At 43.5% G+C, this 57,671-nt stretch carries 54 protein-coding genes (1 of these 54 running past the window's edge); 14 read left to right on the top strand and 40 right to left on the bottom strand.

The genetic code is table 11. The annotated features are described in order from the left end of the window. Positions 1-446: 446 nt before the first annotated feature. Positions 447-1,106, bottom strand: a complete 660-nt coding sequence (locus tag JUE95_RS09915) for an HD domain-containing protein (RefSeq protein ID WP_203651265.1) — start codon at positions 1,104-1,106, stop codon at positions 447-449. A gap of 232 nt (positions 1,107-1,338) precedes the next feature. On the opposite strand from JUE95_RS09915, the gene aroD reads away from it, so the two are divergent. Then, on the top strand, positions 1,339-2,091 hold the full coding sequence (aroD, locus tag JUE95_RS09920; RefSeq protein WP_203651156.1) for a type I 3-dehydroquinate dehydratase: 753 nt from the start codon (positions 1,339-1,341) through the stop codon (positions 2,089-2,091). Positions 2,092-2,300: 209 nt separating this feature from the next. Then, positions 2,301-3,233 carry a ribokinase gene (gene rbsK, locus JUE95_RS09925; RefSeq protein ID WP_203651158.1) on the top strand — a complete coding sequence of 311 codons (933 nt, stop codon included), beginning with the start codon at positions 2,301-2,303 and terminating at the stop codon, positions 3,231-3,233. Positions 3,234-3,319: 86 nt separating this feature from the next. Here rbsK (JUE95_RS09925) and JUE95_RS09930 read toward each other — a convergent pair whose 3' ends face one another. Both JUE95_RS09930 and JUE95_RS09935 read right to left on the bottom strand, forming a co-directional pair. Continuing rightward, positions 3,320-5,167, bottom strand: coding sequence for a hypothetical protein (locus JUE95_RS09930; RefSeq protein ID WP_203651159.1), 1,848 nt, complete (start codon positions 5,165-5,167; stop codon positions 3,320-3,322). Between the two features lie 171 nt (positions 5,168-5,338). Then, positions 5,339-5,656, bottom strand: coding sequence for a hypothetical protein (locus JUE95_RS09935; protein ID WP_203651160.1), 318 nt, complete (start codon positions 5,654-5,656; stop codon positions 5,339-5,341). 319 nt (positions 5,657-5,975) lie between these two features. On the opposite strand from JUE95_RS09935, the gene JUE95_RS09940 reads away from it, so the two are divergent. Further along, a complete protein-coding gene (locus JUE95_RS09940) occupies positions 5,976-6,485 on the top strand; it encodes a DUF1097 domain-containing protein (protein WP_203651162.1) in 510 nt (169 codons plus the stop codon). A gap of 103 nt (positions 6,486-6,588) precedes the next feature. Here JUE95_RS09940 and JUE95_RS09945 read toward each other — a convergent pair whose 3' ends face one another. The 8 genes from JUE95_RS09945 to JUE95_RS09980 form a co-directional block, all read right to left on the bottom strand. Continuing rightward, a complete protein-coding gene (locus JUE95_RS09945) occupies positions 6,589-7,278 on the bottom strand; it encodes a glycerophosphodiester phosphodiesterase (RefSeq protein WP_203651164.1) in 690 nt (229 codons plus the stop codon). A gap of 11 nt (positions 7,279-7,289) precedes the next feature. Next, the gene (locus JUE95_RS09950; protein WP_203651165.1) at positions 7,290-8,627 is read right to left on the bottom strand and encodes an extracellular solute-binding protein; all 1,338 of its coding nucleotides are present in this window, start codon (positions 8,625-8,627) and stop codon (positions 7,290-7,292) included. Continuing rightward, complete coding sequence (locus JUE95_RS09955) at positions 8,627-9,469, bottom strand: carbohydrate ABC transporter permease (RefSeq protein WP_203651266.1); 843 nt, start codon at positions 9,467-9,469, stop codon at positions 8,627-8,629. The genes JUE95_RS09950 and JUE95_RS09955 overlap by 1 nt, the downstream gene beginning before the upstream one ends. Positions 9,470-9,474: 5 nt before the next feature. Continuing rightward, positions 9,475-10,425 (bottom strand): carbohydrate ABC transporter permease, encoded by a 951-nt coding sequence (locus tag JUE95_RS09960; protein ID WP_203651268.1) that lies wholly within the window; start codon positions 10,423-10,425, stop codon positions 9,475-9,477. Next, on the bottom strand, positions 10,397-11,503 hold the full coding sequence (locus tag JUE95_RS09965) for an ABC transporter ATP-binding protein (RefSeq protein ID WP_203651166.1): 1,107 nt from the start codon (positions 11,501-11,503) through the stop codon (positions 10,397-10,399). Before JUE95_RS09965 ends, JUE95_RS09960 begins: the two co-directional genes overlap by 29 nt. Before the next feature lie 466 nt (positions 11,504-11,969). Then, on the bottom strand, positions 11,970-14,579 hold the full coding sequence (gene adhE / locus JUE95_RS09970) for a bifunctional acetaldehyde-CoA/alcohol dehydrogenase (protein ID WP_373305685.1): 2,610 nt from the start codon (positions 14,577-14,579) through the stop codon (positions 11,970-11,972). A gap of 354 nt (positions 14,580-14,933) precedes the next feature. Next, positions 14,934-15,461, bottom strand: a complete 528-nt coding sequence (locus JUE95_RS09975) for a DUF1836 domain-containing protein (RefSeq protein WP_203651168.1) — start codon at positions 15,459-15,461, stop codon at positions 14,934-14,936. Positions 15,462-15,603: 142 nt separating this feature from the next. Then, the gene (locus JUE95_RS09980) at positions 15,604-17,928 is read right to left on the bottom strand and encodes a cation-translocating P-type ATPase (RefSeq protein ID WP_203651169.1); all 2,325 of its coding nucleotides are present in this window, start codon (positions 17,926-17,928) and stop codon (positions 15,604-15,606) included. 152 nt (positions 17,929-18,080) lie between these two features. Here JUE95_RS09980 and JUE95_RS09985 point away from each other — a divergent pair, with 152 nt between their 5' ends. Then, a complete protein-coding gene (locus JUE95_RS09985; RefSeq protein ID WP_235995432.1) occupies positions 18,081-18,929 on the top strand; it encodes an aldo/keto reductase in 849 nt (282 codons plus the stop codon). Between the two features lie 65 nt (positions 18,930-18,994). Here JUE95_RS09985 and JUE95_RS09990 read toward each other — a convergent pair whose 3' ends face one another. The 4 genes from JUE95_RS09990 to deoC all read right to left on the bottom strand — a co-directional run bounded on the left by JUE95_RS09990 (position 18,995) and on the right by deoC (position 22,381). Beyond that, positions 18,995-19,420, bottom strand: a complete 426-nt coding sequence (locus tag JUE95_RS09990; RefSeq protein WP_089088483.1) for an Hsp20/alpha crystallin family protein — start codon at positions 19,418-19,420, stop codon at positions 18,995-18,997. A 226-nt stretch (positions 19,421-19,646) separates the two neighbouring features. Next, entirely contained in the window at positions 19,647-20,582 is a 936-nt protein-coding gene (gene rbsK, locus JUE95_RS09995; RefSeq protein WP_203651170.1) for a ribokinase, read from the bottom strand. Between the two features lie 12 nt (positions 20,583-20,594). Continuing rightward, positions 20,595-21,611 (bottom strand): aldose 1-epimerase family protein, encoded by a 1,017-nt coding sequence (locus tag JUE95_RS10000; protein ID WP_203651171.1) that lies wholly within the window; start codon positions 21,609-21,611, stop codon positions 20,595-20,597. Positions 21,612-21,733: 122 nt separating this feature from the next. Next, complete coding sequence (gene deoC / locus JUE95_RS10005; RefSeq protein ID WP_203651172.1) at positions 21,734-22,381, bottom strand: deoxyribose-phosphate aldolase; 648 nt, start codon at positions 22,379-22,381, stop codon at positions 21,734-21,736. Positions 22,382-22,532: 151 nt separating this feature from the next. Here deoC and JUE95_RS10010 point away from each other — a divergent pair, with 151 nt between their 5' ends. Further along, positions 22,533-23,483: a sugar-binding transcriptional regulator gene (locus tag JUE95_RS10010; protein ID WP_203651174.1), complete on the top strand. Its 951-nt coding sequence runs from the start codon at positions 22,533-22,535 to the stop codon at positions 23,481-23,483. 86 nt (positions 23,484-23,569) lie between these two features. On the opposite strand, the gene fucP is transcribed toward JUE95_RS10010, so the two are convergent. Together fucP and rbsD are read right to left on the bottom strand one after the other, a co-directional pair. Beyond that, complete coding sequence (fucP, locus tag JUE95_RS10015; RefSeq protein WP_203651176.1) at positions 23,570-24,907, bottom strand: L-fucose:H+ symporter permease; 1,338 nt, start codon at positions 24,905-24,907, stop codon at positions 23,570-23,572. A gap of 93 nt (positions 24,908-25,000) precedes the next feature. After that, positions 25,001-25,396, bottom strand: coding sequence for a D-ribose pyranase (gene rbsD, locus JUE95_RS10020; RefSeq protein ID WP_203651178.1), 396 nt, complete (start codon positions 25,394-25,396; stop codon positions 25,001-25,003). A 138-nt stretch (positions 25,397-25,534) separates the two neighbouring features. Here rbsD and rbsR point away from each other — a divergent pair, with 138 nt between their 5' ends. Both rbsR and rbsK (JUE95_RS10030) read left to right on the top strand, forming a co-directional pair. Beyond that, complete coding sequence (gene rbsR / locus JUE95_RS10025; RefSeq protein WP_203651180.1) at positions 25,535-26,548, top strand: ribose utilization transcriptional repressor RbsR; 1,014 nt, start codon at positions 25,535-25,537, stop codon at positions 26,546-26,548. A 140-nt stretch (positions 26,549-26,688) separates the two neighbouring features. Further along, on the top strand, positions 26,689-27,609 hold the full coding sequence (gene rbsK, locus JUE95_RS10030; RefSeq protein ID WP_203651182.1) for a ribokinase: 921 nt from the start codon (positions 26,689-26,691) through the stop codon (positions 27,607-27,609). Between the two features lie 126 nt (positions 27,610-27,735). Here rbsK (JUE95_RS10030) and JUE95_RS10035 read toward each other — a convergent pair whose 3' ends face one another. Beyond that, positions 27,736-28,905 carry an iron-containing alcohol dehydrogenase gene (locus JUE95_RS10035; protein WP_203651184.1) on the bottom strand — a complete coding sequence of 390 codons (1,170 nt, stop codon included), beginning with the start codon at positions 28,903-28,905 and terminating at the stop codon, positions 27,736-27,738. Between the two features lie 380 nt (positions 28,906-29,285). Here JUE95_RS10035 and JUE95_RS10040 point away from each other — a divergent pair, with 380 nt between their 5' ends. Beyond that, positions 29,286-30,341: a prenyltransferase/squalene oxidase repeat-containing protein gene (locus JUE95_RS10040; RefSeq protein WP_203651186.1), complete on the top strand. Its 1,056-nt coding sequence runs from the start codon at positions 29,286-29,288 to the stop codon at positions 30,339-30,341. A 64-nt stretch (positions 30,342-30,405) separates the two neighbouring features. Here the strand turns inward: JUE95_RS10040 and JUE95_RS10045 are convergent, their stop codons facing one another. From JUE95_RS10045 to JUE95_RS10070, 6 genes are all read right to left on the bottom strand, one after another. Further along, positions 30,406-30,990: a histidine phosphatase family protein gene (locus JUE95_RS10045; protein ID WP_203651188.1), complete on the bottom strand. Its 585-nt coding sequence runs from the start codon at positions 30,988-30,990 to the stop codon at positions 30,406-30,408. A gap of 84 nt (positions 30,991-31,074) precedes the next feature. Beyond that, entirely contained in the window at positions 31,075-31,812 is a 738-nt protein-coding gene (locus JUE95_RS10050) for an ECF transporter S component (RefSeq protein WP_235995434.1), read from the bottom strand. Then, a complete protein-coding gene (locus tag JUE95_RS10055) occupies positions 31,809-33,467 on the bottom strand; it encodes an ABC transporter ATP-binding protein (RefSeq protein ID WP_203651190.1) in 1,659 nt (552 codons plus the stop codon). The genes JUE95_RS10050 and JUE95_RS10055 overlap by 4 nt, the downstream gene beginning before the upstream one ends. After that, positions 33,443-34,375 (bottom strand): energy-coupling factor transporter transmembrane component T, encoded by a 933-nt coding sequence (locus JUE95_RS10060; RefSeq protein ID WP_235995436.1) that lies wholly within the window; start codon positions 34,373-34,375, stop codon positions 33,443-33,445. Before JUE95_RS10060 ends, JUE95_RS10055 begins: the two co-directional genes overlap by 25 nt. A gap of 65 nt (positions 34,376-34,440) precedes the next feature. Continuing rightward, a complete protein-coding gene (locus JUE95_RS10065; RefSeq protein ID WP_203651192.1) occupies positions 34,441-35,397 on the bottom strand; it encodes a hypothetical protein in 957 nt (318 codons plus the stop codon). Between the two features lie 24 nt (positions 35,398-35,421). Beyond that, on the bottom strand, positions 35,422-36,171 hold the full coding sequence (locus JUE95_RS10070; protein WP_203651194.1) for a DUF4430 domain-containing protein: 750 nt from the start codon (positions 36,169-36,171) through the stop codon (positions 35,422-35,424). A 412-nt stretch (positions 36,172-36,583) separates the two neighbouring features. Here JUE95_RS10070 and glpK point away from each other — a divergent pair, with 412 nt between their 5' ends. Then, positions 36,584-38,083, top strand: a complete 1,500-nt coding sequence (glpK, locus tag JUE95_RS10075) for a glycerol kinase GlpK (RefSeq protein WP_203651202.1) — start codon at positions 36,584-36,586, stop codon at positions 38,081-38,083. A 93-nt stretch (positions 38,084-38,176) separates the two neighbouring features. After that, the gene (locus tag JUE95_RS10080; protein WP_203651211.1) at positions 38,177-39,274 is read left to right on the top strand and encodes an AraC family transcriptional regulator; all 1,098 of its coding nucleotides are present in this window, start codon (positions 38,177-38,179) and stop codon (positions 39,272-39,274) included. Between the two features lie 164 nt (positions 39,275-39,438). On the opposite strand, the gene JUE95_RS10085 is transcribed toward JUE95_RS10080, so the two are convergent. Continuing rightward, the gene (locus JUE95_RS10085) at positions 39,439-39,822 is read right to left on the bottom strand and encodes a hypothetical protein (RefSeq protein ID WP_235995438.1); all 384 of its coding nucleotides are present in this window, start codon (positions 39,820-39,822) and stop codon (positions 39,439-39,441) included. Positions 39,823-40,059: 237 nt separating this feature from the next. On the opposite strand from JUE95_RS10085, the gene JUE95_RS10090 reads away from it, so the two are divergent. Next, positions 40,060-41,961: a flavocytochrome c gene (locus JUE95_RS10090; protein WP_203651214.1), complete on the top strand. Its 1,902-nt coding sequence runs from the start codon at positions 40,060-40,062 to the stop codon at positions 41,959-41,961. Between the two features lie 134 nt (positions 41,962-42,095). Continuing rightward, positions 42,096-43,466 (top strand): hemolysin family protein, encoded by a 1,371-nt coding sequence (locus JUE95_RS10095; protein ID WP_235995440.1) that lies wholly within the window; start codon positions 42,096-42,098, stop codon positions 43,464-43,466. A 64-nt stretch (positions 43,467-43,530) separates the two neighbouring features. Here JUE95_RS10095 and JUE95_RS10100 read toward each other — a convergent pair whose 3' ends face one another. Beyond that, a complete protein-coding gene (locus JUE95_RS10100; protein WP_203651216.1) occupies positions 43,531-44,424 on the bottom strand; it encodes a prenyltransferase in 894 nt (297 codons plus the stop codon). A 40-nt stretch (positions 44,425-44,464) separates the two neighbouring features. Beyond that, entirely contained in the window at positions 44,465-45,040 is a 576-nt protein-coding gene (locus JUE95_RS10105; protein ID WP_203651217.1) for a TetR/AcrR family transcriptional regulator, read from the bottom strand. A gap of 198 nt (positions 45,041-45,238) precedes the next feature. On the opposite strand from JUE95_RS10105, the gene nrdI reads away from it, so the two are divergent. Beyond that, positions 45,239-45,706: a class Ib ribonucleoside-diphosphate reductase assembly flavoprotein NrdI gene (nrdI, locus tag JUE95_RS10110; protein WP_203651218.1), complete on the top strand. Its 468-nt coding sequence runs from the start codon at positions 45,239-45,241 to the stop codon at positions 45,704-45,706. A gap of 12 nt (positions 45,707-45,718) precedes the next feature. Further along, positions 45,719-46,468, top strand: coding sequence for a nitroreductase family protein (locus JUE95_RS10115; RefSeq protein WP_203651222.1), 750 nt, complete (start codon positions 45,719-45,721; stop codon positions 46,466-46,468). Between the two features lie 50 nt (positions 46,469-46,518). On the opposite strand, the gene JUE95_RS10120 is transcribed toward JUE95_RS10115, so the two are convergent. The 13 genes from JUE95_RS10120 to folE form a co-directional block, all read right to left on the bottom strand. Further along, complete coding sequence (locus JUE95_RS10120; protein WP_203651224.1) at positions 46,519-47,676, bottom strand: MDR family MFS transporter; 1,158 nt, start codon at positions 47,674-47,676, stop codon at positions 46,519-46,521. Then, positions 47,673-48,710, bottom strand: coding sequence for a zinc-binding alcohol dehydrogenase family protein (locus JUE95_RS10125; RefSeq protein ID WP_203651225.1), 1,038 nt, complete (start codon positions 48,708-48,710; stop codon positions 47,673-47,675). Before JUE95_RS10125 ends, JUE95_RS10120 begins: the two co-directional genes overlap by 4 nt. Positions 48,711-48,865: 155 nt before the next feature. After that, complete coding sequence (locus JUE95_RS10130; RefSeq protein ID WP_203651227.1) at positions 48,866-49,639, bottom strand: Ig-like domain-containing protein; 774 nt, start codon at positions 49,637-49,639, stop codon at positions 48,866-48,868. Between the two features lie 177 nt (positions 49,640-49,816). After that, a complete protein-coding gene (locus tag JUE95_RS10135) occupies positions 49,817-50,068 on the bottom strand; it encodes a hypothetical protein (RefSeq protein WP_203651229.1) in 252 nt (83 codons plus the stop codon). A gap of 11 nt (positions 50,069-50,079) precedes the next feature. Next, positions 50,080-50,607, bottom strand: coding sequence for a shikimate kinase (locus tag JUE95_RS10140; protein ID WP_203651231.1), 528 nt, complete (start codon positions 50,605-50,607; stop codon positions 50,080-50,082). Further along, a complete protein-coding gene (locus JUE95_RS10145) occupies positions 50,604-51,470 on the bottom strand; it encodes a prephenate dehydrogenase (protein WP_203651233.1) in 867 nt (288 codons plus the stop codon). The genes JUE95_RS10140 and JUE95_RS10145 overlap by 4 nt, the downstream gene beginning before the upstream one ends. A gap of 13 nt (positions 51,471-51,483) precedes the next feature. After that, the gene (aroA, locus tag JUE95_RS10150) at positions 51,484-52,770 is read right to left on the bottom strand and encodes a 3-phosphoshikimate 1-carboxyvinyltransferase (RefSeq protein ID WP_203651235.1); all 1,287 of its coding nucleotides are present in this window, start codon (positions 52,768-52,770) and stop codon (positions 51,484-51,486) included. Positions 52,771-52,782: 12 nt separating this feature from the next. Beyond that, positions 52,783-53,949, bottom strand: coding sequence for a chorismate synthase (gene aroC, locus JUE95_RS10155; RefSeq protein ID WP_203651243.1), 1,167 nt, complete (start codon positions 53,947-53,949; stop codon positions 52,783-52,785). Between the two features lie 14 nt (positions 53,950-53,963). Beyond that, on the bottom strand, positions 53,964-54,287 hold the full coding sequence (locus JUE95_RS10160) for a chorismate mutase (RefSeq protein WP_235995442.1): 324 nt from the start codon (positions 54,285-54,287) through the stop codon (positions 53,964-53,966). Positions 54,288-54,616: 329 nt separating this feature from the next. Beyond that, positions 54,617-55,762: a dihydropteroate synthase gene (gene folP / locus JUE95_RS10165; RefSeq protein ID WP_203651245.1), complete on the bottom strand. Its 1,146-nt coding sequence runs from the start codon at positions 55,760-55,762 to the stop codon at positions 54,617-54,619. 3 nt (positions 55,763-55,765) lie between these two features. Beyond that, positions 55,766-56,350: a non-canonical purine NTP pyrophosphatase gene (locus JUE95_RS10170; RefSeq protein WP_203651248.1), complete on the bottom strand. Its 585-nt coding sequence runs from the start codon at positions 56,348-56,350 to the stop codon at positions 55,766-55,768. After that, positions 56,343-57,665, bottom strand: coding sequence for a bifunctional folylpolyglutamate synthase/dihydrofolate synthase (locus tag JUE95_RS10175; RefSeq protein ID WP_203651250.1), 1,323 nt, complete (start codon positions 57,663-57,665; stop codon positions 56,343-56,345). Before JUE95_RS10175 ends, JUE95_RS10170 begins: the two co-directional genes overlap by 8 nt. 5 nt (positions 57,666-57,670) lie before the next feature. Beyond that, a protein-coding gene (gene folE / locus JUE95_RS10180) for a GTP cyclohydrolase I FolE (protein ID WP_203651251.1) crosses the window boundary here: on the bottom strand, position 57,671 shows a 1-nt sliver of it. 569 nt of this gene lie beyond the right edge of the window; a 1-nt sliver of its 570-nt coding sequence is all that appears in the window; its start codon lies off the right edge, out of view; its stop codon straddles the right edge of the window (only 1 of its three bases is visible, at position 57,671).

Genomic DNA, 57,671 nt, shown 5'->3' on the forward strand with positions numbered 1-57,671 from the left:
GGTATAAATCCAAAACCAGGATTTCCACCAGAGTCGTCTTACACTCCGTTCTCTAAACGCCTGCTTTCGCACCTTGTTCTAATTGGGCTACATCAGGCAGAGAACTGCATGTAAGTCAACTCTGGTATAAATCCAAAACCAGGATTTCCACCAGAGTCGTCTTACACTCCGTTCTCTAAACGCCTGCTTTCGCACCTTGTTCTAATTGGGCTACATCAGGCAGAGAACTGCATGTAAGTCAACTCTGGTATAAATCCAAAACCAGGATTTTCACCAGAGTCGTCTTACACTCCGTTCTCTAAACGCCTGCTTTCGCACCTTGTTCTAATCGGGCTACATCGAGCAGAGAGTTGCATATAAATAAGAGGCATCACAAATCCAAGTTCGGGATTTATGATGCCTCTTACTTATACTCCACTCTCTAAACGCTCGTTTTCGCACCTTGTTTATTGCATACCATTCCACTCCGCCTTAAAATCTTCCAAAAAGGTCGTCATCGTTTTCTGCCGGCCCTTTGCGATTTTTTTGGCCACCGGCGTGTTCATACTTTCCGGTAGTTTTAACAACTTTTCGTAGAAGTGGTTAATAATGGTTTCGTTATCTAAATTACGGTACTCCGCTTTTGTCATATTAGTTCTGGGTTTTATTTTTGGATCGTAAATTTTTTCGCTATGATGCCCGCCATAATAGATTGCTCTTGTGATGCCAATGGCACCAATGGCATCCAAACGGTCCGCATCCTGCACAATTTGACCCTCCAGCGGCAGTGCATGCTGATCATCCGTCAGAGATTTGCTGAATGACATGTTATTAATAATGAACATTACCGTTTGTACTTGGTCCGGATCAAATTCAATCGAGCTTAAAAAATTCTCGACATTCCGTTGTGCTGACAAGACATCTGAAACCAGCTTATCATCGATCACATCATGTAAATAAGCCGAACTAAGTGTTATCAAATAGTCAGCTGAAGGCTCTTCAGCCAACAGCATTTTGGCATTGGTCACTACCCGGTTAATGTGATCGATTCCGTGACCAGTGGCATCACCTGCTAATTTTTGCGAGGTATATTTACTAATTGCAGCTAATTGCTCAGTTGCTTCCAAGTCGCTCACCTAAACTTTCTCAATAATAAAAGCCATGTTACTTTATTTTTATTAAAACCAAATTAAAAATAATTTTTGCTTAGCGGCTTTTTCCCTCACTATTATAGCCTTTTACGCAAACAAGTTTAACCCAGAATCATATTGCAGTGCCTTACATCTTTCCTTGCTTCCCTCACCTAAACATGCTAAATTCAGATGAGAAATAGATTAATTAAGGAGGATCAACGTTCAGATGACACCCGTTTCTTTCAAGGGACTTTCGCTTGGTAGCGGAGTTCCAAAAATTTGCGTTCCAATTACAGGCGCTGACCCAAACACCGTTATCGGTCAGGCTGGTGAAGCTGTTTCGTCTTCCGCTGACATTGCTGAATGGCGCCTAGATTATTTTAACGACTTAGAAGATACTGCAGGCATCCTCTCAACCGCGAAGCGACTGGTTGAGATTCTGGGTGATCTGCCACTGATTATTACGTTGCGCGACCGTGCTGAAGGCGGAAAACGGCAAATTGCCGATGCCGATTATCTCAAGCTCTACACTCAAATCATGGTACGCACTGAAGTGACCGCTATTGATGTGGAATGGCGACGAGACCCTACCATTACTGAACAGCTGATCTCGTTGGCACATGCTCACCAAGTTCGGACCATTGTCAGCCATCATGAATTTGAACAGACTCCGACGAAGAGTGAGATGTTAGACCAGTTGACTAAAATGGCTCAATTGAAGGGCGACGTGGTCAAACTAGCTGTTATGCCTGAGAATAACGATGACGTTTTAAACCTCATGCTCGCCACTCACGAAGCGAGTCAGCAGATTTCACAGCCGATTATTACCATGGCGATGGGTTCGCTGGGTGCCGTTACCCGGGTAGCTGGTCAAACTTTTAACAGTGTGCTGACCTTTGCGACTACCTCTTCACTTTCAGCTCCCGGACAATTAACAGTGGATGAAACCCGCAAAATTTTGAAAATTATTGCACAATAGACCACTCCGACTGTCATATGGGGTGAACTGATAGATAGGCACTCCAAAAGTTGGGCCATGAACATTGAGGAATCCCGTAAATGAGAATTTTACCAGAATTATTGAAACAGCTTACACTATCTGCTATATTATTAAGTGCAAGATACGTAAAACGTTTTACTTAACTCTAATCGTAGAACAATTCACAAATTGAAATGAGGCTTACTAAGATGACTAATCGTGTAACTGTAATTGGTAGTTTGAATGTAGATACTATCCTTGAAATTCCCCGTTTACCAAAGCCTGGTGAAACCCTAGCTATGGGCGACCAATCCTTCGCTGGTGGCGGTAAAGGTTCTAACCAAGGAATCGCTGCTGGCCGTGCCGGTGCCGACACCTACTTTATTGGTAAAATTGGCGACGACGCTAACGGTAAGTTTATGGTGAAATCCATGACTGACTCTGGTATTAACGTAGACCAGATCACCGTTACTGATGATGCTAAAACTGGCCAAGCCTTTATCTTACTTGATAAAAACGGCCAAAACTCCATTTTGGTTTATGGTGGTGCTAACCAAGTATTGTCGACTAAAGACGTTGATAACGCGAAGGACACGATCGCTAAGAGCGATTTCATTATTACCCAATTTGAAACACCGCTTGATGTTGCTGAAGCAGCTTTCAAGGTTGCCAAAGAAAACAACGTTGTCACTATTTTGAATCCGGCTCCTGCCCAGGAAACCATTCCAGCTAGTTTATTAGCTGTTAGTGATCTAGTCGTACCAAACGAAACTGAATGCCAAACCTTAACCGGCGTTGAGATTACCGACGAGGCTTCCATGATCAAGGGTGCTGAAAAGCTCCACGCGATGGGCGCTAAGGGTGTTATCATCACCGTTGGCAGCAAAGGGGCTTTCTACCACACTGCAGACGGTAACTACGGCTTCGTAGATGCTTTCAAAGTTAAAGCCGTTGATACGACCGCAGCTGGCGATACCTTCATCGGTGCTTTGAGCTCTCAACTAAAGCCTGACTTCAGCAACTTAGCTGAAGCTATCCGCTTCGCTAACCGTGCGTCATCCATCACCGTTCAACGAATGGGTGCCCACCCTTCAATTCCAACTTTAGCTGAAATTGAAGCCGCTGAAAAAGCTGATAAATAATTTTCTGAAATATTAAAAAGGATGTGTCCTCACTAATTCCGGTGAGGACACATCCTTTTTATTTCATCATTGTGCTGTTTCAATCATTATTTCTGTGTTTTAATCGACTGATTCTTATAGGTTTCAAGGCCAACATTAGCCGTTGCCAGCTGGTTCTTATCTGAAGCAGTGGCTTTAAAGCTAACTTTATCACCAGCCTGAATGAACTGGTCAATTGGCTGGAAGGTCTTCGCTGAAGTATCCATCCGGTAAACGTGGCTGTCACCCTTTAAGATAAACAGGATCTGCTTATCATCCGGTTTAACCACCCGTTCAACCGTTCCAGAAATGGTCTTGCCAGTCACTTTCGGCTCAACGGTTGTTCCTGTCTTGGCACCAACCCGCTGCTGGAAGATCTCCAGTGTGCTCTGAGCGTCATCACCAATGGCATAGGTCCCGCTTTGGTTATTGCCATCCGCCAGCAAGTAAACAAACTTCATAAAGGAGTTGTTATCCCGGTCGAGCATGGAAACGACCCAAGTTGGATCGCCATTGATTCTGTAAAGCAACGGCAAAGTTCCCTTATAGTTCTGCGGATTAATATCCTGTTGTGCGTAGGAAATGGCCCGTTCCGGCGTCATAACGTTACCGTGTTCACGGTAGTAATGAAGCGTGTTGGTTCGCGCATCTACAAAGGCATAGCCTAAAATTGAGCTTTGATGACTGTTAACACTGGTCATCCCAGTGAAGTAGTAAATCCGGCCCTTATAGGCATACGGTGTTAAGGTGTTACCACCTTCAGTACCGGCCTTAGTTGGCTTCATCACATCGTTATGGCCACCAAAGCTAGTGGCGTTCCAGAATCCGTGACGGTAGCGGCCAAACATTGAAACTTCTTTTTGAACCAGTTCCGGTGTGGCTGCTACATCCACGAACTTCGGCACTTTATTCGGTGAATAGACTTTTACTTTACCGCTGACCGTGTTTAAAACGGCTACTTTATAGTGCTTAAAATCGTAGTTCCGGTTGAAATAGGAAATTGGTTTTGCCAGTGTGCGTACATAGTATGGCGTGCCATTATTATCCACTTCCAGCTGAGAAGTATCACCAACCATGGTATACCCCATACTATAAGCATTGATCCGCCGATCAGCGTCACGGTTGAAATAAGCACTTGGCGTATAGCGCATGGATTTAGCCACGAACTTTGGATCCGCGTTCTTGTCAGTAGCATTAGTCATGAAATAGCCTGGTACTTTTTGGTAGTGAATATAACGCCAGAAACCGCCAGAGAATTCAACGGGCGCGACGTAAACCATTTTGCCGTCATACATCTGAACCCGCATATGGTTTAAATCGTAAACGTTAGAGTTCTTAAAACTGTTCAGTGAATTATTCATATCGGTGGAAACGGTCTGCGGTGCGTTGACAACGGGCGTCTCTGCGCTGTTTTTAATAACCGGCATTGGTGCGCCGTCCGTGGAATTATTCATGTCTGTCTTAATGGAGTTTACGGCCGGTTTAGGATTCATAGAAGTCACGACTGAAGCGACACTGCTTAAAATCACAACGACAAAGATTGCCGCTACAGCAGCACCAATCAAACGGCCTATCCAACCAACGGTGATCCCAAAACTACGTAGTAAACGGCTGAAGTAATTATCTTCGCTTACTGCCCGCTCCTTTACCGCGTTCGGATTGAATACGAATCGCCGCAGTACCGCCACCACGACAAAGCCAGCAATCAGCCATAGTAACCACCCATCAATTAATGACGGATAAGCTAGATCCGGTAGGTTAAAGTACGTGTTAATGTAGCTAACAACAAATAGCGCAATAACAGCAATCGTTCCCCAATATCGCCATCGTCGGTTACTGATCCACAAGAACCAAATAAACGGGATCAATAACCCTGATAACTTAACAAGTGTGATCAAGGCAAAATAACTTAGCATGGTTAATCCTCTTTCCTGTTTCCCAAAAACAGATTTTGTTATCTGTAGTATACCAAATTGTCGGCGTCACTGTCTGAGAGTTCACTGCTAGAACTTGGCCATCAAAAAAGCTAGTTTCCTGTTTGTCAGAAAACTAGCACTTATTTATTGTACTCAAAATCAGCTACCCAGTTAGGATACACTGGCAGCAAACGTATCTATCAACCGGGCGATTTCTTTAATCACCGCCACTACGTTAATTTCATCCGTAGCCAAACTACCGTTAGCCAGCAATCTTTCAGCTTTACGCTTATCAGTTAATTCAATATGGTATTTTTCTAACAGCGTATTTAATAAATAGTCCGCGCTGCTTTTACGAGCTTCTTGTAATTTAAAATCTTCAGGATGTCCAGATTCGTTTACCCATAAAGTAAATGTCTGTAAATTACGACATACATGAGAAATGAAATTTTTATCTTCAGGCGTTAGCAAGTAGATACTGTCGTTCACTTCGGACCACCACTCTCAAATTAAATTCATGATTCTCTCATTTTTCTTTAAGTTTAACACAAGTCCAGAAAGATTGAAAGAAATGGGATGAAATCGCTTTCTATATTGTTAACCCCTACCTTATAGAACCTCGCGCACTTGAAAAATGAATCCCCAACTTAAACGTAATAAAAACTAAAGAAAAAGATGAGACATACCTTATCATTAACTACGTGAGTTTAAATTCATTGAATTTCCCCTTCAAATACCGTAGAATCTTATTTTAATTAAAATAAAGAACACTCACCTTATGGTGGCTGACTTTCGCAAAGGAGACATCATGAAGATTAGTAAAGAACTCTGGATCTCATCAATCGGCGTTGGCCTTACAACCCTTATCTTCTGCTTGATTGCTGGTTCATTTCACCTTTGGATGAGCGGAGCGGCTTTCATTGCAGCATCTTATTATTTCGGTGCCGGTGCGCCAATGAAAAAGGTTTTAAATATTTCTGTTAGCTTTTTGCTTGGAATTGCGCTTGGCTGTTTTTGTCTCTGGATCATCAGTTTTCCTCACCTGGGAGGCGTTATTCCAAGCGCCCTTATTTTTGGCTTTTTGACCTTCTTAGTACTGTTTCTCCAGGGAACCGTTCTGAAATTTGCAGAAGTTCCCGCTTGGCTACTAGCTTGGGGGACCACCATGCTGATTATTACTAACATCACCATTAATAGTTGGCCAATCTTTCTGATTCAACTCGTAGTCTCGATGTACCTGGGCGTTTATCTGATCATTATTGGTTCCAATTACTTTTCAAAGTGGGTTTATAGACTATTCTCAAATAAGAAACCGTAAAGTGCAATGGCACTAAAACTGCAGAAAACAATAAGATAGCGACGGGTCTTCCAACTTTAACCCGCGCTATCTTATTTATTTTGGCAAAAATGTGCTTTTACAGTTACCCAACAAGCAGTTGATCTCGTGTTGCCATCGCTTTCTCAAAGTCATCTGTAAAAATACCGTCAACATCCTGCGAGAAGAGCTTGATCATCTGTTTTTCGCTATTAACTGTCCAAATACGCTCAATCAAACCTTGCTCAGCTTGTGCGTGATGCAAATGCAGTCCGTTTAAGTGTTCTTGTTTCATGAATTGAAGCGGATCATGAACCGTATGTCCAGTCAGAAAACAGTAATTCTGACTATCGTCTAGTTCTTGGCAAATTTTCAAACTCGCTAAATTAAACGATGAATAAATAACAGGATGTCGTAAATAAGCTTGGCTAACCTGTTTTAAAACAATTTTTTCAATTCCTTCATCATGAATTTTATCCGTTTTAAACTCCAGGTTCAATATCACATCAACGTTTCTTACCAATTCCAAAAATTCATATAGTGTTGGAATTGATTCACCATTACTTAATTTAAACGTCTTTAACTGATCATAATCGTAATCACAGATCCTGCCCTTACCATCCGTTGTCCGATCAATTGTTTCATCGTGCATAATAACCGGCAGTCGATCACGGGTCAAGTGGACATCAAATTCAAGGCCTTCAACGTTATGTTCAATTGCATAACGAAATCCCTGCATTGAATTTTCTGGGAATTTTGCTGGAATACCCCGGTGACCGAATATCAAAGTTGACATAGTGTAGCCCCCTATTTATAGTGGTTCGCCCGATTAGTAGTTGCAACTGAGTCATTTAAGCCTTTTTCAGCGACGGCCAATGCTTTATTAATATCTGTACCGTTATAGATTTGAGCCATTGCTGTTTGCGTTAAATTCCGCTCCTGAATCACCCCTTCCATAAAAACACCGGAGTTAGCTGTATTTGCTTTAATGGTGGCTAACTGCTGACTAGGTACCTGTGCTGATGGGTGCTGCTTGTACAATTTTTGTAAAATTGGCTGCGTTTGGGAAGCTTTGTTAAGTGCTAAATAGCCAGTAGCCGCTTGCCACTGTGCCTGTGACTTGGCCGTCATAACGTATTTTACAAATTCCCAGGCACCTTGCTGAACATCCTTGGGTTTATCATTGCTGATCCAAAGTGAGGCACCACCAACTGCAACCCCGTTTCTGGGCTGACCATCTTGATGAGGATAATAGGTAATGCCCAGCTCATCCTTGGTACCAGCCAACAGCTGACTAATATACGCGGAAGACTGAATAAAAATGCCAAGCTTACCAGCTAAGAAGGCCGCAATTTCATTAGATTCCGCCTGACTGCCAGCACCATAATCGATGAAGTCGCCAGATTTAATGTTCTCGCGAACCCATTTCATAGCAGCTTGAGTCCCTGGGGTATTCAAGTGCACCTTGGTGGGAATCCCAGTACGGCCATCCTCATGGTTTGCTAAATGTTCATTACTATTGGCCATGAACTGTTCAAACAGCCAGCCATATTCTTCAACGGTCAGGCCTTTTACCTTGCCATGAGACTTGGCTGAAATGGCCTTGGCAACTCGCGTAATGTCGCTATATGATGGATCAACTTGCGGCGCTTTGATCCCGAGTCGTTTCAGTAATGAAGCATTGTAGTAAAGGACCGGTTGCGAAGTATTGAATGGCATCGAGATTTGATTACCGCCCTGTGAATAGAACGCTCGGGCTACTGGTGAAATCTGGTGAATATCATAATGATCCGCATCAATAAAATGCTGTATTGGTGTAGCTATTTTAGCATGATATAGCTGACTTGTTGAAACATCCATGGACTGGAATACGGCAGGCGAAGCTGAGGTCCCATGAGTATGCAAAATTTTCTGCACCGCTTCATTATAGTTACCCTCAAACTGCGGTTCCACGCGATACTTAGTTTGACTCGCATTAAACTCTTTAGCAAATTGTTTCAGTTGCTCTTGCCCTGGCCCCGTCATTTCGTGCCAGAAAACGATCTGCGTTCGGCTTGCCGCTTCCGACCTAGCACATGCTCCCAGCGGTAAAACCAACAGCAGCATGGCTAGCGCAAACCACCAGCGTTTATGTGTAAATGCCATTATTTAACAGCTCCTTCATTCAGCCCGGCCTTAAAGTAATGCTGGCCGACAAATAGAATAATCAGTGTTGGAATAACAACTATTGCAGCACTGGCCTGAATCATACCCCAGTTATTGAAACTTTCTTGCCCCTGAAGCTGACGAAGACCATCTTGAACTGGCCGAAAATTATCACTGAAAGTCGTCAGCATTGGCCATAGATATTGGTTCCAGCTGCTTAGAAAACTGTAGGCTGCTAACGTCATTAAACTGACTTTGGTATATGGCAGTGCCAGGCGCCAGTAAAACTGCAAGTGAGACAATCCTTCAATATCAGCTGCTTCCTTTAACTCAATTGGCATCTGCATGAAAGATTGACGCAGCATGAAAGTTCCAAAGGCGGCGGTTAAGAATGGAATCACCATAGCTGCATAGTGATTTAAAAGTCCCATGCTTCGTACTGTGGAGAAGTTAGGAATCACTTCTGCCTCAAATGGAAGCATCATAGTAATCAGAAATAACATAAACAATTGTTTACGGTATTTAAATTCCAGAAAAACGAATGCGTAAGCTGAAATCGAACAAAGCAATACTTGGAACAGCATGGTAATCGTGGAAATCACAAGACTATTCAATAAGTAACGTAGCATCGGGGTCGTCGTGATGGCCGTAACGTAATTATCCAGTGAAATATGACTACTCCACAAAGCACCTTTTGAAATATCAGCTGTGGGCATCAAACTAGTCCAAAGCCCCAGTATAAATGGACCGAGAACAAGCAACGTCAAGATCAGTAGCAGCACGTACTGACCAACCTTTTTCGCATTAGCGCTGTTGGTCGTCGGTGTAGCTGGTCGACTCATCTCCATCAGTAGTTCACCCGCTTTCCTAAAAGTTTGAACTGAATTAACGTGATAACTGCAATGATGACAGTTAAAACTACTGACTCAGTACTGGCAAGTCCATAGTTACCATTAAGAAAGGCGTCCTGATAAACCCGGTATACCAACAGGTTAGTCGCGTTATTAGGGCCGCCAACCGTCATTAAATCAATTAAGCCGAAGCTTTTAAAGGCGTCAATCAACGTCACAACTAGCACAAAGAACAAGGTTGGCGAAATCAACGGCAGTGATATTTTGAAAAACTGCTTCGTTTTACCCACACCGGCAATTTCAGCTGCTTCAAATAAGCTGGCTGGCAGCTGTTGCAAAGCACCGAATAAGATTAAAAAAGTAAAGCCTAAATTCATCCAGACCGTTGTCATAACAATGGCTAGTAACGCAAAATGCGGATCTGCTAACCAGTTGATCTCTGGTAAATGCAACGCCTGCGAAATTTGGGCAAAGACTCCCACTGATGGGTTAAAGGCAAATAACCAAAAAATGGCTGCAACTGAAACGGAGATCCCCATGGTTGAAGAAAAAATCGTCCGAAAGAACCGAATTCCCTGCAAACGCTGTTGAGCCGTAACGGCCAGCAACATGCCCAGCACGATCGTTAAGATGGAAACGGCCACGACGTAAATTAAAGTTGCCCCTAAACTGGACAAGTAAGCCGGGTTTTTAAAGAGGTTCACGTAATTACTTATGCCGACAAATTCACTGGCATGGCCTAAGTTATCCGTTAAAAATAAACTAAGATAGAGCGTTTTGATCATTGGCCAGAAAACAAATACTGACAAAATCAATAAGGAGGGTCCAAGAAATAATGCGACATACAAATTATCCTTACGCCATTGGGCAGTCGTCAATAATTGAGCCGGTGCTGACTGTGCACTCGGGTCGTTAGAATTAGAATTCTGCGGCAGCGACTCTAGCATCATTAACGTCCCCTTTCTGAATACTGATCAGTTCTTTGGAGTTGATATCAAATACGTCAAAACACTTGATTCCAACAATCTTAATCAAGTCGTCCGGGGCAACTTGCATTTGACTGCCAGCAACAATCCGAATCGTTTGAGAATCATTAAGATCTGCAGTTATCACTAATTGATCACCCAAGTACGAAACAGCTGCGACTCGCGCATTCGCTCCTTGCGAACCGACTCGAATGCGGACGTCCGCTGGTCGAATCCCAATTAGAACTTTACTGTTATTGATGCGGGAACTGGTTATTGGCAGATGCAATGCCGAATCAATAATCAGTTCACATTGGGTCACGTTTGCCGTTAATAAGTTGATCTGCGGTGTTCCGAAGAATTGCGCCACAAATGAATTATGCGGGTGCTGATAAAGGTTTTCCGGTGTGTCCACCTGCTGCACTTTCTGATCATTTAGCACCATCACTCGATCAGCCATGGTCATTGCTTCAACTTGGTCGTGAGTAACATAAATAACTGTTAAGCCAAGATTTCGCTGTAATTGTTTTAGTTCGATACGCATTTTGGCCCGTAGCTGGGCATCTAAGTTAGATAGCGGCTCATCCATTAAACAAATTTTTGCTTCACTGGCAATCGCTCTTGCCAAGGCTACCCGTTGCCGCTGACCACCAGAGAGTTCTTTAGGTTTACGATCCCGTAATTCAGATAAGTTGACCATCGCCAATGCCTCATTAACCCGATGATTGATTTCGTCTTTCGGCAACTTTCGCGATTTGAGTCCGAAGCCGACGTTTTCAGCAACGTTCATGAACGGAAATAAGGCATAACTTTGGAATACCATGGACAATGCACGGTCCTTTGGCGGCATTTGGTTGGCAACCTCGCCATTGATCATTAATTTACCGCTAGAAATGCCTGTCAATCCCGCAATCATTCTTAACAATGTACTCTTACCACAACCTGAAGGACCAACAATAACGAAAAATTCGCCTTCATTGATCTGAACGGAAATATCTTTGAGAACCGGTTGATGACTTCCTTCATACGTTTTTGACAGTTGCTCTAGTGTAATTGTCAATTCTCTTCACCTGCTCAAACTAGTTTAGTAGTGGTATTAACACTACAAGACTAAGTGTAAAGAACGTTCTTATCGATTCTGCATGATTTACGTATTGAATGTGTAAAGGTCTTGAAACTAGCCGTAAGCCGTCCGTACTTTCATCCGCTATGACGGTGGTGTTAGGGCGTTTCGCCCTTACAGCACGGGACGACATCTAAGACGCGCGAATTTTGCGTGGCTTAGATGCGAGGCGAAAGACCTTGGCTTCCGCCGGTCCCCATAGCGATGAAAGTACGGGCGGGTGGAGGCGGAAGTTTATAGCTCACTTACCATTTTCACAGTGATTCTCCCTCTTTTACATTGCCGAAACGCGCAAAAAAAGGCAACGCCCGGCCATATAAGAGAAGAACCCCACACAGCCAAAACCAGGCTGTATGGGGTTCTTCTCTTATATTCTGGGCATTAAACGCTTTTTTTACGCTCTTTACTTTTCCACACCCTTACCATCATATTCATCGATCATAATCTGACGAAGTTCACCGATCAATGGTTCCTTAGGGTTAGCTGTCGTGCATTGGTCTTCATATGCTAATTCGGCCAATTTATCAACTGATTCGTCGAAGTGCTTCTTGTCAACGCCGTTTGCCTTCAAGCTTAAGGTAACGTCCACTGAGTGAGCTAAGTCGATAATCTTGTGTACCAAGGCTTCCTTGAGTTCTTCCTTATTCTTGCCAGTTAAGCCAATGTATCTCGCAATTTCAGCGTAGTCCTCATCTGCACGGAAGTATTCGTATTTAGGCCAAGTAGTCAGTTTACGAGGTTCCTTAAAGTTGTAACGGATAACGTGTGGTAAGGTAATTGCAATTGCCAAACCATGAGGAAGACCGAACTCTCCACCTAGTTTGTGAGCGATTGAGTGGTCAACACCCAGGAAGGCGTTACCGAAGGCCATACCAGCAATAGTAGCTGCGTTATGCATCTTCTCACGGGCTTGCAGATCACCGTTGTACGAAGCCGTTAAGTTTTCAAAGACTAACTTGATTGCTTGCAGTGACCATGGACGAGTGTAATCTGAAGCCATGTTTGAAACAAACGATTCAATAGCATGGGTCAAGACGTCCAAACCGGCATATGAGATAGCTTTCTTAGGCAAAGTTTCGATGAATTGTGAGTCCACAATAGCAACGTCTGGTGTCAATGCGTAGTCAGCTAATGGGTACTTAACGTGAGTCTTAGCATCCGTAATAACAGCGAATGGTGTAACTTCTGAACCAGTACCTGAAGTGGTTGGAATGGCAACGAATTTGGCTTTAGTTGCCTTTTCAAACTGGTAAGTCCGCTTCCGAATGTCCAAGAACTTCTGCTTTGCGCCGAAGAAGCTTGCATCTGGATGCTCGTAGAACAACCACATTGCTTTGGCAGCATCCATTGGTGAACCGCCACCTAAAGCGATGATCGTATCAGGTTCGAAGTTCTTCATTTGGGTGTAACCTTTTTCAACCGTATCAGTCGTTGGATCAGTTTCAACTACTGAGAAGAGTTGATACTCAATGCCATCTGGACGGCGCTTCAGTTCACCGAGCACTTTGTCCACGTAACCCAATCTAATCATGGCTGGACTGGCAACGATGAAGACTTTCTTGATGCCAGGCATATCGTCAAGGTAACGTACAGATGTCTTTTCAAAGTAAACTCGAGGTAATTTAATCCATTGCATATTATTCCGCCGCTTTGCGATTGTTTTAATGTTTAAGAGGTCAAATGATGAAACGTTATGTGAAACAGAGTTCTTGCCCCATGAACCAGTACCAAGTGTTAATGAAGGAATCATTTCGTTGTAAAGGTTACCGATACCACCAAGTGCTGATGGCGTATTAACCAGTACACGGCTAGCTTTCATCTTAATACCGTATTCAGTAGCTAAGTCTTCGTCTTCAGTGTGAATGGCTGCAGTGTGACCAAGACCGCCAAAGTGTAACAGATCGTTAGCAATCTTAAAGGCTTCTTCGTGGTTGGCTGACTTGTAAACCGAAATCACTGGGCAAAGCTTTTCAGCTGAAAGCAGGTTATCTGGACCCACAGTGGTTAACTCTGCAGCTAAAACCTTAGTATCTTCTGGCACTTTAATACCGGCTAACTTAGCGATATTAATAGCTGACATACCGGCGATAGGGCCCTTAACACCGCCACGCTTTGGATCATACATAGCATCAGCTAAAGCCTTTTGTTCAGACTTCTTAATGAAGAAGACTTTGCGATCCTTCATTTCCTTCTTAACATCCTCATAGATATCGGTATCAATGATGACACTGTTTTCAGTGGCACAAATCATCCCGTTATCAAAGGTCTTTGAAAGAACGATATCGTTAACAGCCCGCTTGATCTTAGCCGTTTTTTCGATGTAAGCAGGACCGTTACCAGGACCAACACCTAGGGCTGGCTTACCAGTTGAATAAGCAGCTTTAACCATGCCTGGGCCACCAGTTGCAAGTACTGAGGCAACTTGTGGGTGGTTCATCAATGCTGTAGTCGCTTCAAGGCTTGGTTCTTCGATCCATTGAATAACGCCTTCTGGAGCACCGGCTGCAATGGCTGCGTCACGCATGACCTTGGCAGCTTCTACAGAGCACTTTTGGGCTTGTGGATGGAATCCAAAGATGATTGGGTTACGAGTCTTAACTGCGACCAATGACTTGAACATCGTCGTAGAAGTTGGGTTGGTAACCGGTGTAACACCAGCTAGGATACCTAGTGGTTCAGCAACTTTGATTAATTGACGTTCTTTGTCATCTTCAATGATACCAACGGTTTTATCGTTCTTAATGCTGTGCCAGATTTCTTCAGTGGCAAACATGTTTTTAATTGCTTTATCTTCAACAACACCACGGCCAGTTTCTTCAACTGCCAGTTTGGCTAAACGCATATGCTGGTTTAAACCTGCAATTGCCATTTGGTGCACAATGTGATCAACTTTTTCCTGATCAAAGTCATCCATGCCGCAAAGTGCATCGTGCGCTTTGTTAACAAGTGCGTCGACTGTATCCTTGACGCTGAGTGGCTTTTTAGCTTTTTCATCGTTCGTTTTTGAATTCATTTCTTTTAACATTCGTAACCCTCCATAATGAAAATTTTGGTTGATTTCCTTGTTATGTCTTTCACAAAAACTATATTATCACACTTTTTTAAAATGTAAATAGGCAGAATTAAATTATTTTTACCCTGTTTTCCCCTTTTCCGTTTACCGTCATACCAGTGTATACAAGTGCTTTCATGATTAAATCAATAATGTAAGCGCTTATATTGAAACTTTGTGAATTTAAACGCTAATGTAATTATAAATGAAACTTTTTCTGGAAATAATTTACAATTACTGTCTAATTCCTATAATACTGGGGTTTTCACGGCAAAATAAAAAAGTTCCGAAATAAATCGAAACTTTTTAAAGAATTTACTTAACTTTTTTAATTGGTTTGATTGGCTTTTCAATCATCCGCAACAGCTGTTCAGATTGAATGCGATTGACGATCGTGTCGGCAGCAACCTGCATCAGCTTGTCGTTCAAGGTTCTAGCTGGTATTTCTGGTTGTCCCTTACCCAAATTTTTCAGTGCACGATTCAAAACATCGATGAAATTATCGTAAGCCTGTTTTGGAAAATCTCCCGCCGTCACTTGATCAATACCGTGCCGAATCGTCTCGGTTGAAAAGAGCGGCTTCAGCAGCCCAATCAATAAAAGATCTGCCAGCTGCATGGTCTGATACTTCTTTTTAACCGGCGCAATAATCACCTGGTGCTTGACGTAGTTGTTGATCATTGCTGGTGTGATCGGTTCAACACCTAATTGACCGATTGCATCATTAACGAAGGCCACGACCTGATCCATATATAAATCAAACTTTGGTAATTCGCTCCAATGCGGTAACTGAACTTGGCGAATCTGCGCTTCCCAACGGTTATATTGATCGAATTCTGCCATTTTTGCCACTCCTTCATATCGTAAATTTCATTATCTCATAGTTATTATAACACGTTTATCTAGTTTCCGTAACTAGATAAAAAGATTAAAAGCAGCCTCACTAATTCAATCATAAGTGAGGCTGCGATGATCAATTAATCGATTAACGCCAATTGATTCGAGCCAGTATTCGCTTACCCACTACTTCTTGAACGATATAAAAGAAAGGGTAGACGCTGGCTAACAATGGCAGGTAAAACAGGGCCATCTCCCAGTTAAAAATACTTTCCAATGAGAAAAGCTTCCCAAAGAAAACAAAGATCAGGGCAAAGCAACCGGCCATTAATAGCACTAGGGTAATTTTCATCCGGTTAAGCGGTCTGGCGACCATCAGTAGCGCTACTAGGCAAACAGCACCCGTTAGCAAAACTGAAAGTGTCGACGTTTCCGCGTATGTTAAGTTGAACTGCACCCCACCAACCAAATCAATAATGAGAATATAGGTTACAACGCAAATGGCAGACGGTGCCGCAATCACCATAACCTGCCGCATAAACTGACCCGAGATACGTTGATAATTCGGCTCCAAAGCCAGGAAGAAAGTGGGAATACCCACCGTTAGTACTGAAATTGGTGTTAGTTGAATTGGCTGGAAAGGATAACCGTTATTCATAAAGATAAAAATCACGCTCAGTGCTACCGAATACATGGTTTTAATTAAAAATAACGACGCCACCCGTTCGATGTTGTTAACCACCCTGCGCCCTTCATTAAGCACGTTGAGCATGGCATCAAAATTCGAGTCCACCAGCACAAAATCAGCGATACTTTTTGCCGCCTCACTGCCGCTAGCCATTGCGATTCCGCAGTCAGCCTGACGTAACGCTAAAATATCATTGACGCCGTCACCCGTCATGGCCACCGAATGGCCTGCCCGCTGCCAGGCCATTACCAGCTGCTTTTTCTGGGCGGGTGTCACCCGACCAAAGACAGTATATTGAGCCACCAACTGGTCATAATCAATATCAGAATCCAAACTGCTCATATCGATCATCTGATCCCAGTGCTTAATCCCGGCACGAGAAGCAATGTTAGCGACTGTAGTAGGGTTATCACCGGAAATAACTTTTAGTGCAACGTCCTGATTCTGAAAGTAGCGAAAAGTGTCAACGGCGTTTTCGCGGATTTCATCTTCAATTAGGATTAAGCCAAGTACGGTAACTTTGCCCAAATTATCAGCGGCCATTTCCGTAGTTCGTGCTATGCAGAGTACCCGGAAGCCGTCCGCTGCGTAGCCCTCAATTTGCTTAGCCAATTCTGCAGGCACCTGCTTAAGGACGAACTCCGGGGCCCCGATCACATAATTACCCTCTGAAACACTCACACCGCTCCACTTTCTTGCTGAGGAAAACGGCACTACTTTAGTTGGCTGCCAGCCTGGATCACTTAACACACTGTTCAGCGCCTGTGCAGTTTCGTTGTCGTCGCCAATGGCGTTAATGGTGCCACCAATAATCAATTTTAACTGGTCGAGTGTTTGCTGCTGCAATGGCACAATTTTGCGCAGCTGCAGCTTGCCGCTGGTAATCGTCCCGGTTTTATCCAGTCCCAGGACGTCAACTCGAGCCAAACCTTCAATGGCAGGCAGTTCCCGGACAAGGACCCGATGCCTTGCAAGATTCATCGCCGAAACCGCCAGGGAAACCGACGTCAGCAAAACCAGCCCTTCAGGGATCATCCCGATCATGGCCGCGGTTGTTCCTAATATGGCCTGATTAATACTGCTATGATTGAGCAACCGCGAGATAAACAGGACCGCGCCCAAGGGTACGATCACAATCGTTAAAATCTTAATGATGCGGTTAATGGTGCTCAGCAACTGGCTATTCGAACTTTCACCTGACTGGACTTCTCCAGACAGCGTATTAATGAAACTTTTTGTCCCAACGTGGGTGGCTTTGACCACTGCCTGTCCACTGACTAAAAAGCTGCCAGATATTACGGTATCTCCCGTTGTTTTTGAAATTGGTGTGGCTTCACCCGTAATCTGTGACTCGTCGACTTCAATCCCCTTGGTTTCCAAAACTAGGCCGTCTACCGGCAGTTGATCGCCACGATGCATGATTAAGCGATCATCTTGGACAATTGCATCTTGGTGAAGCTCAACCGGTCCCTCTGCCCGCTGAACCTCATAAGTCGATTCGGACAGCAGGCTCATTTTATCAATTTGCCGTTTAGAACGAATTTCCTGAAAAATACCGATCGCCGTATTTACCACAGCAACTCCTAAAAACAGCTCGTTTTTATAGCTGCCCGTGATCAGAACTAAGGCACCCAAAATAACGTTGATCAAGTTAAACCAGGTCAGTAAATTATCCCGGAATATTTCCTTGATCGATCGTGTTAACGATGGTGCGGGCTCATTTTGCTGTCCTGCATCGATTCGCTGCTGTACCTCTTTTGCTGTTAGGCCTTGTGTAATCGGCATGTTCTAAACCACCTTCCGTACATCTTAACCATATTGTACAAAAATTCTGGGCAACTTGGGGAAATCCGCCAAGTTCTTTAAGGAAAAGCCAATAATTGTAAGCGTTTTTGCTATAATGGATTCGAAGACTATCAGAGAAGGAAGTATCGCAAATGACTGAGAAGACTATTAAACTGGCTGATGGTAACGAAATGCCGCTGGTTGGTTTTGGCACTTACCTCATTAATACCCAAGAGATGATGGATACTGCCATCAAAACCGCTTTTAATGCAGGCTATCGTTTATTTGACACCGCGCAGCTCTACCGCAACGAGGACCTTTTGGGGCAAACTTTAATCAACCTGCAGATTCCACGCGACCAGGTCTTTATTACGTCAAAGGTTGCCGAGATTAGCCAAGGTTACGACAATGCCATTCAAAGCATTGATGATTCTCTGGAACGCTTAAAAACTAACTATCTTGATCTATTACTGGTTCACTGGCCGGTTCAAAAGCATTTCTTTGAAACTTGGCGCGCACTAGAGAAGCTCAAGGCTGATGGTAAAGTGAAGTCAATCGGTGTTTCCAACTACAGTATGGCTCACTTGGAGCTCTTAAAAACTCAAGCTAAGGAAATGCCCGTAGTCAACCAAATCGAACGGCATCCGTACTTAAATCAACGGGCACTCATCGAGTTTGATAAAAGCCAGGACATCGTCACACAGGCCTGGAGTCCACTAGGACGCGGGATCACATTAGATAATCCAATGCTGAAGAAAATGGCAGCTCACCATGACGTGTCAGTTGCACAGCTGATTTTAAAGTGGCACCTGCAAACTGGTGCGGCCGTGATTCCAAAGTCAAAAACACCCAGCCGAATTACCGAGAATCATCAATTAGACTTTGAGTTATCAGAAGACGAAAGCGGCATGATTGATCTATTGAACCGTAATCAGCGAACTGGTGACGACCCGGAAATCGTATATGAAACTGGTAAACAATACAAAGTTTATAAAGCATAAGAAAAAGGCAACCCGAAAAATTTCGGGTTGCCTTTTAGTGGATGCAATCAAAACCTGATCAATCATTAGTCAATGGTAATGTGGTGGCTGTCTTGCTTGTCTTCAGTCATCTTTGGCAAGCTCAACTTGAGAATACCGCCATCATAGGTTGCCTTGACATTATCCTCGTCAACACCTGGCAGGTAGAAGCTGCGGGTGACGTTGCTTGAGCTGCGTTCTTGACGAAGAACACGGCCCTTTTCATCCTTGTCTTCCTTATCCAAGTTGTGAACGGCGTTGATCCGTAACGTGTTGTCGCGGTAATCAATGTGAATGCCATCCTTCTTGAAGCCAGGTAATTCAGCAGCAACTTCATAACTCTTGTCGGTTTCTTTAATATCAGTCTTCATTTCATCGTTGTTAAAGAACTTCTGGCCAAAGTTACCCAAATCGTTGAAGAAGTTCATTGGATCCAAATCGTTAAAGTTTCTGTTAGTTAAGTAGTTAGTCATAGAGCAAAACCCCTTTCAGAATTTTCAAATAAGGTCGATCGGTAATTGGTTCTTACCTCCTTACCAACCTTACCAACCTTACACTGTATATATTAGTCAGTATTGGTCAGAGATGCAAGGAATTAGCACTCCAATGTCAAGAGTGCTAATTCCTGTTTTCAATTATTAACAAAAAGGAATGAGAAACACCGTCAAACTGGTGTTTCTCATTCCTTTTAAAGACAATTTATTGGTTAATAAATATTTTTTCTTTTAATATCTTGAATTTGTCAGCTGATGGATACGACTTCTGAGTACCTTTCCGTGTCACAGTCACACCAGCGTATTCATTAGCGTGTCGAATGGCATCATCCACAGAATCTCCAGCAGCAATATAGTGGGCAAATGAACCAATAAATGAGTCACCAGCACCAGTTGTATCCACAGCCTTAACATGCATAGCTGGAATAACTTCGCTGTGCTGTTTGTTGACCCACAGTACACCCTTAGAACCAAGTGTGACGACCATGTTCTTAACACCCAGATCAACCATCTTTTGAGCAGCTGCTTCAATTTTATCCATCGTATCAACCGGCATCTTGGTTAGTGACGACAATTCAGTTTCGTTGGGTGCGAAGTAGTCCACTCGGCGAGCATAATCAATATCTAAATCCTTATTGGCTGGCGCAGGATTAAGTAATACTGGCACACCATACTGATTAGCCAGTTCAATGGCACGATAGTCAGTTTCCAACGGGATTTCCTGCTGAAGCACAATAATTTTGGCTTCTTTGATGCAGTCCTCGTACTTTTCTAGAACGGCCGGAGTGAGTTCATTATTCGCACCCTTGACGATAATGATCCGGTTATCAGAACTCGGATCAACAAAGATCGGTGCAACCCCGCTGTTAGCTTCACCAATACCGATAGTGGACGTATCGATGCCGACATCCTTGTAATTTTGGAGCTGCATCTTACCGAAGTCATCACTGCCAAGCATGGTGATAAAGGAAACGTTCGAACCTAGCCTTGCTGCAGCTACTGCTTGATTAGCGCCCTTGCCACCGCAACCCATTTCAAAACTTGGCGCAGCGATAGTTTCGCCTTCAACTGGCATCCGATCAACATAAGTGATCAGATCGACCATGTTTGAACCAATTACCAATACATCAGGTTTTGTCATTTATGTCACCCCTTAATTTTCTAGTCCGGTCGTAACTTTGAAGCTACGGCTCTCTTGTGCTTTCAACGAAATCAAAGTTCCAGCCTTCTTAGCAGCCGTGAAGCCTTCTGGTGTACTCGTACCAGGGATTGCAAATGCATTAACTTGTTGGTCTGCATTATATAAAATCCAACGAGTTGCAATCGGAAATTCACTGGTGTCGAATTTGGTCAAGAAGTTCTTGCCATCACCAATATCAACACGGAATTCAGCTTCAGGTGTAATTTGACTCAGATCCTTTGAGAAGAAGACGATTTCGGGATCATAGTGATCAGGATCGTCCAGTTGATTAATCAGTTTGCCAGATGCTTTCAGCGCATCATTATACTTAGTCCACTCGGGTGTCGGGTGAACGTGGGAAGGAATCGTCTGACGCAACTGAAAATCCTCATCCGGAATATTGGAACTCATTTTGGCATTATCAACGTAGGCATAATTCATGTGGCACAGATATTGCAGCGGCATCGGTTGATAATTGGACAAATTCGTGACTTTCAAGCGAATATCGAACAGTCCGCTACCCTTATGCATAGTTACAGATGGCTCGGCTAGGTAATGATACCCAAAGCCCTTAACGTATTCATAATCACTGTGAACCGTCATTTCACCGTCTTCTAAAGTAATGTAGGAATGGTCCATATCACTGGTAGGAAATTCACCATGCAATTGATAATCATCCTCGGGTCCCGGAGTCCCGTTTGCTAACAGGCCTGAAGTAAATTGGAAACAGCCGTAAGTATCGGCAATTCCTGGACCTAGCAATGGTTGTTTGAACATATCCTTCATTTTCAATGAAACACCATCGAAAATAGCGTCCCAAATAATCAGGCCGTGAAATGGCAATAAGGTCAAATAACCACGAGAATTTTCAACCTTCATTGCTTCAATTCCTGAAGGGTAGGTAAATGTAGTCACCTTAAAGTCGTCATCTTTGTACAATTCAAATTCTGCTTTGCTAAACATATCATGACTTAAATTGAATTTTTTCAAAATTGACACTCCTTATAGTTCAAAAACGATTGCACCGGTCCATCCGAGTAACCGCTTTCATTTATTGTTTTAAAATAAATGGCTACTTGGCCATTTACCTCAAAACTTTATTTGAAATTCAGTTACTTACCAATAATTTTCATGCTAGCACTGGTCCCCAAACGGGTAGCACCAGCATCAATCATGGCTTTGGCATCATCGGCTGTATGAATACCACCGGCAGCCTTTACGGCAATTCGGTCGCCAACTGCCTTCTTCATAATTTTAACATCTTCAACCTTGGCACCACTAGTTGAGAACCCGGTCGACGTCTTAACAAAGTCCGCCTTAGCGTCTGCCACGATTTCAGAAGCCTTAGCCGTTTCTTCTGGTGTCAGTAAGGCATTTTCAATAATGACCTTGACGATCTTGTTCTTATCATGCCCAGCTTTAACGACCGCTTTAATGTCATCTTCAACGGCATCGTAATTTTGACCCTTGAACTCGCCAATATTCATCACCATATCGATTTCATCCGCACCATTAGCAATGGCATCTTTAGCTTCAGCGACCTTGATAGCAGTCGTATTAGCTCCTAGAGGAAAGCCAATAACCGTTGCTGTTTTAACATTGGTACCGTTTACTTTTTCATGTACGTAAGAAACCCAGTAAGGATTGATCATCACTGACACAAACTTGTTATCGATTGCTTCTGTAATAACGCGATCCACATCCGTTTTCGTTGCTTCTGGTGCCAATAACGTATGGTCAATATATTCGTTCAAATTCATAAAGTATCCATCTACCCTTCGATTTCGTTTTTATAACTACAATTGTAAGATACCACGAAATTTTACAATTGTAAACGCATACAGAGAAATTATGTAAAATTTATTTTTATATGCTATACTGTCTCTAAAATTACAGATTAGAGATGAGCACATGCTATCGGATAGCACTGAGAAAAAAATAAACCAACTCGTTAAGATCAGTAAGTACCATTACATTGATGGGCTTAGTCAAGTTGAAATTGCCAAAAAACTACACCTATCCCGACCGACGATTTCACGAGCGCTACAGACTGCGAAAGAAACTGGCTTAGTCCAGATTAAAATCAATGATCCTTTGGCAAGTACCGCTACACTAAAAAAGCAGTTGCAGGAGAAGTATGATTTAAAAACTGTCATTATTTCCACCGAGACTAACGACGATGAGAACATCATCACCCAGAAATTGGGCGAGAAAGCCGCCGAGTATTTAGATACCATCGTTCAAGACAACGATACTATTGGTATCAGCTGGGGCAATACGCTCTATGCTGTAGCCACTCATTTAAAACCGTCGAATAAACAAAATGTCAGTATTGTTCATTTAAAGGGGAGCATGGTAAACGCCGGCCACAATAACTTTTCAGCCGACATTACCACCCGTTTTAGTAGGGCTTTTCACACCGATGCGTTGATTTTGCCGTTACCGGTAATTTTTGATCGGCCACAGATCAAATCAATCGTGGTCCAAGACCGCTTTATTGCTGATACACTTCAAAAAGGTTACGACGCTAACATCGCTATTTATACAGTAGGAACGACTCGACCTACAGCGATGCTCTTTAACTTAGGCTACCTCACAGAATCAGAAATTGCCTATCTGCGTGAACATTCCGTTGGTGATATCGATTCTCACTTCGTTGATAAAAATGGCCAGATTGTTGACCGATCCTTAGATGACCGGACCGTGGCAATCTCGTTAGCACAACTGCAAAAAAAAACCTATTCTATTCTGGTTGCCGGTGGTGAAGCCAAAGTAGCTCCAATGAAAGCAGCTTTAAAGGCTCACTATGCCAATGTACTGATCACGGATATTAATTCAGCACAGGCATTGCTACTGTCCTAAATTATCGTGTCCACAACAAAAAAGCGACCTGCTTTAACAGGTCGCTTTTATATCACCGAAATTTAATTCAGTCTTTAATTTCTATATTACTTCAAGGCACCAGCCTTAGCATCAATACGATGTTCTGACCAGAAGTAACCGGTGATGATGGCGAAACAAATAGCTGGAACAACGAATGAGAACTGCATTGAACCTGTCATATCTGAAACAACACCTTGAATGAATGGAATAATCGCACCACCAATAAGTGACATAACGATTAAGGCTCCACCAGTTTCGGTGTACTTCTTTTCAGTAATGGTATCCAACGTGTGTGAGTAAATCGTTGGCCATTCAGGACCAAAGAAGAAGCTTGTGGCAATCGCTGCATAAACAGCAGTTGCGTTTGGTACAGTAAATGTAATAACCAAGGTAATGAACCCGCACAGTGAGAACCAAGTTAAAACACCAGTACTTGAGAAACGACTCATAAATGAGTTGGCAACCAATTTACCAACAAACCAAGCAACGTAGCTCCATACCATGAAGGTAGAAGCGGCACTGTCAGAAATGTTCATTAAGTTAAGTGCTAAACGAATAGTGAATGACCAAACAGTGGTTTGCATACCGGCGTATACAAATTGTGCACCGACACCCTTCATGAAACGTCCGTTAGTCAACAAGTACTTGATTGATTCGCCTAAGCTAGGTTTTTCTTCAACAGCCTTTTCAGCATCTTGGTTAGTAGCCTTTGAACGAGGCATTGGTGTAACCGCCAAGATAATCAGCATAACAACTAACACAATCAAGATGTACTTGTATGGACGCAAGGTCATTTGAAGCATCTTTTCACCATAGGCAATGCGTTCTGCACCGTGCATGCCAGCCATCTTATCTGACAAGTTACCGACCTTACCGAAGATCAAGTACTTACCAAGTAAAATACCGGCAATATCACCTAACGGAACCAAAGTTTGTGAGATGTTCAAACGAATCGTAGAATACTTTTTCGGTCCAAGCATTGAACTATAAGTATCACATGAGGTTTCCAAGAAACTTAAACCAATTGCAATCGCAAAGATAGCAACCAAGAACATACTGTAAGTAGCCACTTGAGATGCTGGGAAGAACAATGCACAACCAATAATGTAGAAAATTAATCCAGTCATAATAGCAAATTTGTATGTGTTCTTCTTAATAACAAGTGAAGCTGGAATGGCAATTAAGAAATAGCCACCATAAAAAGCACTTTGAACAAAGGCTGTTGACGCATCATTCAGTGAGAAAACAGTCTTAAACTGAGTGATTAAAATATCATTCAAACTAGCGGCACAACCCCAAAGTGGGAAAATCAGTGAAACAACGATAAATTGAAAAATTGGTGTTTTACTCAAATACCCATCTGATAGTTGAGTCCAACCATGTTTAGATTGGGATGCTTGCATAAATTTTTCTCTCCTTTTAAATTAAATGTATCAAATAATAAGCACAATTGGAAAAAGGTTTTATTAAAACCTTTTTCTTTCAAAAAACAAAAACTAGAAGGTTACTCCTGACTCCAAAATAATATTTGAAAATGGCGTCATCTCACCAGTCCTAATGAATGCATGTGTCTTGGCAAGACTCTTCTTTAGGTCTGAATGTGGCATAAAAGCGACCTCAACATTTGGCAGCAACTCTTGAATTGCCTTCAATTGATCTGGATTCTGAGTTTTAATCTCATCAGCCAAATAAATCTTTTGAACTTCCAATTCACTCAACACGTTTTTTAGGACATCAATAAAGCTTGGGATTTCCTTTGTTAATGCTAAGTCAATCTTCTTAGTACCCATCGGCACTGGCATTCCAGCGTCACCAATACTTAACCAGTCCATGTGACCCATCCCCGCAATTACCGTAGATAATTCGGAGTTAATAACAGTTGTTTTTTTCATAATAGATTTTAGTACCTCCTTGCAATATAATTAAATCATAAGCTAAAACCATTTACTAAAAATACTAAATCAACAACGACTATTACACTAGCACATGTTGAAATCGCTTGCAAGATTTTTTTAAGGAGTTAGTGAATTATGACACATAAAGTGACCATTAAAGAATTGGCCGCAAAAGCCGGTGTATCAGTGACGACGGTCTCTCAAATATTGAATGGAAAAAGTAACCGATTTAGTTCAGATACAATTGCACGAGTACACAAATTACAGGACAAATTAAACTACATTCCAAATTTCAATGCTAGGAACTTAATCTTAAACGAAGCTAAATCTATCGGCGTAGTGGTCCCCAATATTGGAAACCCGTTCTTCAGTAGTTTTATAGACGGGATTCAAAAAGTTTCCCGAGACTTTGAATATCTTCCCTTTAATTTCAGCGGTGATAATGATTCTCAGCTTGAAGAATACTACGTTGAACAGTTAATCGGACGCGGAACTAATGGTTTAATCATTGCCAGTTCTTCCATTACCAAAGAAACTATCGACGGTATTTTAAAGAAAAATAGGATTCCGTACCTGCTAATGGACCAGAACCCGTTATCCGATGGTGATCAGATTCGGACTAGCGATGAAACTGGTGGTCATTTGGTTGCCAATTACCTCCTCTCAATGGGACACAAACGAATTGCAATTGTCGTTCCATCCAATGCTACCAGCAATATTAGATTACGACTTACAGGTTTTCGAGAAGAAGTTATCAATCAGGGAATGGACCCAGAGCAAATCATCACCGTAATCAATTCTCCTTTATCAAAGACTGGCGGATTCGCAGCCGCTGGAGCCGTTATTAATAGTGAGGTCACAGCCGTATTCACTGTAAACGATGAAATGGCTATCGGCTTATACCGTGGTCTAAAAAACAAGGGTATTCAAGTTCCAACAGACATTTCAGTCATGGGCTATGATGGCATTGATTTAGGGACTTATGTTGAACCTGAATTGACCACCATCCAACAGCCAATTTCTCGAATGGGTGAATTAGCTGCCCAACTTTTAATCAATCGAATTCAAAAACCAAATATTGATCGACAGGTCATTGAGCTACCTGTAAGACTGATTGAGAGAAAAAGCGTGACGGTGCCAAAAAAATAAAAAAGTATTGAAAACGATTTCTAAACGTGTTAGGATTTCTGTTGTTAAATTAATAACAAGTGGAAGTCTAAATAGTAAAACCTTTTAATAGATGTTACTCATTTAGTTCATTAATCATTACTTAAAGGAGAACCCTTATAATGGCAAACACAGTTACTGTACTAGGAAGTTTAAATGTTGATACAACGTCTAAGATTGAAAAAATTCCACTACCCGGTGAAACAATTTCTAGTTTAAGTCGTAGCAGCGCAGCTGGTGGTAAAGGTGCTAACCAAGCGATTGCTGCAGTTCGTGCCGGTGCTAAAGTTAACTTTATTGGTAAAATCGGTAAGGATGACGCTGGTCACTTTATGATCGATTGCTTAAAAGAAGATCACGTTAACACAACTCATATTACTGAAGACGAAGTGGCTGGTACTGGTGCTGCAACCATTTTATTAGATAAAAAAGGTCAAAATAGTATTGTCGTTTATGGTGGCGCTAATCAGCGAGTGACTGCGGCAGACATCGATGCAGCAACGGAACAAATTAAAACTTCGGACTTTGTGGTAGCACAGTTTGAAACACCACAAAAAGCTGCACTAGAAATGTTCAAAATCGCTAAAGATAATGGCGTAACAACCATTTTAAACCCAGCACCTGCTGCTGAAATTTTGCCAGAACTGCTAAAAGTAACTGATGTAATTGTTCCTAATGAAACTGAAAGTGCTACTCTAACTGGAATTAAAGTCACCGATGAAGATTCTATGCTCGCCAACTATCAAGCTTTTAAGAAAATGGGTGTTGCTAACCTGATTATTACTGTTGGTGATAAAGGAGCTTTCTACGCTAACGATAACAGCCATGAATTCTTACCTGCGTTCAAGGTAAAGCCAGTCGACACAACCGCTGCTGGTGATACTTTTATCGGCGCATTGAGTTCTCAATTGAAACCTGATTTCAGTAACATGACTGATGCTATTAACTTCGCTCAACATGCTAGTTCGCTTACTGTTCAACGTATGGGAGCAATGCCATCAATTCCAAAATTAGCTGAAATTCAGGCGGTTGCTGAAAAATAATTCCAAAATCTGAAAAAGAGACATGATTCTATGCTGCGAATCATGTCTCTTTTATTACAAAATATTCGTTATAAGCAAAAAAGAGGTCAGACAAAAATTGTCAGACCTCTTTAAATTACCACTAAATTACTTTTGGTCGTAAGCTTCTTGGAATAACTTAACGATATCTTCTTTAGTACCCTTACGTGGGTTAGAGAAGGCGTTACCATCCTTCAAAGCGTTCTCAGCCATCAATTCAAAGTCTTCTGGCTTTGCACCGATTGACTTGATTGAACGTGGGATGTTGACATCGTCACACATCTGACGCATTGCTTTGATTGATAATTCAGCAGCATCACGAGTTGATAAACCATCGGTATTTTCACCCATAGCCTTAGCTAATTCAGCAAACCGTTCTGGGCAAGCAGGGATGTTGTACTTTTCAACGATTGGTAACAGCATTGCACAGCAAACACCATGAGGGGCATCGTATTGACCACCCAATTGGTGAGCCATGGCGTGAACGTAACCTAAGTCAGCGTTGTTGAAAGCCATACCACCAAGCATTTCAGCTTCAACCATCTTAGTACGGGCTTCAAGGTTATGACCGTTTGAAACGGCTTCACGAAGACTCTCTTCAACTAACTTAATGGCTTCGATACATTGGCCATCAGTGATATCGTTACGGTTGGTTGAAACGTATGGTTCGATTGATTGAACGAAAGTATCCATACCAGTTGCGGCAGTTAAGCCCTTTGGTACGTCAAGTTCAAGCATAGGATCGTTGAAGGAAACCAGTGGAACGTTACGCCATGAAACGACAACAAACTTCAGCTTAGTTTCTTCGTTAGTAATCACACAGTGACGGGTTAATTCTGAAGCAGTACCGGCAGTGGTGTTAACAGCCATCAATGGTGGTAATGGGTTTTCGAGGGTTTCGATCCCAGCCAGCTTAGTGATGTCATCACCGTTAGTTAAGATGATACCAGTCCCTTTACCACAATCATGAGAAGAACCACCACCGATGGTGATGATACTGTCACAGTTGTTAGCTAAGTAAACCTTCTTAGCAGCCTGAATGTTACGAACCTTAGGGTTAGGTTCAACACCGTCAAAAATAACGTACTTTACGCCAGCAGCATCCAAAGAAGCTAATGTTTGGGCAACTGGACCATTTTCCATGCCTTCCAAGACCTTATCAGTAACGATTAAAGGCATCTTCATGTTTAACATCTTGGCACGGTCGCCGATCTTCTTGATAACACCCTTACCAAAGAAGTTGACACTTGGCATTAAGAAATCAAAGTTTTCCTTCATGATTTACACTCCTACTTTAAGTTTGTATGTTACCTAATTCACTATTGATATTACCACTAATACAAAGTGAAGTAAACGTTTGTTTTATTACTTAGTTCAATCTTAATAACCACTAATAATGCTGATAAATTAGCATTTAAATGCTTTTATTAGATAAATTTCACAAGTTTTAACAGATTAATTTTATATTGTCTTCCAAGCACTATCTGAAAACTAATTTCACAATTACTAGACTAATTCAACGATAATTTTAAATTACGGAATAATGCTTGTATATTTCTCTACTTTGAACGTAAAATTACAATTTTCATACACCAATCAGCAAGAATGAGGCAGTCGTTAGTGGTAAACTTAAACTATCAAGTATTGGAGGAATCAATATGAAAACTAATGTAAAAATAGCCACTCTGGCCACGTCTTTAGCAATGCTTTTTGTTGTGGGAGGCGTTCAGCAACATTCAGTTGCACACGCTGCAACATTCCACAAAGCTTCAAGTAAAACTATCAAATCCAAAACGAGCGCAACTTATAATTACGCTAAAAAAATGCTCGCAAAAAATGCCAACGGCTTTGATTCAAAAGCAGCCACTATTTTCAGCAAAAAAGCTTATCCAGCTTCCGGTGCAGCCGACGGTTACTCAGACTTTCTATTGGGCTTAAAAGCAAACGGTTACAAGTTTACCAGTTCGCAGAAATCACTGGTTCGAAAGAACTTGGTCCTCAAATCAAACACTGATCCAGCTATTTTATCTAAAGCAATTGTTGGCTTGAAGAGCATCGGTTATAATCCAGCTAAATACCGCCCGTATGGCAGTAAAAAAGATGTCAACCTGGTTGCTCAGCTTTACAAATCAAAGATCAGTAAACAAACAACTAGTACACTCAGCCAAGTCTTAATCGCCTTATCAACAGGTAGCTATTCCCGTCCTAAATCAGCCAAGTTCAGTAAAACCAGTTTAGCCGAGAATTTAGCTAGTCTCCAACAATCCAATAACGGCTGGGCATATGATAATCAGCTGGCTAATGTTGATACGGATACCACTGCAATGGCGGTTACTGCTTTAGCACGTTCAAAGTCGTCAGCAAAATCCGTTACTTCAAGCATGGCTAAGGGCCAATCCTACTTGAAAGCCCACGTTTCGACTAATGGTGCCTTTGGTTACAACTACCTGGGAAAAACGATTTTAAACGCTAATTCAACGGCTGAAGCCATCATTGCTTACTCAACCAAGCTGAGCACGGCTAAGTACGCAAATAGCTCACGTTCTCTCAGTTCACAAACCGCTTCACCAATGGTTGCAATGTTGAGCTACGTCAACTCTAAGGGTACAATTAAAGACTCTTCCAGTGACGTATACGGTGTAGGTCAAGTTAACTTGGCAATCGGTGCCTACAAACAGGCACAACAGCACCGATCCGTTTACACAATCAAATAACACTGACAAAAAAATCACCTGTCTTGATAAATTCAAGACAGGTGATTTTTTTATTTTCGCTAAATTACTGATTCCAAGTATCAACTGAAAATTGCCGGTTCTGGTAATCAATGCACGTATAATTTCCCTGGGTCAGCTTAATCTCCCAAAATGGTCTGTCGGGAAATAAGTCGTGCAGTATCACTCGAATCGTCCCCAAATGTGTCACGAGTGCTACTGAACTCTCTTTGGAAGTGTGAGCAACAAGTTCTCGAAAACCAGATTTAATTCTGTTTTCATGTTGTGCATATGGCTGTGAAGCCGGAGGCGTATAGCCAAAGGGATCCGCTAACCAGCATTCCCATTCGACTGGGAACTGTGCTTGAATTTGATCAGCATCTAAACCTTCCCATTTACCAAAACCCCATTCATCCAAAAAATCAGCAACTTCATACTGGCGATTACTAAAGATTAATTCTGCTGATTGATGGGTTCGTTTACGACTGCTGACTAAGATTTTATCAATTGTTCGCCCCTTAAACTTGTCACGCACAGTTTCACACTGTTTTCGACCGGTTTGATTAATCGAAACATCCGTCGTGCCGTAAAATTTGCGTTGCACATTGTAATCAGTTTCCCCGTGACGAATAAAATACAGTTTCACAGCCATCTCCACCTCCTCGTATAAGTTTACAAAGGGCTCAATTCAAAGCGAATTGAGCCCTTTAATTAGTTTGTCTCTGTGACTTAATGTTTAAAAACTTTGCTGGTCAATTTCCTGCTGCACATTGGCTAACCCATACTTGTACTTAAATCGCGTAATAATTTTATACCACGATTCATAAAAGAAGAACAGCAAAACGGCTGTTGTAATCCCGTGAGTTAAGTCAAAATAAAAGCTAGTGGCGTATGCAGCAATGAATGTTTTGATATTTAACGGCTGAACATAAACCATGGCATACCATAGATCCATGATCCAGCCAAACAGAAAACCATAAGCAACCCCAAGTCCTGCTAAGTATTTTCGCTTATGTGCCCACTTGAAGTTACGGACCAAACCAGCGGTAATTCCCATCAGCCCCCAGGCAAACATTTGCCAAGGCGTCCAGGGTCCTTGACCCAAGAACAGGTTTGACACTAAAGCAGACGTTGAACCAACGATAAAACCAGCCTCTGGTCCCAATGTCAGACCCGTCATGACCACTACGAAGCTAGTCGGTTTCACGCCAGGTACCGCTGCCAACGCAACTCTTCCCAAAGCAGCAATCGTTGCCAATACCGCTAAAAAGACGATTTCACGAGCCTCGGAGTTCCTGGTTTCAAAGTGCCAATAAAAGGGCAGCATGCTGGCAACCAAACAGATCATACTCAATAAAATGTAGTGCCTGTCGCCATTAAAATAGACTATCCACAATAAGCAAGCAATGAATATGATGATAGAAACAAGGTACCCACTAACATGCTTAATTTTACCAACAAGGTTATTTTTCAAGGTGTGACCTCCCCTCGCTGAATCGCTTTAGGCAATTGATAACGAAGCATCCGATTAACCGTTGTCGTGTAGAAAAAGTTATCCGCAAAGAATTGATGCGGTTCTGCTTGGGCTACCAGCTTGCCATCGAACAATAGTGCACACTGAGTTGCATACTGGGCGCTAAAGTTCATATCGTGACTCACCATCACAACGGTCAGCTCCTGTTCTTCTTGAAGCTTTTTCAAAATATCACCCAACTCTTGGCGTCGGATTGGGTCCAACCCCTTAGTTGGTTCGTCCATGAAGAGCAGCTTAGGGTTTGAAAAGAGCAGGATTCCCAGCGCAATCAGCTGCTGCTCACCACCGCTAGCGTCGTAAGGATTACGATCGGCAATATTTTCAATCGTCAGCTTTTGAAGCATTGATTCGGCCGCGGATTCAGGATCATTCAGCTTTAACTGTTTCGCGCGTTCAATAAATTCTTCACGTACCGTATCGTAACTAAAGTAATCACTAGGTGTTTGAGAAAGATAGGAGACTTCCTGATAAAATTGAGCGCTATTTTTAACCCAATAACTTAATTTTTTCCCTAAGAGACTGACACGCCCACGCCGTAAAGACAGTAATCCCATCACACTTTTCAGTAACGTTGTTTTCCCAGTCCCGTTCTTACCAATGATGGCGATCCAATCCTGCTTATGGACAGTTAAATTCAAGTCATCTAAGATATAATTACCATTTTTATCGTACTCAAATGCCAGATGTGACAACTTAGCTACGACTGGCTGGTCGGACTGATCAGCCCTAACTTGCAATTTACCGTTCAACTTAACGTTGTTAGCTTGAAGCACTTCACGGCCTTCAGCCACAGTTTGCGGTAAATCGGTTAACCGCAGCTTGTTCGGTAAATCTTCCTGCAAGAACAGATATGGTACATCTGGAATAAAGTTTTTTAAATGCGGATCTTGCCAAACGTTTTTCAAGACTTCCGCTACCGGTCCCTTAGCTTTCAGCTGACCGTCAGCCAAGACCCAGAGTTTATTTGACAGCGGCAGCACATCGTCCAAAATGTGTTCACTCATCACAATGGCAATTCCGAGCTCGTCGTGAACACGGTTCAGCAATGAAATAAATTCCTTTGTCGCAATTGGATCCAATTGTGCCGTCGGTTCGTCCAAAATCAGCAGCTTTGGCCGTAAAATCAAAACTGCTGCTAAATTAACCAGCTGCTTTTGACCACCAGACAAATTCTGCACATTCTCATATAAAATATCCTGAAGCCCCAGAAAGCTTACCAATTCTGCAATTCGCTGCTGAATCACATCCGTTGGAACATTGATATTTTCTAGTGAAAAGGCCAACTCCTGAATAACGTTGTCCATCACCAATTGATCATCAGGGTTTTGAAAAACCATGCCGATGCTTTGCGCACTTTGCCGTTTCGGTAATTCTGAGATTGGCTGGCCTTCAAAGTAGACACTGCCCGTTCGTTTGCCAACCGGCCATAGCTCTGGCTTCATTTGTCGCAGCAAGGTTGTTTTTCCGCTACCAGAATCCCCGGCAATCGTAATAAAGTCACCAGATTCAACAGTTAGATTAATATCTGACAGACTTCTATGTTTTGCCAGCGAATATTCGAAATTAAAATCTACGACTTTAATAAGTTCCACCATAGCCACTCCCATGCTTCTAGAATTAAAGGAAAACTAAACAATATTGCGACTCCAAGTAAAACTAGCCAACCAATAGGCGTCAACGCAATTGCACCCAAGCTTGGATAAACCGTCATCCGACCAATGCCACGGCTAGCTGCGTAGAAGCAAGCTCCAGTTAAGAGGAGATACCAAGCCAGCGATACAAAATCACGTATTGAAAAGCGGTAGCGCTGATAGCTGGATCGTTTACCGCTGCCATACCCACGGGCGCTCATGGAATCGGCAGTCTGGAGCGTATCGGTAAAGGACTGAATCAGCAAAACTTGCATCATCTTGACCGCACCGATTCCCCTTTGATGACCGTTCCCCTTCGTAACTGCAATGCCCCGAATTTTTTGCGCTTGCGAAAGATTCTTTAACCGTGAAATAAAAAGCGGTACAAAACGCAATGTAATCATGGTTAGTAAGGTTAGTTTAGGAGAGATTCTTGAAAATAAATACATAAACTTTTGACTGGTTAATACCTTGTTATAAGAAAGAAAAGTTAACAGCACAATAATCAGGGACAAGGCCATCATAAAACCGTAAAAAATCGATTCAGCAGTAATAATAGTGCCTCCAAATGTCCAAATTACATGGGCCCCACGATTATTGATTAAGGGATTCAAAATCATGATAAAGGCAGTCATAAATAGACTGCCTTCCAAAACCATTAACATTTGTTTACCAGTATGTGCAACTAAGTCCACACAGATGACTAAAAGCAGTTCAACCAGTAAAAAGATTGGGTGCAAAAAAGCCATTGAACATGCAATCGTAACAACGTAGTAAGTAAACATTACCCACGGATTTAATTGTTCAAAGACAAGCCTAGAACGGGTTCTCCGCTCCATTCGTGGCCGCCGTTGCTTTTTGTCCTTATCCATTAAACGACATCCCCACTCTTAACGTGATAAACATGGAACTATAATGATTGCTCCATTTCGATTATTTAAAACTTGAAAATAGACCCTTTATTAGCTTTAAAGTAACTGTATTGCTCCAAGCCATAAGCAGCCTGTTGAGTTGCCATATGCAGCGAACCAGAATTCTTGCTCATAAACCATCTGTATTGACCAGATGACTTTTGATATTTGATCAAACGCTTAACTGGTGTAACACCGCTCTTAGTCTTCAGCTTTTCTGGGTTTACTCCAACTGCTGAAAGACCAGCGATTGCCAACGCGTCAGAGTTTGAGTTAGCCTTTTTAGAAAACGATCCGGAAATGACAAAATCGCCAGTAGATTTGGAGAACGCTTTGTCTTCAAGCAGCTTAACGCCCTTAGAAATCGCAGTATTAACGCCACTGTAACTCTTATGCATTCCCAATGCCATCAGTGCCATACCTGTAACATCAACGTCACTAGTCTTACCATTAATCTCCCAGCCGCCCTTTGAGTCCTGTGCTTTGACAACTTGAGAAACTAAAGTTTTAACCGTCGCATTACTTTTACTGCCATAGTTTTTTGTACTGAGCGCAATGATACCAAATATTTTAGCAGTGATTCCGGAGTTTGATTTCGGAGCAGTTTTAATAATGCCGCTTACTAAATTTTTACCTTGATACTTAGTTGGATTGTATCCCAGTGACACAGCCCCAATTAAAGTTCGTTCGTAATCGGTAGCCGCATAATGTCCCTGCAAATCCTTAAACTGACCAGCTAAACTTTTAGCAAAGACTTTTTTGGCTGATGAACTCATCCCAGCTGGTGACCGTTTTACAGCCAGTGCATCCCAGCAATCAAGATCACTTTTTTTCGTATGGCCTTTGATGTAACTAACACTGGAATTAATTGACTTCGTATAACTCGAACTAGCTGCTTTGACACTGCCCGCCGCAAGTCCACCGGCTAAACCAATGGTACCAACCATCAATAAGATTGTTTTGAGTAATTTCTTTTTTTTCATTTTTACAGGTCCTTTCGCTTAAATCTAGTGTTGACTAGCAACTGGCGAGTGCCGATCCTTACCTAAGTTCTCCGTATAAAGCCACTGTACACGGTCGCCAGCTTTAACTTTCTTCTTGCCAGCTGAATACCCATAGAACTTATTATTAACGGAATACAGCCAGCCGCTACCAGATCCATGGTCAAATTCAAACAGACCAGCGATTCCACGGACGTAAGTACTGCCGCTGCCTCCTTGATAGGCTACTGCAACATGTTTTTGCCCTGCCACTTTTTTCAAAACTGTCGCAACTGTTTCACCCTTTTTAATTCTAACCCGGCTGTCTTGAAGGAGCACTTTATTACCTTTACTGATGGGGCCTCGAACCGTTAAAGAGCAAGTCTGTCCCCCGCTTAAATGGTGAGCCGATGGGGTCGCTTTTGCCATTGCATTAACACCATGACCTTTTTTATGACCCTTCTTAGACGCCGTGGCTTTCAACTGAGCGGTGTTCCCCTTAGTCGCTTTTCCTCCTTGGTCCTTATCCTTTAAAGCTGCAGTACCACTTTTGGCCTGCCCATTAGCACTTTTTTCTGGCTTTTGAGTTGCCGAAGCACTGGCCGAACTAGCACTCTTAGCAGGTGCTTTAGAGGTACTATTAACTGATGCTTTATCATTGCCATATGAATTATTGGCAGACTTGTTACCCCCACTCATCGCTGAATAGCCGGCAAATCCCAAGCCAAAGATAACCAGTAAACTCAGTACGATCATCGTTATTTTACGCTTAGACACAAGAAAACCCCCTTAATTTTATTTATTCAACGTGATTACGAAACTCTTAAGGTATCTCCAGATGATTTCCTGCCCTCACTGTAATCACAATTCTTGATGTTTTAGATAGTCACGCCCGTTTAAAGCTACCTGCTTGATTGTTCAGCAAATAGGTAGCGTTTTCATTTATTGCAAGGTTAAATGACACCTAAAAAAGCGTTCACGGGCACTCCCTTTATACACTATATATTTTATCCTACATTCACTTGGCTTTTCTTAAGGAAATAGTGATAGACAGTTATCAGCACATAGTCATCAGAAGATGACAATAAATTTACTATGAATTGCTCAATTTGGGTTTAATAGTAAAATCTAGTACTCAGTAAAAAATAGTGTAAAATGTACTTAATAGCACCAACGGGAGGCTTTCACTTTGGAGAAAAAATACATCCTTGCATTAGATATCGGGACAACCCGCGTTTCAGCTACCCTATTTGATCATAATAGCCAAGCGCTATTTTCATTTAACAATCAAATCACTCAGCGTTCACCGCATCCAGGGTGGTACGAACAAGCTCCAAGTGAAATATGGGAAAAGGTGCTGGCCTGCATCACTAACCTTTTGATTATTAGTAAAATTAAGCCAGCGGAAATTGCCAGTATCGGCATTTCCAATCAAAGAGAAACAACGATTGTCTGGAACGTTAAAACTGGGAAACCCATTTATCGTGCCATTGCTTGGGAATCACGCCAATCAGAACCCATCGTTCAAGACCTAATTACTAAGAATTATAGCAAACTTTTCCACTACAAAACCGGTTTGTTTATCAATTCTTACTTCTCGGCAACCAAGCTGCTCTGGATCCTAAACAAAGTACCTACTGCTAGAAAACAAGCTGAAAACGGTCTGCTTCGGTTTGGCACGATTGATTCTTGGATCGTCTGGAAACTAACCAACGGAAAGCTGCACATTACTGATTTTACTAACGCTAGCCGAACCATGCTGTTCAATATTCACGATCTGAAATGGGACCAAGAAATTCTGACAATTTTAAACATCCCTAGATCACTTCTCCCTGAAGTGAAATCTAACTCGGAAGTCTATGGTGTGACCGATGCTAAGACCTTTTTTGGGGCCGAAGTTCCAATCGCTGCTCTTGCTGGCGATCAGCAAGCAGCCTTAGTCGGTAGCCTAGCAACACAAGTCGGTCAGGTAGAGGGCACGTATGGAACTGGTGCCTTTCTTATCATGAACACCGGTGAAGAACTAATCATGTCCAGTCAGCATCTGATTTCAACCATTGCGTATAATGTTAACGGTAAATGCATCTACGCCATTGAAGGCAGCATATTCGTTGCGGGTTCTGCCCTTGAGTGGTTAAAAAATAACCTTAAAATGGTCAAAGACGTTACCGAAGTTGAAACTTTGGCTAGAAAATCAACGGACAATCATCGAATGTACGTTGTACCCGCCTTTACGGGTTTAAGTGCTCCCTATTGGAACACTAACGCAACCGGGGCAACATTCGGTATGACACAGAAGTCAACCAGATATGACTATATCAGAGCCACTTTGGATTCCATTGTATATCAAACCAATGATATTCTGATGAGCATGGTCAAGGACTCCGATATTAATATCAAAGATATCCGCGTGAACGGCGAAGTGGTGAAAAACACCTATTTACCGCAATTTCTTGCAGATTTATCTGGTAACCACCTCCAGCGCGATACAGATGCCAATATTGATTCGCGAGGCGTCGCTTACTTAGCCGGTTTGGCTGTCGGTTTCTGGAAAAACTTTGACGAGATTGCTAACATGCAAAAATCAGATGAGGGCTTTGCGCCTAAACTCTCAATTAAATCAAGAAGAAAACTGTATAAAGGATGGCAAAAAGCCGTGAAGGCCGTCGAATTTTACGCTGATGATTAGAAATAATAGCGGCACTAATAATGCTAATATTTTGAACCTTTTACATGTTAATGTTAATATTGCGTAAGCGTTTTTAACGGAGGAGATTGAAATATGCCGAATATTTCACAAGATATGCCGGCCTTACCTGAATATACCAGCCTCGGGGAGTACTTGCAGTCCTTTTCAGATATTACCCAAATAGACGCAATGTTTTATAGTTTATCTGGTATCCTAGTTCACAAAAATCATGTTTATACTGATGAAAAGCTTATTCAACAGCAATTAGATTTAAAACAAATGATTAATTACACGATTTTCCCGGTAACCTATAATTCAAATTTATGGGGATTTATCCTCTGTAATTCAGAAAAAGTATCGCAGCAGCGCATTAATCTATCTAAAAATTACCTCTCTAACATTTTAAAGCAGGTGTTTAAAGACAGTCATTCAAATAGCCAAGCTGATGTCCTCAATTCTTTGACCAAAAGTGCCTTTAGTCAAATTAATTACCTAAGTATCCTGTTAAAGATATCACCACGCGTTCAGCCTTCTGAATTGCCATCAATAACTGACGAATTTCATAGTCATCACGACAGAACCGAATCGTATAACAGTCTAAAAAGGGCCAGCGAATACGTTTTAAAAAACATTACTCAGCCGCTTTCACTCAATGAAGTCGCCAACAGTGTCTACCTTTCTTCATCTTATTTAAGCCGGCTATTCAAAAAGTATTTGAATGTCACTTTCGTATACTATGTTAATCATATGAAGATCGCAAAAGCTAAAGAAAAGTTGGCCTTAACAACGCGTCCAATCAACGTTATTTCAACCGATGTGGGCTTTACACAAACCAGCTACTTCACCAAAACATTCAAAAAAGTAACGGGTATGACCCCTTCAGAGTTTCGGCGTCAAAACGTCACCACTACCCGAATCTTTACGGTACCGCACACCATTGATTGGACTTCCAAAGACACGGTTTTCGACGTTTCACAGCGGTTCTTTAACCGTAAAGGAATTGATTTCTTTTATCAAACAGCTAATAGTTATCTATACGTAAATAGTATTGACCACTTAACTGATACTGCTGAAAATAGGGGTTGGCTCTTTACAGTAGACGGTCAACAGCCAACCAAAACAGCCAATGAAATTCTGGTTAAAAATTTCTCTGAGATTCAATGGCTCTACACGGATTTAACGGGTGTTTAGCCCTTATTCATAGTAGCTTGTTTTTCACCTTAGTTTTCGGCCATACAACAAGATAGCGACCGATTTCCCACGTTCAGGAAATCAGCCGCTATCTTGTTGTTTTCTGGCATCTAACCGAGTGATAACCCGGCCTTTCTTACTATCGTTATTTAACAGCTTTCCGGCTAGTTTGTAATATCGTGTTCGATTTCGTCCAAACTACCGGTAATAATCTTTTCACCTAACACTTCACCTAACTTTTGAAGCGCGTCATTACGGGTCTTAACTTGGTCCATATCGAAGATGATATCAGCAATATCACCGCCAGCAAAATCAAAATCTTCGTGGTAGATGTAGCGACCAGCATTCTTATCGTTGAAATACTTGTCGACTTTTTCTCCCAAACCGTACGCCCAGTCTAGATTCTTCATTTCTGGAATATCTTTACGGGTGACGTAACCCTGTTTGGCAATCAGGTCGGCAGCCTTTTGAATCATTTCATCAGTATATTCAAAAGCCGGCTTGGTTGTTTCAGCTTTCTTGTCCTTATCTGCACTTTTTGTTGCCATAACTAAGATCTCCTTTAATTTATGTTGCAATTTTATTTTAGCACTATTTTCAAAAAGGTGTGCGATTATGCTGCTTACGCACCGATCTGGCGGGCTCCCTGGTACAAATCAGCGAGTTTAAAATACGTTTTTCCTTCAGCACTGATCAAGACTGAACCGCCACTCACCATACTATGCTGATTCATGGTAGAATTAGTAATGTATCCGCTAACATTAACTTAAAAAGGAAGTTATCACATGGCAGACGATAAGCAAACATTTAAACCAGGTCAGTATACCGTTTCGGCTCAAGGCCACAACGGGACGTTCCCAATGACTGTCACTTTTTCAGCAAATCGAATTGAATCAATCGATATTGATCAAAGTACTGAAACAGCAGGCATCAGCGATGTGGTCTACGATCGAATTCCTAAAGCTATTGTCGACGGCCAAACACTGAATGTCGACGCCGTTACCGGTGCTTCAGAAACTAGCCGTGGAATTTTAAACGGTGTCGCAGAAGCCGTAAGGAAAGCCGGCGGCGATGCCAGTACGCTGCAGAACCGGGATAAGTATGCTCCAAAAATTACAGAAAACAGTGATTTACAGACTGACGTTGTAGTCATTGGCGGTGGCGGTGCCGGATTAGCTGCTGCGGCTACTGTATTAGATCAAGGCCGCAAGGTGATCCTGTTAGAAAAGGCCCCAGCACTAGGCGGCAATACCATCCGAACTGGTGGGCCAATGAATGCTGCCGATCCCCAATGGCAGAACAGCTTTGCTGCTTTACCAGGTGAGCATCAGACACTGCAAGACTTATTGGACATGAACGCTGATGACCTCGATCCTGAATATCAAGCTGACTTTAAAACCTTACAGTCCCAAATTAAAACCTATTTTGATGATATTAAAAATAAACAGCCGTCCCTGTTTGATTCCGTGGAACTCCACCGGATTCAAACCTATTTAGGCGGCAGGAGAACCGATTTAAACGGCAACAAGATTCACGGTAACTACAAGCTGGTCAAGACGCTGACTGATAATGATCTGGCTGCCCAGAAATGGCTTGCCAAAATTGGTGTTAAATTTGATACCTCAGACGTTGCCATGCCAGTCGGCGCCCTTTGGCGGCGAGGTCACAAACCAGTAGAAAATGCCGGCTTTGCATACATCTCAGTTTTAAGCGACTACGTTAAGCACAACGGCGGAATCATTTTAACGGACAGCCCCGTTACCCGTTTGCTGTATGCCAAGGGGCATCTAGACGGCGTATTGGTTGAAAAACCGGGGGATCACGCCTTTACCGTTCAATCGAAGGCAATCATCATCACCTCTGGCGGATTTGGTGCTAACACCGCGCTGGTGCAGAAATACAATACTTCCTGGAACCAGATCGACGATGACATTGCTACCACGAATGCCCCCACAATTACTGGTGATGGGATAAAACTGGGACAACAGGCCCACGCAGACGTTACCGGCATGGGTTTCATTCAAATGATGCCCGTCTCAGACCCTAGAACCGGGGAACTGTTCTCTGGGATTCAGTGCCCGCCCGCGAACTTTTTAATGGTTAATCAGCAGGGTAAGCGGTTCGTCAATGAATATGCTGAACGTGACGTGCTGGCTAAAGCGGCCTTCGATAATGGTGGCCTATTTTACTTAATTGCTGACAATGAAATCAAGAAAACAGCTTACAATACCAGTGACGAACAACTGGAACAGCAAGTTAAGGATGGTCGGCTGTTTAAAGCCGATACGCTTGCTGACTTAGCAGCTCAAATTGGCATGGACCCAAAGACACTTGAAACAACGGTAGCAACCTATAATTCTTACGTGGATCAGGGTAACGATCCTGACTTCGGTAAAAACGTCTTTGACTTAAAAGTTGAAAAAGCACCCTTCTATGCCACACCAAGAAAACCGGCAATCCACCATACCATGGGCGGTTTAACCATTGACGATGGCGCCCACGTCTTGGATAAAGACGGCAATCGGATCAACGGGCTATACGCGGCTGGCGAAGTTGCTGGCGGGATTCACGCTGGTAACCGTCTGGGTGGTAATTCACTGGCTGATATCTTTACCTTTGGCCCTATTGCTGCTAAATCAGCCGTTAACGAAATTGTCGATACGGTGACCTCCGCATCCACTCATTAAGCGTTGATCTAATGAATCCCTTTATCAGTCGTTTTTGATAATTTCCTTGTAACGGTTAAAAAAGGAACCCACAAGCGTTATAATGGATGGTAAACTCAAATTGTTGATTTTATTAGGAAATGAGGAATGAATTCTTGGATAGTGGTCAGATAATTATCAATTTGATTGTCATATTAATCACTTTCTTCTTCGCAGCCTTTTTTGTGGCTTGCGAATTTGCTTTAGTTCAATCTCGGCCCAGTGCCATTGAAGAAGCTTTGGATAACGGAGAAGGATCCAAAAAGAGATTAACCCGTTCGTTGAAAATGGTCACTAATCTAAACGAGTACCTATCAACCACTCAAGTGGGGGTTTCTGTTGCGGGTATTATTTTAGGTTGGTTAGGTGAATCCACCATCTCAACGATCCTGCTTGACCTGCTAAACATTACGCACACTAATCCGGGCGGCGCCACAGCGCACGCCATCGGTGCCGTATTTGGTGTTCTTTTGCTGACCTACTTAGAAGTGGTCTTTACTGAAATTGTGCCAAAGAACATTTCTATCGATATGCCGTTAAAGGTGCTTCGTTACGTCACCACACCGTTACATTACTGCCATATTCTGTTCTACCCCTTCGTCTGGTTACTCAACGTTTCCGCCAATGGGGTAGTCAAGCTACTAGGATTACCAGTTGCTAACGAAAGTGAGGAAGTTTTCTCTCAAGCTGAAATCCTCAGTTTATCTCGGAATGCCGTTGCTGGTGGTGAATTGGAAAAAGACGATTACGTCTACATGCAGCGTGCTTTTGAACTCAACGATAAAGTTGCCAAGGATATTATGATTGATCGAACCGCCCTTGTGGTGATCGACATCACGGCAAACGTAAAGGATGCCATCAATATGTACCTCCAGAAGCGGTTCTCACGCCTACCGGTAGTTGCTGATGGTGATAAAGATAAAATATTAGGATACGTTTATAACTATGATTTGATTCGGCAGCAGCAAGTTGACCCAACGATTCATATCGACCGCTTGTTACGACATATTTCAACTACTCCTGAATCAACGCCGATCACGCAGGTCTTACAGCAAATGATTCATAAAAAGACCCCAATCGTGGTGGTGGTTGATGAATATGGTGGTACTTCGGGTATTATTACCGATAAGGATATCTATGAAGAATTGTTTGGAACCGTTCATGACGAAATTGATGATTCCTCTAACGAAGATATCTTTAAACAGCCCAATGGTACCTACCAAGTCAGCGGTAAAATGACGACCTACGATTTTGAACGTTACTTTGATGTGGATATCAAAGAATTTGAAACTAACGACGTGGTAACACTAGCTGGTTCAATTCTAGATAACCACCCGGATATTAAACAGGGAACGGTACTCCATATTGATAACTTCGATTTCAAAGTGGTCGATTACGAGAACTCGTTTATTAACTGGTTTGAAGTTACGGTTAACGAACCTGCCCCCGCAGATGATGATACCGATACAAAAAATAATGATGAATAGCTGCAACTTAAAACGGCTGACTAGCAGATTTGCTAGTCAGCCGTTTTTTAATTTACTTTTTATACTAAAGAACCAATGCCAAAGCGCCACCGATTACAGTTACCGCTAAAATCAGCTGCGCGTTAATGATGGCATATAGGAATGTGGTCTCCTTTTTTGGATGCTCACTAAAGCGCCGGGTGTTTCGCCAAACGATTGGAACTGTCAACAGTACCAGTAAGGTCGATACCGGTAAATAACCCAGCATAACCGTGGCTAAAATACCTGCATAGGCAATGATGAAGCTAACTTGCCACAACAAGATACCGCCCTTTTTACCCCAATAGTAAACAATCGTCTTACGCCCTAAAGCTGGATCTTCACGCCGGTCAGCAATGTTATTGGCTAGCATGATATTACTAATAGTGAAGATTGCTGGAATCGCTACGACCAACGCTTTATACCACATACCAGTAATATCGATCAACTGATACATGTTCACATAAGTTGCCAAAAAGGTAATGTTATAGCCCATAGTTAGTCCAGAAAATAACTCGCCGAAGGGCGTTTTCGAGATTGGATATGGCCCGCCAGAATAAAAGTAACCAACGGCGAAACTCACCATACCGACCCAGAGTACGGGTAAGCCAGTTCGATAGACCAAAATTAAGCCAATTACCATTGAAAACAATGCCAGACTGACAATCGTCGTTTTCGCTTGCATCGGAGTAATATTGAAGTTCTTTAAAATATTATTATTGCTGTCCTTCCCCCGGAAATGCTCGTAATCTTTATACTGGTTATGTGCGTTAACCGCCAAATGAAACGCGACCACACTTATCGTGATCATGAAACTATTAGCCAGTTGAAAACTATGGTAGTACTCAACGGCAAACAGGATCCCCAATAAGCAGGGCATTAGCGAAGTAACGACAGCTTTGGTTTGGAGAAGCGCATTCGCTTTTTTAATTAATGACACAATATTTTTCTCTGCCTTTCTTAAAGACTCGTTTTTTTAATTACAGACCTTGGGTTGGATTTAAGACGAATTCTTGCAGCCGGTCGCCGAATTGGATGACGGAATCGTTCTTTCCATGACGTAACTGCCAAAGCAAAAACAGCATGACGTTACTGGCATAAAGATCACTGAGGTAATCCAGCGGTAAATCAATCTCACTGGGTAATTCCACGTGCTGAAAATACTGATGCGCAGTTGACCGTAAAATCTGCTTAAAATTACGTTCCAAATCCGCTGTTTCGGTATGAATATCAAATAACTGCAGTAAGATCTCCCGGTATTGGGTAAGCGCGATAATCAATACTTTAACGGTGTTAGAACCTATTTCTGGTGTATGTATACTGAATCGCTGGTCCACAATTTTCCGAAAAACCTCTGTGTATTCTGCTACCAGTTTTTCCAGTAGATCATATTTATCATAATAATGACTATAAAAAGTTGACCGGCCAATCCGTGCCCGCTTACTAATATCCTGCACCGTCATGGTCTTAAAGCCCTTTTCTTTGAGCAGCCCAAAGAACGCTTTGGTAATTTGTTCATTCGTTCGCCGCACTCTTAAATCCTGTTTTTCCGTCATTTTCTCACCTCTGTGGTCTTTTTTCTATTCCTGTTATATCATATACATTTTGAATGACCAGGCATTAAACCGACTTTCCTGCTTCTTGCTTCACCCTTACAGATAGCCTACAATTAGCTAGTAATACTATCAGTATGTATCACATATGCTATCAACACAACATCTACCATTATATCGATTATTGGAGGGAAAAACACTATGGATCCAATACGAATTTTATTTATTTCAATTGAGGGTAATACGCGAAATTTTGTCGAACATTTAACCCATTACGCATTGGCACAGCACATCAAAAATAAGGGCCTTCCAGAAATTGAAGCGACCGAAATATCCGAACAGACCGATTTTACTGACGAAACAAAACCATTCTTCTGTTTTGTGCCAACTTATTTGGATGGCGGCAACGGAATCGATAATGGTGTTAAAGAACTGATGACCAACGTGATGGCAGAATATATCGACTATCATGATAACGCCAAGCAGCTGATTGGGGTCGTTGGCAGCGGCAATAAAAACTTCAACGAACAGTATTGCCTTACCGCTCGCCGCTACTGTCAAAAATTTGACGCGCCGTTCATTGACGACTATGAACTGCGTGGCGTTCCTGCTGATGAAACACGTATTTACAAAAAATTAGTTGAACGGGTTCAATTTTTAAATCTGTAAGGGGGCGATTTTGTGACAAACGATATTTTGACACTGTTAAGTCAGCACCGCAGCATCCGTCAGTTTACTGACCAGCCGCTGACCGACAGCGAAGTTACCACTTTAGTGACAGCTGCTCAGCACGCCGCTACCAGTACCTTTGCTCAGCAATATAGCATTATTAGTATTACTGATCCAGCAATCAAACACGAACTCGGCAATATTACCGGCCACCACTGGCTGGAAAAAAGCGGTCACTATTTTATACTAGTTGCCGACCAGCACCGAAACTTGGAAATTGCTCAAAAAGCCCATGCTGATACCACGATCCTGCGTTCTTTCGATAAGTTTCTAGCCAGTACTTTTGACGTTGCCATCGCAACCGAAGCAATTGTCACAGCCGGTGAAAGTATGGGATTAGGCAGCACGATCATGGGCAGTATTTTAAACAACACGCAACGGCTCATTGAACTGCTGAATCTGCCGGAACTGACCTTCCCGTTACTGGGAATCGCAATTGGTCACCCAGCCGAACAACCTGATTTAAAACCCCGATTACCGCAACCGTTAATGCATTTTAGCAATCAATATGCGCAGCCAAAGGATTTTGACTCGCAGCTAGCAACGTACGATACTCATATTTCGGACTACTACGCACATCGGAACAGTCATTTGAAAAAAATAACCTTCAGTCAGCACATTGTCCAGGAACTGGGGCGCGATCCCAAGCTGCGGGCCGAACTCATTCAGGTAATTAAACAGCAAGGATTTAACGTTGAATAAAACGCAATTAAAAAATCAGTCATTTTTCCAAATGGAAAATGACTGATTTTTTAGTTTGGTAAACGTTTATAACTCAACCAGACACCGCTAAGCGTCAGCAACATGGCTAAACCCACACAGAGGAACAGCGACTGATAACTGAAATAATCAATCATTAAGCCGCCGAAAAGCGGTCCCACCGCTCTCCCAAATGAGATCGCCACGTTGTACATTCCCTGATACTTCCCCTTACGCCCGTTTTCTGCTAACCCGTCGACCCAGGCCGGCATTCCCGGGAAGCCAATCATTTCACCAATTGTTAGGACAATCATAATGATGACAAAGTTTGAATACTGAGTAGCGAAAATCAAGCCAAAAAACGAGAGCGCAAAGATTGAGACGCCCAAGCTGACTTGAGTAGCTAATTTATGACTGGCAAATAAGCGGTTCATCAGCGGCTGGCCAAAAACGATCAAGAAACCGTTCATAGTCCATAAAAGACTGTAATTTTTGAATGGAATATTCAAATTAGTCATGTGAACCGATAAAACACTTTCCCAAAGCGAATAACTCGTGTAAATGGCAAACACCATAATGCAGATCCACCAAATGACCTTTAAGTTGGGCTTAGGAACTTGACCGTCATCTTTACGTTCCTTTTGATTACCCTTAACGTCCACTTTAAATTCTGTCACCATCAAAGCAAAGAGTAAAATATAGCAGATCGTTGTGACCTCAAACACTAATGTGATCCCGTAAGCCAGCAAGTAACCCACTAGTAATGTCCCAATCACGACACCGACATTCAGGGCAATGTACATCAAATTGAAGACTTTTCGCACCGACGTATGCGTGATCGTTGCCGCAAATGAATTTCCAACGGTTAAACTAATACCGTCACCAAAACCAACAATTACCAGCAAGATAGCAAAAATCGGCCAACTGTGAAAGAAGATCAAAAGAATCATCGCAATTAAGGATAACCCAGCACCAGCCACCCCGGTTAAATAGGGCGACCAGCGATCAAATAAAACGCCGCCGACATAGTTGCCTACCATCATCATTAACGACATGATCAGCATGACAGCACCCGCCGTTGTGAGTGACTTGTCCAACGTTTTATTCATATAAACCGTGGTTAATGGCCACATAAAGGCCGCCCCGGTATTAAGCATTAAGTTGGCAATGAACAATGAGGGTAAGCGGACTTCCTTCTTGGTCGCAATCATTGACGTTCACTCTGACCCTCTACTGATGCGTTAAATTCGCCTGTTAATACCAGTTTGCCGTGAATTTTACCTTGGGCAACCAGTTCATGTGCTTGGGTCAAGCTTTTAGCGTTGATTCCATCCGTGAGCACCTTAGTTAGCGTTGATGTTAACACGCCCTGATCCAAAAGTCGCGCTACCAGCTGCAAGATCTTGCCCTGGCTATTAACGTCGTAATCGGCATCACTCTTCACAAACATATACTCCCAGTCAAAACTGGCAGCTTTATTCTTAATCTTATAGACCGGAAGAGCCACTGGACTGCCCACGATGGAACCGATATGGCCAAAGGGTTTAACCAATTCGGCCGCCAAATCAAAGTAGTCTTCTGGGCTGTACAAAATGGCGATGCCATCAACTTGTGTGTAACCTAAAGCGTGAATTTCTTTCAATAGATCACCGTGATAGTCCAACGGATGATCCACGTGATTTTGTTTGAGCCAGTCAAAGTTTTTCGGACTGCTGGTAGCCAAAACGGTAATGCCGGCCCAATGCGCTAGCTGTGACATAATTGAGCCCACGCCACCGGCACCATTAATAATCAGCAGTGTCCGTTTCTGATTCTGGTTGGCTTTACCCACAAATTGCATTTTTTCAAATAACAGTTCATAGGCGGTTAACGCGGTTAATGGCATGGCAGCAATTTCAGCCGCAGTCAATGAACGTGGTGCCAGACTAGCCAGCCGTTCATCCACTAACTGATATTCCGCGTTAGCCCCAGCCACCTGCGTACTGCCAGCGTAAAAGACCCGGTCGCCCACCTTAAACTTAGTCACTTCTTTGCCGGTTTCAACCACCTTACCCACGGCATCATAACCCAATATCTTGGGTGCCGAAGCTGCACTAACAGTTTCTTTTAACTTGGTATCCACCGGATTAACTGACACTGCATCCACCTGGACCAGCACCTGATTGGAGCTGGCACTCGGTTTGGGTAACGTCACATCAACTAACTGATGATCCGCAGTTGCACCAATTGCTTTCATAATTGTCATAAGCTTCCCTCCGATTCTGATAACCTAAGGTAATTGTACCAGACAGAAAGGTGTACGCAAGCCATTAGGGGCGTAGTATAGCGGATTCTCTGAAGATACACTTGGCCCAACAAAGAAAAAGAGCTTCAAGGATTCTCTCCTTGAAGCCCACCTGTTTATTTTAAGTTAAACGTATAGTGTCCAGCTGGTGCTTTACCGATTGAAGTCTTAACGGCTTGGTTCTTGCTGTTTACCAATACGAACTGCTTGCTGCCCTTGAAGCTCATGTAGAAGGTTGACTTAGCGCCGCCCTTAGCTTTCACGTTGATCTTCCAGAAAGTAGGTGTCTTGGCATCAACACTGTAACGTGCGTTTGCTAAAACGTGGGTTGCTTTCTTACCTTGATAGGCATATTCGTTCAGGCCCGTTTTTTGACTGAACGTATACTTCAGTGACCAGCCCTTGTAACTGTTTGACTGCCAAGTACCCGTTGGTGTTTTTAATGAGCTGCTCTTTGAAGCTTTCTTAGCTGAGGTTGAATGTGCAGCTGCTTTAGTTGAAACTGACTTCTTAGCCGTCGTCTTTGAAGCAACAGCCTGAACGTTCATGATCCGGTAGAGATAATGGCCATTTGAAGCCTTAGCATAAACGTAAAGTTTTGTAGCAGCCTTTTGTTTAGCTGGTAATTTCACGGTATATTTACCGGTAGTTTTAGAAGCTGTTGAGCTGGCAATTTGCTTCTTCTTACTGTTTTCAACAACGATTTTGACACCCTTGCTGGCTTTACCCGTTACTGATGTTGAGTTTGAGTAAATTTTGTTGATGGATAAGCTTGGGCTGCCCGCCGCGATTGTTGTCTTAGCTGATGCTTGAGTCTGTGTAACTGCTCCGGCACCCAGTAGGCTAAATGCAGCAATCAAGCTGCCTGATAAAACGACCAATTTCTTCATTTGAGTCTCTCCTTGTGTATGTTCGCTTGAACTTGCGAAATCTAATAGCATTGATGAGTATAACCTGTTCGCTACTGGGTTACTAGTGGTTATCAAAAGGTTTTAGGAGTTTTTAATTTCTTTTTAGCGATTAAACACAAAAAACGGCTATTCACGTAAAAGTTCAGCCGTTTATGCTTACTTAACCAACGTTAACCGGTACTGTCTACCATTTGCTTCAAAAGGATCGGAAATCAGCTGGTTGGGTTTAAAATACACTTCAATTTTCTGATACACTTTACCATCACTGTCAACTAGCTCCAAATGAACACCATATTGCGACTCACGGAACGGACTTTTACTCACCAAATAATTGATGCCAGTCCCGTCGCGATATCGTTGCCGTTTCATCCGATCCAGTTGACGTAACGGAATATTAATCAAATCCATCTCAAATTCACCTACACTGCGTCGTGTTCGCTATTTTTAAAATTAACATGTGCCAAAATAGCATCCACCACTTCTTCGGGTGTCAGATCATCAGTATCAATTTCAATATCACTGATTTCATGGTATCTTGCATCACGCTTCTCCTTCAAGCCAATCAAACCATCGACGCCCAATTCTTTGACTAGCGGCCGCTGCCCATCATCCGCCAATCGGGCCAAAACGGTTTCCGGCTTAACGTTCAGCAGGATCACCGGAACAGCACTTTTTCGCAGCAGTTCATAATTAGCTGCCTGAATTGGCGTTCCGCCACCGGTTGATAAAATACCTTTGCTGTTCACCAGCGTATCAGCCAGCACCGTGTGTTCCAACTGACGGAAGGCCGCTTCGCCATCATCATCGAAGATTTGCTGAATGGATTTGCCCGCACGCTCTACGATGACGTCGTCTAAATCCCGGTGTGTTAGGTTCAAGCGTTGTGCTAACAGCTCACCGACAGTGGTTTTGCCGCTGCCCATGAAACCAACTAATATTGCTCTCATTGTCTTTTCCCCTCTTGATCTAACCGTTCGCGAACGGTTTTAGCATGCGCGAAGAACTGGTAGATTTTTTCTGAATCGTGCGTTTCAATAGCTGCTTGAATCTGCTTCAGCTGTTCCATATAAGTCGTCAGTTGACTGCTGATGGCCTCAGAGTTGCTGAGCATGATAGCCGTCCACATGGTGGGATCAGCACCGGCAATCCGGGTGGTGCTCTTGAAGCCGCCGGCAGCGGCGCTTAACCCCACCGCATCGTGTTTCAATTGGTGATCGGCAGTATTGACCAGGTTGGCAGCTAAGACGTGCGGCACGTGGCTGATCTCGCTGACCAGGCCGTCGTGTGCTTCCGCTGATACATTCACCCAACGCGGTTTAGCCGGCTTGAGACACGCCTTAAACTGTGCTGTTTGAGCTGCTGTTTGGGAACCGTCCACGATGAAATATGTCGCGTCATCGAATAGATCTTCCCGACCAGCCCGAGCCCCCGTTTGATGCGAACCAGCCATAGGGTGGCCGCCCATAAAAGCAACCTGGCGCTGCTGCAACGACTGTGCCGCGGTCATAACCTGCATTTTAGTGCTGCCAACGTCTGTCACTAGCACCCCCGGTTTCAAATCAGCCATTGCCAGTTGCGTCAGCTGATCAATAATCACTGATACTGGGCCAGCGAGCACAATGATGTCAGCACGGGAAGCTGCTTTTAACAGCGTCACCCGCTCATCAATGATCCCCTGACCCAGCAGAAACTGGCTGGTGTCGTCGTTGGGATCGTTGCCCAAAATCGTTGGCTGAACTTCGCTTTGCTTCATGATGCGAGCCAGCGAACTGCCAATCAGCCCCAAACCGCTTATCAATACCGTTGTCATGCCAATCACCTCATTACAAAAGTTTGTCTAGATCATCGAAAAATTCAGGGTAGGAAATCCGGACACTATCAGCGCCCTTTAACTGCAGGGGTTGGTCAACTAACAGTGCTGCAATCCCCAGCACCATGCCGATTCGATGGTCATCGTGAGCATCTAAGACCGAGTCAACCACGTGCCAAGGCTGCCGCCCATCGATCACGAAGCCATCCGGTAACTCTTCAATGGCGATGCCCAGTTTCTTAAATTCACCCACAATAGCGCTGATCCGGTCCGTTTCCTTGACCCGTAACTCCTCGGCACCGGTGATCCGGCTGACGCCGTTTGCTTTCGCGGCTAACAGTGCGACTAACGGCAGCTCGTCAATCACGGCAGGAATATCTTTCTTGCCAATGTTGATCGGTTTCAAATCAGCTGATTGAATCGTTAAGTCGCCAATGGGTTCCCCCGTTGTTGGTTCAGATTCGACCGAAATATTGCCACCCATGGCTTTCAAGATCGCCAGTAATCCAGTCCGTGTCTTATTCAGCCCGACGTCTTTTAACGTAATTTGAGACCCCGGCACTAAACTAGCTGCCACCATGAAGAAGGCGGCTGAGGACATATCACCTGGAACAGTCATGGATTGACCTTTCAGATGAGGCTGCGGCTGAACGGTGATCGTTAAACCGTCATCCGCCGTGGTGATCTCCCCGCCAAAAGCTGTCAGCATCCGTTCCGTATGATCGCGAGTTGGCAATAATTCCGTCAGGGCCGTGGGTTCGTCAGCCTGCAAAGCCGCCAAGATCAGCGCACTTTTGACCTGAGCACTGGCAACCTTGAGGTGGTAATTCACTGCGTGCAGCCGTTTACCATTGATTGTTACCGGCAAATGTCCAGCCGTGGTGGTGATATCAGCTCCCATCGTTGCCAGTGGTTCACTGACCCGTTTCATGGGCCTTTTAGATAAAGAGGCGTCACCGATCAGAGTGCTGCTAAATGGCTGTCCTGCCAGTAAGCCCATAATCAACCGGGTGGTCGTACCCGAATTACCCATGTCCAGCGGTTGTTCACTGGGTTTTAATCCATGCAGGCCAACACCGTGAACCATAACCGTGGTGCCCTCCCGTTCGATTGGCACCCCCAGCTGCTGAAAGGCAGCCAGTGTCGATAAACAGTCGGCGGAGGTCAGAAAATGTGTCAGTTTAGTCGTGCCTTCACCAATGGCCCCTAACATAATGCCGCGATGGGAAATACTCTTATCGCCAGGAACCGTCAATTCGCCGTGTAATCCCGTTGCTGGTTTACTTTTTAGTACCCTCATGACAGTTCCTCCTTAATAGTTTTTCAGTTCTTCTCGGTAATCCTTCAATTGCGCCTTCAGACGTGCCATATTACTGCCATCAAACGTATCCGTGATGGCTTTGGCTAATTCAATGGCCACCACGCTTTCGATGACAATTGACGCCGGTACGATGGCTGTGGTATCGGAACGTTCAACGCTGGCCTTCTTAACTTCCTTAGTTTCAACGTCAACGCTTTGCAGCGGCTTGTATAGCGTTGGAATTGGCTTCATCGCCGCTTTAACGATGACCGGCATGCCGTTAGTCATACCGCCTTCAAACCCGCCTAAATGGTCGGATTCACGGGTAAAACCTTCACCTTCATGCCAATCGATTTCATCCATGACCTGGCTACCGAAACTAGTGGCTGCTTTGAAGCCGTCACCAATTTCAACCCCTTTCATGGCGTTGACACCCATGACTGCCGCAGCGATTTTACCGTCTAACTTTGTGTCCCAGCTAATGTAGCTGCCTAACCCGGCGGGAACGTTAGTGGCGACCACTCGAACAATACCGCCCAGGGTGTCGCCATCCTTCTTAGTGTGATCGATTAAGTCATGAATTTCGTCGACTTTATCCGCTTGAACCACCCGTAAATCATTTTGGCTGATCAGTTCTTTAATTTGACCAACATCCAGCGGTGACTGATCATCCGCGGCAACCGAGCCAATCTGCTGCACGTAGCCCACGATGTCGATGCCTAGTTGCTGCAAAAATTGCTCACAGATTGCGCCAATGGCCACCCGCATCGCCGTTTCCCGGGCACTGGAACGTTCCAAAACGTTTCGCAGATCGCGGTGGTTATATTTCATGCCGCCAACGAGATCAGCGTGGCCTGGCCGTGGCCGTTCCACCGTTCGCAGTGAATTCTCAGCAGTCTCATCCGCTATGGGATCCATGATTTTACCCCAGTGAGCATGATCGCGGTTGTTCACCACTAGTGCGATGGGTGAGCCTAACGTTTTCTTATGTCGAACGCCGCCCACAATAGTCACTTGATCGTGTTCAATTTTCTGACGGCTGCCACGGCCGTATCCACCTTGCCGAGCCGCCAATTGATCGTTAATTGCATCGATATCCAATAGTAAACCGGCAGGTAAGCCTTCGATAATTCCGGTTAGCTGCGGTCCGTGTGATTCTCCCGCTGTTAAGTAGTTCATTTTTTAATCCCCTTTTAGTGTGTTTGATTGGTTTTAGTTAAGTAATCCTGGTAGTCTCTAGAGTTTTTCATGATGGTTGCAAAAATGTTGCGCATATAGATTCTGGTTTCCGGATTCGGGTCATTGCCCATCACCCGGTCCAGGACCTGGTCTTCCCGACCGCGATCCATAATTGGCAGGTTAGCCGCTGCTTTAGCCTCATTCACCTTCGTTACAGCATCGAAGCGTTGCGCCAAAAGTCTCACGATTTCGTCATCAATATCATTGATCTGCTGACGAGCGGCCGTTAATTTGTTGGGTTGCCACGCGCCTGAATCATTTTCATTTGTTGCCATCATTATAGTCACTCCTTAATTTTGGTACGAAAAAAGCCAGCTAGACAATCTAGCTGGCTGATATTGTTTCCTTTATGGAATCAACATGGTCCAGCTAGAATCTTCACGTCTAGCTGGCACGACAAATTGACGGCTTGCTTTAGACGCGAACGCGATTTCCTTAGCGTCCGCATTTAAAGCTGCGGACGCTAACTAAAGTAATAACCGTACCAATACGCATTAACTTGAGTTAGCTGTGTCTTCATTGTCATTGATCCCTTCTCATTTAGATTGTTTTCATTAAAACATATTGTGAAAATTTAGTCAACATTAATCTTTCTTTACTGCGCCAATTAGACCAGCCAATAGCCCTGATTAATGCGGTCTAGCAACGTTACCATTTGCCGGGTTTCTTTCACATCATGAACGCGAATGATTTTGCCGCCCCTTTGAATCATGGCAACTTCGCTGACTAACGTCATTGGCAGCCGTTCATCCTTCTTCAGGCCCAGCAAGTTTGCCATGTAGCCCTTTCGTGAAACAGCCACCATCATCGGCCGGTTCAAATCGTTAAAGTGATCCGTGTTATTCATAATCACGTAATCCTGAGCATCGTCTTTAACCTGATCATTAGCGTAACCCAGCCCCTGATCAATAGCAATCCGGTCGCGGTCAATCCCGGCAGCCGTCAGCGCCTTTAAATTATCCTCGAAGAATTGGTGGGCTTCATCGGTCATGACCTTAAAGTCAAAGTTGCGGCCGTTCAGCATGGTCAGCAGGCCAACGTCAGATTGCGCCATCAGCTTCAGCTTAGCAGGCTCATCCGTAAAGCTGTTCACGTCATTAATGATGGCCACACCGGCATCAATGGCGGCTGCCATCACGGGAACTTTATAGGTGTCAATTGCTAGGACAGCTTCCGGAAAATGGCTAGAAATGGCTTTAATATACGGAATCGTCCGTTCAAGTTCAACCTCTGGCGTGACTTCAGTGTAGCCTGGCCGAGTAGTCTGACCGTTGACTTCGATCACGTCCGCTCCCGCTTCTAACATCTCGGACACGTGAGCTAAAACGGTATCCATGGTAGTGTAGCGCCCGCCGTCGTAAAAGGAGTCCGGCGTAATATTCATGATGCCGTAAATCATTGACGTATCACGAAGTTTGAACCGTTTGCCAGCCACTTGCCAATCTAAATCATGAGCGGCTAGAATCTGCTTTAGCGCCTGCTCACCAGTGGTTTCAGCCGGAAACCAGGCTGACCAGTGCTGAGCTAATAACCGCAGTGCTGGTATCGTCAGCAAGCCATCATACCCGTCAGCAGTTTTACTGATGGCCGCATCTAATTGCCGAAGCCGTTTTTGCAGTTCCGCCTGCTCAGTTGCCGAAAGCGCGTTAAACCGCAGTGCAACTAATCGCTGCTGCTGAATGAGTTGGTATAAGGCTTGGCTCTGAAAATCGGTCGCGTGCTGAAACTGGTCAGTGATTTCTTTAATTTGCATTGGTCAAACTCCTCTCAATTCTGCTGCTAATTGCTTAGCCGCCTGCCCACGATGGGTCAAAGGTATGCGAATCTGGTCCGGTAGTTCTGCTAAAGTCTGCTGCTGGTTGGGTAAGATAAAGAGTTTATCAAACCCAGTTGAGTAACTTCCCCGGGTTCGCGCTGCTATGGTACCACTAACGCGGCCCACCGCGGTCACCGGTGCTTGCCCCGGCATAATTGCCACTAGGGTACTAACCATGGTAGCTCGCCGGTCGGTCTGACCCTTCAAGTCGTTTAAAATCGTCTGGTTATCACTGTGCGTCACGTCTTGATGCAGCTCACGTTTGGTTGTCACACCTAGATGGCCGCCTAACGCTAGTATCTCAATACCGCTATCATCAGCAATAACACCCTGATCGGTTTTACCAGCTAGAAACTGGGCTTTATGTAACGCGTTGCCCGCATAACTCACGGTTTGCTCTGCCGGAAAGGCTAATTTTGGCATCTGATCCGTATAGGAAACCGCTTTGATGCCGTAAAATGCCAAACACTTGATTAAATCTTGTGTTTTGTACTTATTATTAGACGCAATCAGCCATTCAGTCATGAGTAACCTCCATTGCGGCCAGCTCGCGGGCAACGTAAAAGGAGCCCGTCACCACGATCATGCCGTTTTCAGGCAGTGTCCGCCGCGCGGTCTTTAGCGCTTGCGGCATATCAGCCGCTGCCTGCACATCCGTTTGCGGGGAAAGCTGTTTGATTTGCGGCGCCAACTCACTCCCAAGTAAAGCCCGCTTGGGATTATCCGGCGTCACTGTTACCACGTGATCAGCCATTGGCAGCAGTAGCTGAAGCATTGGTGTCACTGCTTTGTCAGCCAAAAAGCCCACCACCCACGTTAATGAATAGTGCTCGGTAAGCTGTTTAAGACTAGTGGTCAATGCCGTCATGCCGTCCGGGTTGTGGGCCACGTCCACAACCACTAACGGTTGCTTAGAGACCACCGTTAACCGCCCTGGCAGCTGAATCTGCTGCAGTCCAGTTCTGACGGCATCATCCGTCAGCCGGACGTTTTGTGTTCTTAATACCGCCACTGCCGTTAAAACCAGCGTCAAATTCTGCACCTGAAAATCACCGGCCACGTTTAATTTCAGCGCGGACCACCGAAACAGCTCACTATGTAGATCAACCGTCATCCCAGAAAAACTGCGGTTCAAAACAGTGGCAGCTGTTTTCGGTGCCGTCAGTGAAACGTCCTGTCTTTGCGCCTCTTTTTTTAACACGTTGAACGCTTCTGGTGCCTGGTCGTAAAGGGTCACCACCGAGGTACCCGGTTTGGTGATCTTGGCTTTTTGCGTCGCAATCTTAGTCAGCGTATCCCCTAGAATTTGCATGTGATCCATGGCAATTTTCGTGAATACGGTCAGTTGCGGGGCACTAATGGCGTTAGTGGCATCCGTTAAACCGCCTAGTCCGGCTTCCAAGATCACGTAGTCAGCATGCTGATTGCGGTACCAGATCAGGCTGATCAAGAATTGCCACTCAAAAATTGAAATTGCCGTGGTAGCTAGTCCAAGTCGCTTTACCACCGGTTTAATTTCGTTATAGCTGTCGATAAACTCAGCTTCCGTAATCCACTGATGGTTAAACTGAATCTGCTCACGGTCGTTTAAAATGGCGGGACTGTTGAACCGGCCTACACGGTAACCCTGAGCCTCTAAAATGGCGCTAATCATTGCACCAGTAGAACCCTTGCCGTTAGTGCCTGCAATATGGATCACGTGGTAGTGCTGATCCGGATTATCCAAAGCAGCTACAATTTTCCGCAACAGCGGTACCCGATTATTATCACCCACTAACCGGGCGTGATTGAACTGGTCAATTAATTGGTTATACATATCATGAACAGTTTGTTGATTCATTATGAT

It is taken from the genome of Secundilactobacillus yichangensis, assembly GCF_016861565.1.
Classification (GTDB): domain Bacteria; phylum Bacillota; class Bacilli; order Lactobacillales; family Lactobacillaceae; genus Secundilactobacillus; species Secundilactobacillus yichangensis.

Excerpts from the sequence above, each read along its gene's own strand:
- JUE95_RS10045 (WP_203651188.1), bottom strand. The coding sequence starts at position 30,990 with ATGGCTGTGAAACTGTATTTTATTCGTCACGGGGAAACTGATTACAAT.
- JUE95_RS09975 (WP_203651168.1), bottom strand. The coding sequence starts at position 15,461 with ATGGCAGAATTCGATCAATATAACCGTTGGGAAGCGCAGATTCGCCAA.
- rbsK (WP_203651158.1), top strand. The coding sequence starts at position 2,301 with ATGACTAATCGTGTAACTGTAATTGGTAGTTTGAATGTAGATACTATC.
- nrdI (WP_203651218.1), top strand. The coding sequence starts at position 45,239 with ATGGATCCAATACGAATTTTATTTATTTCAATTGAGGGTAATACGCGA.
- JUE95_RS10170 (WP_203651248.1), bottom strand. The coding sequence starts at position 56,350 with ATGACTGAATGGCTGATTGCGTCTAATAATAAGTACAAAACACAAGAT.
- JUE95_RS09940 (WP_203651162.1), top strand. The coding sequence starts at position 5,976 with ATGAAGATTAGTAAAGAACTCTGGATCTCATCAATCGGCGTTGGCCTT.
- JUE95_RS10120 (WP_203651224.1), bottom strand. The coding sequence starts at position 47,676 with ATGATTGCGACCAAGAAGGAAGTCCGCTTACCCTCATTGTTCATTGCC.
- JUE95_RS09950 (WP_203651165.1), bottom strand. The coding sequence starts at position 8,627 with ATGGCATTTACACATAAACGCTGGTGGTTTGCGCTAGCCATGCTGCTG.
- rbsK (WP_203651182.1), top strand. The coding sequence starts at position 26,689 with ATGGCAAACACAGTTACTGTACTAGGAAGTTTAAATGTTGATACAACG.
- JUE95_RS10160 (WP_235995442.1), bottom strand. The coding sequence starts at position 54,287 with ATGATGGCAACAAATGAAAATGATTCAGGCGCGTGGCAACCCAACAAA.
- JUE95_RS10090 (WP_203651214.1), top strand. The coding sequence starts at position 40,060 with ATGGCAGACGATAAGCAAACATTTAAACCAGGTCAGTATACCGTTTCG.
- JUE95_RS10145 (WP_203651233.1), bottom strand. The coding sequence starts at position 51,470 with ATGACAACGGTATTGATAAGCGGTTTGGGGCTGATTGGCAGTTCGCTG.
- JUE95_RS10035 (WP_203651184.1), bottom strand. The coding sequence starts at position 28,905 with ATGAAGGAAAACTTTGATTTCTTAATGCCAAGTGTCAACTTCTTTGGT.
- JUE95_RS10125 (WP_203651225.1), bottom strand. The coding sequence starts at position 48,710 with ATGACAATTATGAAAGCAATTGGTGCAACTGCGGATCATCAGTTAGTT.
- aroA (WP_203651235.1), bottom strand. The coding sequence starts at position 52,770 with ATGAGGGTACTAAAAAGTAAACCAGCAACGGGATTACACGGCGAATTG.
- JUE95_RS10175 (WP_203651250.1), bottom strand. The coding sequence starts at position 57,665 with ATGAATCAACAAACTGTTCATGATATGTATAACCAATTAATTGACCAG.
- JUE95_RS10085 (WP_235995438.1), bottom strand. The coding sequence starts at position 39,822 with ATGGCAACAAAAAGTGCAGATAAGGACAAGAAAGCTGAAACAACCAAG.
- JUE95_RS09985 (WP_235995432.1), top strand. The coding sequence starts at position 18,081 with ATGACTGAGAAGACTATTAAACTGGCTGATGGTAACGAAATGCCGCTG.
- JUE95_RS10105 (WP_203651217.1), bottom strand. The coding sequence starts at position 45,040 with ATGACGGAAAAACAGGATTTAAGAGTGCGGCGAACGAATGAACAAATT.
- folP (WP_203651245.1), bottom strand. The coding sequence starts at position 55,762 with ATGCAAATTAAAGAAATCACTGACCAGTTTCAGCACGCGACCGATTTT.
- rbsR (WP_203651180.1), top strand. The coding sequence starts at position 25,535 with ATGACACATAAAGTGACCATTAAAGAATTGGCCGCAAAAGCCGGTGTA.
- JUE95_RS09945 (WP_203651164.1), bottom strand. The coding sequence starts at position 7,278 with ATGTCAACTTTGATATTCGGTCACCGGGGTATTCCAGCAAAATTCCCA.
- JUE95_RS10010 (WP_203651174.1), top strand. The coding sequence starts at position 22,533 with ATGCTATCGGATAGCACTGAGAAAAAAATAAACCAACTCGTTAAGATC.
- JUE95_RS10130 (WP_203651227.1), bottom strand. The coding sequence starts at position 49,639 with ATGAAGAAATTGGTCGTTTTATCAGGCAGCTTGATTGCTGCATTTAGC.
- JUE95_RS10055 (WP_203651190.1), bottom strand. The coding sequence starts at position 33,467 with ATGGTGGAACTTATTAAAGTCGTAGATTTTAATTTCGAATATTCGCTG.
- rbsD (WP_203651178.1), bottom strand. The coding sequence starts at position 25,396 with ATGAAAAAAACAACTGTTATTAACTCCGAATTATCTACGGTAATTGCG.
- JUE95_RS10135 (WP_203651229.1), bottom strand. The coding sequence starts at position 50,068 with ATGGATTTGATTAATATTCCGTTACGTCAACTGGATCGGATGAAACGG.
- JUE95_RS09930 (WP_203651159.1), bottom strand. The coding sequence starts at position 5,167 with ATGCTAAGTTATTTTGCCTTGATCACACTTGTTAAGTTATCAGGGTTA.
- aroC (WP_203651243.1), bottom strand. The coding sequence starts at position 53,949 with ATGAACTACTTAACAGCGGGAGAATCACACGGACCGCAGCTAACCGGA.
- JUE95_RS10080 (WP_203651211.1), top strand. The coding sequence starts at position 38,177 with ATGCCGAATATTTCACAAGATATGCCGGCCTTACCTGAATATACCAGC.
- JUE95_RS09990 (WP_089088483.1), bottom strand. The coding sequence starts at position 19,420 with ATGACTAACTACTTAACTAACAGAAACTTTAACGATTTGGATCCAATG.
- deoC (WP_203651172.1), bottom strand. The coding sequence starts at position 22,381 with ATGAATTTGAACGAATATATTGACCATACGTTATTGGCACCAGAAGCA.
- rbsK (WP_203651170.1), bottom strand. The coding sequence starts at position 20,582 with ATGACAAAACCTGATGTATTGGTAATTGGTTCAAACATGGTCGATCTG.
- aroD (WP_203651156.1), top strand. The coding sequence starts at position 1,339 with ATGACACCCGTTTCTTTCAAGGGACTTTCGCTTGGTAGCGGAGTTCCA.
- JUE95_RS10140 (WP_203651231.1), bottom strand. The coding sequence starts at position 50,607 with ATGAGAGCAATATTAGTTGGTTTCATGGGCAGCGGCAAAACCACTGTC.
- JUE95_RS09960 (WP_203651268.1), bottom strand. The coding sequence starts at position 10,425 with ATGCTAGAGTCGCTGCCGCAGAATTCTAATTCTAACGACCCGAGTGCA.
- JUE95_RS10040 (WP_203651186.1), top strand. The coding sequence starts at position 29,286 with ATGAAAACTAATGTAAAAATAGCCACTCTGGCCACGTCTTTAGCAATG.
- JUE95_RS10060 (WP_235995436.1), bottom strand. The coding sequence starts at position 34,375 with ATGGATAAGGACAAAAAGCAACGGCGGCCACGAATGGAGCGGAGAACC.
- fucP (WP_203651176.1), bottom strand. The coding sequence starts at position 24,907 with ATGCAAGCATCCCAATCTAAACATGGTTGGACTCAACTATCAGATGGG.
- JUE95_RS10065 (WP_203651192.1), bottom strand. The coding sequence starts at position 35,397 with ATGAAAAAAAAGAAATTACTCAAAACAATCTTATTGATGGTTGGTACC.
- JUE95_RS09980 (WP_203651169.1), bottom strand. The coding sequence starts at position 17,928 with ATGCCGATTACACAAGGCCTAACAGCAAAAGAGGTACAGCAGCGAATC.
- JUE95_RS09955 (WP_203651266.1), bottom strand. The coding sequence starts at position 9,469 with ATGAGTCGACCAGCTACACCGACGACCAACAGCGCTAATGCGAAAAAG.
- adhE (WP_373305685.1), bottom strand. The coding sequence starts at position 14,579 with ATGAATTCAAAAACGAACGATGAAAAAGCTAAAAAGCCACTCAGCGTC.